Annotated in this window: 57 protein-coding genes and 1 tRNA gene (1 of these 58 running past the window's edge); 16 read left to right on the top strand and 42 right to left on the bottom strand. The window is 54.5% G+C overall.

Annotation, left to right across the window (positions count from 1 at the left end):
* The 3 genes in view from V7Z75_RS03435 to sugE are tightly spaced (at most 31 nt apart) and all read left to right on the top strand, a layout consistent with a single transcriptional unit that may run on beyond the window.
* On the top strand, positions 1-3,108 hold the 3' portion of the coding sequence (locus tag V7Z75_RS03435) for an efflux RND transporter permease subunit (RefSeq protein ID WP_334107213.1). It extends 36 nt beyond the left edge of the window; 3,108 of the gene's 3,144 nt are visible here — the last part of the coding sequence; its start codon lies off the left edge, out of view; its stop codon occupies positions 3,106-3,108.
* 29 nt (positions 3,109-3,137) lie between these two features.
* Positions 3,138-3,323 carry a hypothetical protein gene (locus V7Z75_RS03430; RefSeq protein WP_334107212.1) on the top strand — a complete coding sequence of 62 codons (186 nt, stop codon included), beginning with the start codon at positions 3,138-3,140 and terminating at the stop codon, positions 3,321-3,323.
* Positions 3,324-3,354: 31 nt separating this feature from the next.
* Entirely contained in the window at positions 3,355-3,672 is a 318-nt protein-coding gene (gene sugE, locus V7Z75_RS03425) for a quaternary ammonium compound efflux SMR transporter SugE (protein ID WP_334107211.1), read from the top strand.
* Positions 3,673-3,887: 215 nt separating this feature from the next.
* Here sugE and V7Z75_RS03420 read toward each other — a convergent pair whose 3' ends face one another.
* Positions 3,888-4,082: a PIN domain-containing protein gene (locus V7Z75_RS03420; RefSeq protein WP_334107210.1), complete on the bottom strand. Its 195-nt coding sequence runs from the start codon at positions 4,080-4,082 to the stop codon at positions 3,888-3,890.
* Between the two features lie 118 nt (positions 4,083-4,200).
* On the opposite strand from V7Z75_RS03420, the gene V7Z75_RS03415 reads away from it, so the two are divergent.
* Positions 4,201-5,379 carry a GGDEF domain-containing protein gene (locus V7Z75_RS03415; protein ID WP_334107209.1) on the top strand — a complete coding sequence of 393 codons (1,179 nt, stop codon included), beginning with the start codon at positions 4,201-4,203 and terminating at the stop codon, positions 5,377-5,379.
* A 31-nt stretch (positions 5,380-5,410) separates the two neighbouring features.
* On the opposite strand, the gene V7Z75_RS03410 is transcribed toward V7Z75_RS03415, so the two are convergent.
* From V7Z75_RS03410 to htpG, 10 genes are all read right to left on the bottom strand, one after another.
* Positions 5,411-5,821: a hypothetical protein gene (locus tag V7Z75_RS03410; RefSeq protein ID WP_334107208.1), complete on the bottom strand. Its 411-nt coding sequence runs from the start codon at positions 5,819-5,821 to the stop codon at positions 5,411-5,413.
* Positions 5,822-5,999: 178 nt separating this feature from the next.
* The gene (locus V7Z75_RS03405; RefSeq protein ID WP_334107207.1) at positions 6,000-6,332 is read right to left on the bottom strand and encodes a DMT family transporter; all 333 of its coding nucleotides are present in this window, start codon (positions 6,330-6,332) and stop codon (positions 6,000-6,002) included.
* Positions 6,333-6,549: 217 nt separating this feature from the next.
* Entirely contained in the window at positions 6,550-7,230 is a 681-nt protein-coding gene (locus V7Z75_RS03400) for a DUF4197 domain-containing protein (RefSeq protein ID WP_334107206.1), read from the bottom strand.
* 71 nt (positions 7,231-7,301) lie between these two features.
* Complete coding sequence (locus V7Z75_RS03395; protein ID WP_334107205.1) at positions 7,302-9,782, bottom strand: glycogen/starch/alpha-glucan phosphorylase; 2,481 nt, start codon at positions 9,780-9,782, stop codon at positions 7,302-7,304.
* A gap of 320 nt (positions 9,783-10,102) precedes the next feature.
* Positions 10,103-10,528, bottom strand: a complete 426-nt coding sequence (locus tag V7Z75_RS03390) for an ExbD/TolR family protein (RefSeq protein WP_334107204.1) — start codon at positions 10,526-10,528, stop codon at positions 10,103-10,105.
* Positions 10,525-11,274 carry a MotA/TolQ/ExbB proton channel family protein gene (locus V7Z75_RS03385; protein WP_334107203.1) on the bottom strand — a complete coding sequence of 250 codons (750 nt, stop codon included), beginning with the start codon at positions 11,272-11,274 and terminating at the stop codon, positions 10,525-10,527. Before V7Z75_RS03385 ends, V7Z75_RS03390 begins: the two co-directional genes overlap by 4 nt.
* Positions 11,275-11,324: 50 nt before the next feature.
* A complete protein-coding gene (locus V7Z75_RS03380; protein WP_334107202.1) occupies positions 11,325-12,173 on the bottom strand; it encodes an energy transducer TonB in 849 nt (282 codons plus the stop codon).
* Positions 12,163-12,405: a hypothetical protein gene (locus tag V7Z75_RS03375; RefSeq protein ID WP_334107201.1), complete on the bottom strand. Its 243-nt coding sequence runs from the start codon at positions 12,403-12,405 to the stop codon at positions 12,163-12,165. Before V7Z75_RS03375 ends, V7Z75_RS03380 begins: the two co-directional genes overlap by 11 nt.
* 220 nt (positions 12,406-12,625) lie before the next feature.
* On the bottom strand, positions 12,626-13,243 hold the full coding sequence (rpsD, locus tag V7Z75_RS03370; protein WP_334107200.1) for a 30S ribosomal protein S4: 618 nt from the start codon (positions 13,241-13,243) through the stop codon (positions 12,626-12,628).
* A gap of 259 nt (positions 13,244-13,502) precedes the next feature.
* Complete coding sequence (gene htpG / locus V7Z75_RS03365; RefSeq protein WP_334107199.1) at positions 13,503-15,389, bottom strand: molecular chaperone HtpG; 1,887 nt, start codon at positions 15,387-15,389, stop codon at positions 13,503-13,505.
* A 189-nt stretch (positions 15,390-15,578) separates the two neighbouring features.
* On the opposite strand from htpG, the gene V7Z75_RS03360 reads away from it, so the two are divergent.
* Both V7Z75_RS03360 and V7Z75_RS03355 read left to right on the top strand, forming a co-directional pair.
* A complete protein-coding gene (locus V7Z75_RS03360) occupies positions 15,579-17,960 on the top strand; it encodes a TonB-dependent receptor (protein WP_334107198.1) in 2,382 nt (793 codons plus the stop codon).
* 54 nt (positions 17,961-18,014) lie between these two features.
* Complete coding sequence (locus tag V7Z75_RS03355; RefSeq protein ID WP_334107197.1) at positions 18,015-18,287, top strand: hypothetical protein; 273 nt, start codon at positions 18,015-18,017, stop codon at positions 18,285-18,287.
* A gap of 8 nt (positions 18,288-18,295) precedes the next feature.
* Here the strand turns inward: V7Z75_RS03355 and V7Z75_RS03350 are convergent, their stop codons facing one another.
* The 14 genes from V7Z75_RS03350 to rpoE all read right to left on the bottom strand — a co-directional run bounded on the left by V7Z75_RS03350 (position 18,296) and on the right by rpoE (position 30,428).
* The gene (locus V7Z75_RS03350) at positions 18,296-19,102 is read right to left on the bottom strand and encodes a tRNA threonylcarbamoyladenosine dehydratase (RefSeq protein WP_334107196.1); all 807 of its coding nucleotides are present in this window, start codon (positions 19,100-19,102) and stop codon (positions 18,296-18,298) included.
* The gene (locus V7Z75_RS03345) at positions 19,092-20,033 is read right to left on the bottom strand and encodes a surface-adhesin E family protein (RefSeq protein ID WP_334107195.1); all 942 of its coding nucleotides are present in this window, start codon (positions 20,031-20,033) and stop codon (positions 19,092-19,094) included. The genes V7Z75_RS03350 and V7Z75_RS03345 overlap by 11 nt, the downstream gene beginning before the upstream one ends.
* 3 nt (positions 20,034-20,036) lie before the next feature.
* Positions 20,037-20,417, bottom strand: coding sequence for a holo-ACP synthase (acpS, locus tag V7Z75_RS03340; protein ID WP_334107194.1), 381 nt, complete (start codon positions 20,415-20,417; stop codon positions 20,037-20,039).
* A gap of 10 nt (positions 20,418-20,427) precedes the next feature.
* The gene (pdxJ, locus tag V7Z75_RS03335; RefSeq protein WP_334107387.1) at positions 20,428-21,153 is read right to left on the bottom strand and encodes a pyridoxine 5'-phosphate synthase; all 726 of its coding nucleotides are present in this window, start codon (positions 21,151-21,153) and stop codon (positions 20,428-20,430) included.
* Entirely contained in the window at positions 21,147-21,878 is a 732-nt protein-coding gene (recO, locus tag V7Z75_RS03330) for a DNA repair protein RecO (protein WP_334107193.1), read from the bottom strand. The genes pdxJ and recO overlap by 7 nt, the downstream gene beginning before the upstream one ends.
* Positions 21,879-22,085: 207 nt before the next feature.
* On the bottom strand, positions 22,086-22,976 hold the full coding sequence (era, locus tag V7Z75_RS03325) for a GTPase Era (RefSeq protein ID WP_334107192.1): 891 nt from the start codon (positions 22,974-22,976) through the stop codon (positions 22,086-22,088).
* Positions 22,973-23,653, bottom strand: coding sequence for a ribonuclease III (gene rnc, locus V7Z75_RS03320; RefSeq protein WP_334107191.1), 681 nt, complete (start codon positions 23,651-23,653; stop codon positions 22,973-22,975). The genes era and rnc overlap by 4 nt, the downstream gene beginning before the upstream one ends.
* A gap of 72 nt (positions 23,654-23,725) precedes the next feature.
* The gene (locus V7Z75_RS03315) at positions 23,726-24,091 is read right to left on the bottom strand and encodes a DUF4845 domain-containing protein (protein WP_334107190.1); all 366 of its coding nucleotides are present in this window, start codon (positions 24,089-24,091) and stop codon (positions 23,726-23,728) included.
* Positions 24,092-24,103: 12 nt separating this feature from the next.
* Positions 24,104-24,850 (bottom strand): signal peptidase I, encoded by a 747-nt coding sequence (gene lepB, locus V7Z75_RS03310; protein ID WP_334107189.1) that lies wholly within the window; start codon positions 24,848-24,850, stop codon positions 24,104-24,106.
* 37 nt (positions 24,851-24,887) lie between these two features.
* Positions 24,888-26,681 carry a translation elongation factor 4 gene (gene lepA / locus V7Z75_RS03305; protein ID WP_334107188.1) on the bottom strand — a complete coding sequence of 598 codons (1,794 nt, stop codon included), beginning with the start codon at positions 26,679-26,681 and terminating at the stop codon, positions 24,888-24,890.
* A 107-nt stretch (positions 26,682-26,788) separates the two neighbouring features.
* On the bottom strand, positions 26,789-28,222 hold the full coding sequence (locus tag V7Z75_RS03300; RefSeq protein WP_334107187.1) for a DegQ family serine endoprotease: 1,434 nt from the start codon (positions 28,220-28,222) through the stop codon (positions 26,789-26,791).
* A 168-nt stretch (positions 28,223-28,390) separates the two neighbouring features.
* A complete protein-coding gene (locus tag V7Z75_RS03295) occupies positions 28,391-29,341 on the bottom strand; it encodes a MucB/RseB C-terminal domain-containing protein (protein WP_334107186.1) in 951 nt (316 codons plus the stop codon).
* Between the two features lie 8 nt (positions 29,342-29,349).
* Positions 29,350-29,802: a sigma-E factor negative regulatory protein gene (locus V7Z75_RS03290; RefSeq protein WP_334107185.1), complete on the bottom strand. Its 453-nt coding sequence runs from the start codon at positions 29,800-29,802 to the stop codon at positions 29,350-29,352.
* Entirely contained in the window at positions 29,802-30,428 is a 627-nt protein-coding gene (gene rpoE / locus V7Z75_RS03285; protein WP_334107386.1) for an RNA polymerase sigma factor RpoE, read from the bottom strand. Before rpoE ends, V7Z75_RS03290 begins: the two co-directional genes overlap by 1 nt.
* 198 nt (positions 30,429-30,626) lie before the next feature.
* On the opposite strand from rpoE, the gene nadB reads away from it, so the two are divergent.
* Positions 30,627-32,261 (top strand): L-aspartate oxidase, encoded by a 1,635-nt coding sequence (nadB, locus tag V7Z75_RS03280; RefSeq protein ID WP_334107184.1) that lies wholly within the window; start codon positions 30,627-30,629, stop codon positions 32,259-32,261.
* Positions 32,262-32,299: 38 nt separating this feature from the next.
* Here nadB and V7Z75_RS03275 read toward each other — a convergent pair whose 3' ends face one another.
* Complete coding sequence (locus V7Z75_RS03275; protein WP_334107183.1) at positions 32,300-32,764, bottom strand: protein YgfX; 465 nt, start codon at positions 32,762-32,764, stop codon at positions 32,300-32,302.
* Between the two features lie 23 nt (positions 32,765-32,787).
* Here V7Z75_RS03275 and ygfZ point away from each other — a divergent pair, with 23 nt between their 5' ends.
* Both ygfZ and V7Z75_RS03265 read left to right on the top strand, forming a co-directional pair.
* A complete protein-coding gene (gene ygfZ / locus V7Z75_RS03270) occupies positions 32,788-33,792 on the top strand; it encodes a CAF17-like 4Fe-4S cluster assembly/insertion protein YgfZ (protein WP_334107182.1) in 1,005 nt (334 codons plus the stop codon).
* Between the two features lie 69 nt (positions 33,793-33,861).
* Positions 33,862-34,215, top strand: a complete 354-nt coding sequence (locus tag V7Z75_RS03265) for a DUF3147 family protein (RefSeq protein ID WP_334107181.1) — start codon at positions 33,862-33,864, stop codon at positions 34,213-34,215.
* Positions 34,216-34,255: 40 nt separating this feature from the next.
* On the opposite strand, the gene V7Z75_RS03260 is transcribed toward V7Z75_RS03265, so the two are convergent.
* The 12 genes from V7Z75_RS03260 to V7Z75_RS03205 all read right to left on the bottom strand — a co-directional run bounded on the left by V7Z75_RS03260 (position 34,256) and on the right by V7Z75_RS03205 (position 47,436).
* Complete coding sequence (locus tag V7Z75_RS03260) at positions 34,256-35,704, bottom strand: sensor domain-containing diguanylate cyclase (RefSeq protein ID WP_334107180.1); 1,449 nt, start codon at positions 35,702-35,704, stop codon at positions 34,256-34,258.
* 14 nt (positions 35,705-35,718) lie between these two features.
* The gene (ftsB, locus tag V7Z75_RS03255) at positions 35,719-36,045 is read right to left on the bottom strand and encodes a cell division protein FtsB (RefSeq protein WP_334107179.1); all 327 of its coding nucleotides are present in this window, start codon (positions 36,043-36,045) and stop codon (positions 35,719-35,721) included.
* Positions 36,042-37,325 carry a phosphopyruvate hydratase gene (gene eno, locus V7Z75_RS03250; RefSeq protein ID WP_230347670.1) on the bottom strand — a complete coding sequence of 428 codons (1,284 nt, stop codon included), beginning with the start codon at positions 37,323-37,325 and terminating at the stop codon, positions 36,042-36,044. The genes ftsB and eno overlap by 4 nt, the downstream gene beginning before the upstream one ends.
* Positions 37,326-37,366: 41 nt before the next feature.
* Entirely contained in the window at positions 37,367-38,206 is an 840-nt protein-coding gene (gene kdsA / locus V7Z75_RS03245; protein ID WP_334107178.1) for a 3-deoxy-8-phosphooctulonate synthase, read from the bottom strand.
* Positions 38,207-38,211: 5 nt separating this feature from the next.
* Positions 38,212-39,840: a CTP synthase gene (locus tag V7Z75_RS03240; RefSeq protein WP_334107177.1), complete on the bottom strand. Its 1,629-nt coding sequence runs from the start codon at positions 39,838-39,840 to the stop codon at positions 38,212-38,214.
* Between the two features lie 281 nt (positions 39,841-40,121).
* On the bottom strand, positions 40,122-41,585 hold the full coding sequence (locus tag V7Z75_RS03235) for an NAD(P)H-hydrate dehydratase (protein ID WP_334107176.1): 1,464 nt from the start codon (positions 41,583-41,585) through the stop codon (positions 40,122-40,124).
* The gene (gene mtnA, locus V7Z75_RS03230) at positions 41,569-42,693 is read right to left on the bottom strand and encodes an S-methyl-5-thioribose-1-phosphate isomerase (protein WP_334107385.1); all 1,125 of its coding nucleotides are present in this window, start codon (positions 42,691-42,693) and stop codon (positions 41,569-41,571) included. The genes V7Z75_RS03235 and mtnA overlap by 17 nt, the downstream gene beginning before the upstream one ends.
* 197 nt (positions 42,694-42,890) lie before the next feature.
* On the bottom strand, positions 42,891-43,694 hold the full coding sequence (locus tag V7Z75_RS03225; RefSeq protein WP_334107175.1) for a TatD family hydrolase: 804 nt from the start codon (positions 43,692-43,694) through the stop codon (positions 42,891-42,893).
* Between the two features lie 2 nt (positions 43,695-43,696).
* On the bottom strand, positions 43,697-44,848 hold the full coding sequence (gene ribD / locus V7Z75_RS03220; protein ID WP_334107174.1) for a bifunctional diaminohydroxyphosphoribosylaminopyrimidine deaminase/5-amino-6-(5-phosphoribosylamino)uracil reductase RibD: 1,152 nt from the start codon (positions 44,846-44,848) through the stop codon (positions 43,697-43,699).
* 612 nt (positions 44,849-45,460) lie between these two features.
* Positions 45,461-45,907 (bottom strand): transcriptional regulator NrdR, encoded by a 447-nt coding sequence (gene nrdR / locus V7Z75_RS03215; protein WP_334107173.1) that lies wholly within the window; start codon positions 45,905-45,907, stop codon positions 45,461-45,463.
* Between the two features lie 54 nt (positions 45,908-45,961).
* Positions 45,962-47,209: a serine hydroxymethyltransferase gene (gene glyA / locus V7Z75_RS03210; protein ID WP_334107172.1), complete on the bottom strand. Its 1,248-nt coding sequence runs from the start codon at positions 47,207-47,209 to the stop codon at positions 45,962-45,964.
* Positions 47,210-47,286: 77 nt separating this feature from the next.
* Complete coding sequence (locus V7Z75_RS03205) at positions 47,287-47,436, bottom strand: hypothetical protein (protein ID WP_334107171.1); 150 nt, start codon at positions 47,434-47,436, stop codon at positions 47,287-47,289.
* Positions 47,437-47,566: 130 nt separating this feature from the next.
* On the opposite strand from V7Z75_RS03205, the gene V7Z75_RS03200 reads away from it, so the two are divergent.
* From V7Z75_RS03200 to V7Z75_RS03180, 5 genes are read left to right on the top strand one after another with little or no spacing between them, the layout of a single operon-like run.
* A complete protein-coding gene (locus V7Z75_RS03200; RefSeq protein WP_334107170.1) occupies positions 47,567-49,090 on the top strand; it encodes a fumarate hydratase in 1,524 nt (507 codons plus the stop codon).
* Positions 49,091-49,118: 28 nt separating this feature from the next.
* Positions 49,119-50,186: an NADH:flavin oxidoreductase/NADH oxidase gene (locus V7Z75_RS03195; protein WP_442919869.1), complete on the top strand. Its 1,068-nt coding sequence runs from the start codon at positions 49,119-49,121 to the stop codon at positions 50,184-50,186.
* A gap of 44 nt (positions 50,187-50,230) precedes the next feature.
* Positions 50,231-50,425: a Fe-S cluster assembly protein IscX gene (iscX, locus tag V7Z75_RS03190; protein ID WP_334107168.1), complete on the top strand. Its 195-nt coding sequence runs from the start codon at positions 50,231-50,233 to the stop codon at positions 50,423-50,425.
* 53 nt (positions 50,426-50,478) lie between these two features.
* Entirely contained in the window at positions 50,479-51,852 is a 1,374-nt protein-coding gene (locus V7Z75_RS03185) for a phosphomannomutase/phosphoglucomutase (protein WP_334107167.1), read from the top strand.
* 2 nt (positions 51,853-51,854) lie between these two features.
* The gene (locus V7Z75_RS03180) at positions 51,855-52,334 is read left to right on the top strand and encodes a retropepsin-like aspartic protease family protein (RefSeq protein WP_334107166.1); all 480 of its coding nucleotides are present in this window, start codon (positions 51,855-51,857) and stop codon (positions 52,332-52,334) included.
* Between the two features lie 49 nt (positions 52,335-52,383).
* Here V7Z75_RS03180 and V7Z75_RS03175 read toward each other — a convergent pair whose 3' ends face one another.
* Positions 52,384-54,015: an alpha-D-glucose phosphate-specific phosphoglucomutase gene (locus V7Z75_RS03175; protein WP_334107165.1), complete on the bottom strand. Its 1,632-nt coding sequence runs from the start codon at positions 54,013-54,015 to the stop codon at positions 52,384-52,386.
* 110 nt (positions 54,016-54,125) lie between these two features.
* Between V7Z75_RS03175 and V7Z75_RS03170 the strand changes: the two genes are divergently transcribed.
* Positions 54,126-54,201 (top strand) — tRNA-Lys (locus V7Z75_RS03170).
* A gap of 81 nt (positions 54,202-54,282) precedes the next feature.
* Here V7Z75_RS03170 and V7Z75_RS03165 read toward each other — a convergent pair.
* Positions 54,283-54,789: a cyclic nucleotide-binding domain-containing protein gene (locus tag V7Z75_RS03165; protein ID WP_334107164.1), complete on the bottom strand. Its 507-nt coding sequence runs from the start codon at positions 54,787-54,789 to the stop codon at positions 54,283-54,285.
* A gap of 176 nt (positions 54,790-54,965) precedes the next feature.
* On the opposite strand from V7Z75_RS03165, the gene epsA reads away from it, so the two are divergent.
* Complete coding sequence (epsA, locus tag V7Z75_RS03160; protein ID WP_334107163.1) at positions 54,966-55,748, top strand: XrtB/PEP-CTERM-associated transcriptional regulator EpsA; 783 nt, start codon at positions 54,966-54,968, stop codon at positions 55,746-55,748.
* Positions 55,749-56,033: 285 nt separating this feature from the next.
* On the opposite strand, the gene cheZ is transcribed toward epsA, so the two are convergent.
* Together cheZ and V7Z75_RS03150 are read right to left on the bottom strand one after the other, a co-directional pair.
* Complete coding sequence (cheZ, locus tag V7Z75_RS03155; RefSeq protein WP_334107162.1) at positions 56,034-56,705, bottom strand: protein phosphatase CheZ; 672 nt, start codon at positions 56,703-56,705, stop codon at positions 56,034-56,036.
* 1 nt (position 56,706) lies between these two features.
* The coding region (locus V7Z75_RS03150; protein ID WP_334107161.1) for a response regulator at positions 56,707-56,931 on the bottom strand (225 nt) is incomplete at its 5' end.

Here is a 56,931-nt window from a genome sequence, read left to right as displayed (position 1 = left end):
AGCGGCGTGATGATGGCATTGGCTATCATGCTGGTGGTCTATGGCCTTTACCGCACAAGCCACAGCCATCTGGATGTGTTTCCCGAATTCGCCCCTACCCAGCTCGTCATCCAGACAGAGTCTCCCGGCCTGTCGGCCGAACTGGTCGAATCATTGGTCACCCAGCCGCTGGAAAACGGCATTGCTGGTACAGTCGGCATTGCCAGCATCCGCTCGCAATCCATCCCCGGCCTGTCCGTCATCACGGTGATTTTTGATGATTCCACCGATATCTACCGCAATCGCCAAGTGGTTGCCGAGCGGCTCGCCACACTCAATGGCATGCTGCCCAACGGCATTGTACCCAACATCACGCCGCTGACCTCCTCCGCCAGCACCGTGCTGGGCATCGGCCTGACCTCGGATGTCAGGAGCCTCAGCGAACTGCGCACCCTGGTGGACTGGACCATCAAGCCGCATCTGATGTCCGTGCAGGGCGTGGCTGACGTCAACGTATTCGGCGGCGAAGTGCGCCAGTTCCAGATCCAGGTTGATCCTGCCAAGTTGGTGCGTTACAACCTCTCGCTGCAGCAAGTCGCAGAGGCGGTCAGCCGCAATACCGCCATCCGCGGCGCGGGCTTCATCGAGAACAACAACCAGCGCATCATCATCAATACCGAAGGCCAGACGCTGACGCCGCAACAATTGGCGCGCACTACCCTGCTGCATGCCTCTGGCCAGACCTTGCGTATTGCCGATATCGGCACCGTGGCTGAAGGCGCCGCGCCTTCCATCAGCGCCGCCGCTATCAACGGCAAGACCGGCATCTATCTCTCGGTGCAATCGCAGCTAGGCGCCAATACCAAAAGCGTCACCGAGAATGTAGAAGCAGCACTGGTGGAACTGGCGCCTATATTGGACGCAAGAGAAGTCGTCCTGTATCCCCAGTTATTTCGTCCGGCCAATTTCATTGATGTCGCCATCAAGAGTGTGCAAACAGACATCCTCATCGGCTCTTTCCTCGTCATCGGCATCTTGTTCCTGTTCCTCTTCAACGCGCGCGCGGCCTTCATTTCCGCCACCGCCATTCCCTTATCGCTCCTGTCTGCTATTGTGGTCCTGCAATATTTCGGCACCGGCCTCAATATTATGGTGTTGGGGGGATTGGCCATCGCGCTCGGCGAAGTGGTGGACGACGCCATTATCGATTCGGAAAACATCTTTCGCCGCATTCGCGAAAATCGTCTGCTGCTCAACCCTGCCCCATTGCACCAGGTTGTCTTCCAGGCCTCCATGGAGGTGCGCAGTTCAGTAGTCTATGCCACCTTTATCGTCGCCCTGGTATTCCTGCCGCTGCTCACCATTGGCGGCGTCGCCGGCAAGCTGTTTGCCCCACTGGGTATAGCCTATATCGCCGCCATCATGGCTTCGCTGGTGATTGCTCTCACCATCACACCCGCGCTCTGTTTTCTGCTACTCGGCAACGCTAGCCACCTGAAAACGGAGGATTCTCCAGCCATTCGTCTCATCAAACGCCACTATGTGCGCGGCCTGCGTCATATCGAGCAGCATTACAAGATATTGGTCGGGGTGACCCTGATGCTGATTGCGCTCGGCCTGGGCACCCTGCCGCTATTCAAAACCCAGTTCATTCCCAACCTGCATGAAGGCCACTTCATCATGCACATGACTGCCGTACCCGGTACCTCGGAAAAGGAATCCCTGCGCATCGGCAAGAAAGTTACCGAAGTCCTCATGGGAATCGATGGCATACGCTCCGTAGCCCAGTGGGTAGGCCGCGCTCCCAATGGCGCCGATACTTTCGGCACGCATTACAGCGAATTCGAGATCGAGCTGGCACCCAGACTTTCTGGTCGGAAACAAGAGAGTATCCTGGAAGACATCCGCGAAAAACTCTCAGGCATGGATGATGATGGCCCTGGTTATCCCGGCTTTGTCGGCGTCAATTTCGCCATCAATACCTTCCTCACCGAGCGCATCGAGGAAACCATTTCGGGATATGCCGCTGCGCTCGTAGTCAATATCTTCGGACGCGATCTCGACAGCCTCAACCGCGATGCCGCCGCCATCGCCGCAGCCCTGGCCGATACGCCGGGCGCCACCGATGTCATGATCCAGTCCCCGCCCGGCACGCCACAACTGGTCATCCGGCTGCTGCCAGAAAAACTCCTGCAATTCGGCCTGCACCCCGCCGACGTGCTGGATACCGTGCGCATTGCCTATGAAAGCATGCCAGTCACCCAGGTCTATCACGGCAATCGCGTCATCGGTGTCACTGTCGTGCTTGATCCTAATGTCCGACAAAATATCCAGCAGGTCGGCAAGCTGCCGCTGCGCAACAATGAAGGCCGCATGCTTGAACTCAAGGACGTTGCCGATATCCGCCAGGAAAATGGCCAATCCAAAATCCTGCACCAAGGCGCCAAGCGCATCCAGACCGTCACCGCCAACGTCAAGGAAGGCGACATCCGCGCCTTCTATACGCAAGCGCGCCAGAAAATCAATAGCGAAGTCACCCTTTCCCCCGGCAACTATCTCGCCTTCACCGGCGAAGCACAAGCTGGTAGCGAAGCCAACCAGGAGCTGGCCATACATTCCATGCTCACCTTCGGTGGAGTATTTCTGCTGCTCTATATTGCGCTAGGCAACCTGCGCAACCTGCTGCTCACCCTTTTCAACCTGCCGTTCGCCCTGATCGGCGGTATCCTTGCCGTCATCTTGACAGGCGGTTGGATATCCATCGGCTCCATGGTCGGATTCGTCACCCTGTTCGGCATCACCCTGCGCAACTCCATCATGCTTATCTCGCATTACCAACACCTGATTGACCATGAAGGCCTGCAATGGAATCTGGAAACCGCCATCCGCGGCGCCTCTGAACGCCTGCCATCTATCCTTATGACCGCCCTTGTCACCGGCATCGGGCTCTTGCCGCTGGCGCTGGGCAGCGGCGAGCCAGGACGTGAAATAGAAGGCCCGATGGCCACCATCATCGTCGGCGGCTTGGTCACCTCCACCCTGCTCAATCTGCTCATCATGCCCGCCATCATGTTGCACCTGGGCCGTTTCGAGAAAAGCCCCGCGCCCATGCACAATCCGGTAGCGTGATGGCAAACACCCTCTGTAGAATAAGCGCCATGAAATCAGCATGGCGATGGATATTACTGGGAACATTGTGGACAGCTCCGCTGGCGGCAGCCCCTGCCTCCTGGTACTTATGGCAAAGCAGGCTGGACGGCAAGCTGGTCTGCCTGCAAATCTCTCCCGGTGATGGCTGGACGCTGGTCAAAGGCCCCTTCAAAGACAACAACTGCAGGCATTAGCGCTGCATATCAACACGGGATTCAATTCTTCATGGCTTGGTTCACACTCACCATCGCAGGTCTGCTCGAAGTCGTCTGGGCAATCGGCCTAAAATACAGCGAAGGCTTCACCCGCTTCTGGTCCAGCGTCGGCACCATTATCGCCATGGCATTGAGCGTGGTATTGCTCAGCATAGCCATGCGCGACCTGCCCATGGGCACCGCCTACGCCGTCTGGGTAGGCATAGGCGCAGTGGGCACCGTCATCTTGGGGATTTTCCTCTTCAACGAACCCACCTCCGCCCTGCGCATAATCAGCCTAACCCTCATCATCGCCGGTATTGTCGGCCTCAAGCTGGCATCCAGCTGACTACATGATACTTACTTTACTTGTCATCTCGGCCTTGAACCGGGATCTGGTGAATTAAGTGCCTGCGAAGTAACGCCTGTTAGTGATAAAGCCGTGTAACACTGCTTTATCCTCTCAGCCGCCGCCGTGGCCTTACCCTCTAGAATATTGACCGCTTTCAGCGCGTCATATGCTCGTAGACAATCTCACTGATCTACTGCATTCCTTTTACGCGCTCACCAGATCGTCCGCACATGAGGATAAGCGCGAATCTTGTCATCCGCTGTGATCAGTGGCGCGGCAAGCTTGCGGGCTGTTGCCACAATCATCCGTTCTGCCGAGTCTTTATGAAACTCGCCGGGCAATTCTGTACTTTTTACGGCGATCTCATTATCCACAGGCACAAAATTGATTGCTTCGATCTGCCCCACTACCGACAATCATTGGGATGTCTCCTCTGCAAGGTCAACTTAGCATTTGTCATTCAGGATTTTTCATGGATAAGCCGCTATAATCACCCACTCCTAACAGGCTTATTGGCCACAGATCATGCTGCAGCTTGACGTCAAAACCATTATTTTCCTGGTCGGACTCCTTGCCACAACCACCGGTGTTGTGTTGATGCTGCTTACCTTGACCGGACGTTTCGACCGCTGGCTAAAATATTGGGGAATCAGTAATTTATCCACGGGGGCTGGCATTCTGCTGCTGACTTTCCGCGATATCGTGCCTGATTTCTACAGTGTCGTGGTTGCCAATATGCTAGTCATTTTCGGCTATTTTCTCCTGATGGCCACCACCCGCCGCATGCATCACCGCTCTCTGCGCTGGCGGATGCATTTCCTGTTTCTTGCCCTGTTGGCGGTGCTTTTCCTGTTCATGCAGGACGGCAGCCAATATTATGCTGATCGGGCTGCGCTCAGCGCGCTGGCGTGCGGTTATTACGCGCTGCATATTGCGAAGGTCACCATGATCATTGCGCGTAAAGAGGATATCAGCTCGGCTTATATCGTCACCGGCATCTTCACGCTGACAGCCATTGTATTTGGCATCCGTGTGCTGGCTGGCCTGACCAACCAACTGGGCGGAGATACCATTTTCGCACCCGGCGGCATCAATATGTGGATACTCCTGCTGGCAGCCGTGATGGGGCCATTATGGAATATGTCCATGCTGCTGATGATTATGGAACGCATCAACCGCAGCTGGATTGGCCGCGCCCTCCGTGATCCACTCACTTCCGCGCTCAATCGCGAAGGCCTCAAGGCCGCGGTGGAAAGCAATACCATGCGCCGCTATTCCGACACCCACCCCATCACTGCACTACTATTGGTGGATATTGACCATTTCAAGCAAGTGAATGACACGCTTGGACATGCCTTTGGCGACCACATCCTGCGCAGCTTTGCCAATATCGTTCATCATCAGTTGCGCAGTTCAGACTTGTTTGCGCGACACGGTGGTGATGAATTCGTGATTATCCTGCCCAACAGCAGCGAGAAAGAAGCCAGAGAAGTTGGCGAACGGTTACAGCGGGTATTTGCCCAGACATCAGAAAAATTGTTGAAGCCTCATGGTATTGTCGTCACGCTAAGCATCGGCATTGCTACCTCTCCCAGCAATGAGTTGGCCAAATCGCTGCAATTGCTCATGGAACGAGCCGATTCAGCGCTCTACCAATCCAAGTCCCATGGCCGTAACCGTATCACTTCGGTGCAACTGGCCTGACCCGCTCTTCTAGGCTTATTACACTACCCTGCTACACGCTCAGGGGTGCTAAACGCCATACCCATACCGCGACAGCAATCAAGCCGATCACCAGGCCCAACACTACCCTGCTTAGCTTGGCAACCTGCCTGCGATTACTTTCCACCCGCGCAATCAATTGCTCGTTCTGGTCGGCCAATGTCTTGATCAATTGCGACGATTCCACCATCTGCGTTTGCAGCCGGGCAATCTGCATTTCAAGCGATTGGATGCGCGCATCCCTCTCACTGGTGCTTTCCAGCTCGCTATAAGGTACGTCGTACACTTTCGGCTCTCGGTAATCCTGCTTGCCGGATACGCTCTGCCAAAGTTTCCTCGCGCCATCCGCAATGTCTGGCGCACGGCGTATCACCTCGCCCCAGGGTACATTCTTCAATACAACCGCCAGCCAGGGAGCTGCCATCACTTTTCCTTTCCATTCCGAATACTAATCCACAGATAGCTTCCATGATACAGCCAGGACAATATCCGGCACACTACATCTACATCATGCAGCGACATACTTGCGGGAAATATTGGATAGAAGTGGCAGAAACAAAAAGCCGAGCTTTCGCCCGACTTCGGCAGTAATCAGGTCAATATCAATCCGCCACGCTTTTGGATAACAAATTGATCACCAAAACACCCGCGATGATCAAGCCCATGCCCACCATCGCGGGAAAATCGAGCTTTTGCCCATAGATCACCAAGGCAATCAGCGACACCAGGATAATGCCCAACCCTGACCAGATAGCGTAAGCAATGCCGACCGGAATCACCTTCAATGCCAGCGAGAGAAAATAGAAGGCGACTACATAGCCAATCACCACGATGATGGAAGCGCCAAGCCTGGTAAATCCATCACAAGCTTTCAATGCTGATGTCGCCACCACTTCGCTGACAATGGCGATGGTCAGAAATAGCCAGTTCTGCATACTTTGCTCCTGTTTTTTATTGAGTTTTTACATCAACATTGAATTGCCCCTGTCAGCAAAGTAACAAATAAAGCATGGCGACGCACTACCTCCAAAGGATAAAAATCATCTACTACCATGGCGGTAAACAGGCAAGAAAAAGCCGGGGCAGGCTATGGTTCAATGGCCCCGGCTAAATAAGACGTTCCGGCAAACAATACCGGAGCGTGGCGTATGGCTATTTCATTGCGCCAAACACTTTTTTCAGCAAGCTGCTGGCTTGCCCCATGGGATCTTGGCGAATGGCTTTCTCCTCCTCCGCCATCATGAGATACACGCCATCCAGCGCCTTGTTCGTTACATATTGCTCAAGGTTTGCCTGATCCTTGCTGACCAGGCCGTATTTGCTGCCCATTTCCGCAAACTTGTTGTATTGCTGCGCCAGGTTGACGTTTTCCGTCGCCTTTTTCACGATAGGCAGGAATTTCTCCGCCATGGGGCCAGACGTGGTTTTACGGAAATACTGTGTGGCGGAATCCTGCCCGCCAGTGAGAATATCCTTGGCATCCTGCACGCTCATTTGCTTGACGGAATTGACCAGCAAGGCCTTGGCCTCTGGCACTGCGGCTTCTGCCGCCTGGTTCATCTTGAGCACCAGCTCGTCGGCCTGCTTGCCCATGCCAAACATGCGCATGGCTTTTTCAGCTTTTTGCATGGATTCAGGCAAGGGAATCTTGACCTTGGGGTTATTGAGATACCCGCCGGCTTGGCCTAGCTGGCTCACTGCATGCTCAGCGCCCTGCGTCAACGCTTGTTTGAGCCCCTGGCTGGCGTCGGCATTACTGAGGCTGCTTAAATCCAGCGCAGAAGCATGGCTGGAAAATAAGAGGATGGATAGGATTGTGACAAGGCGGCGCATGGCTCCTCCGGTAGATATTGAAGTAGGTTTATTCTACTCGTATTACCTGGCCATGCGCACAGCCTCTTTGATTACTCCTCCACAGGCTTGACGTGCCAGATCTTCTTGACGTATTCGCCTATGGTGCGGTCACTGGAGAATTTACCGATACGCGCCACGTTGAGAATGGCGCGGCGGCTCCACTCCTCTTCATTCCTGAAGAGTTTTCCTACTATATCCTGGGTTTCAATATAGCTCGCATAATCTGCCAACAGCATGTATTGATCCCCCTTGTCGAGCAGGGCCTCGCCAATGGCGCGATAACGCTCAGGCTCGTCCACAGAGAAAAAGCCGTTGGTAATCATATCCAATGCCTGCTTCAACTCGGCATTACTGTTGTAGTAATCCCGTGGGTTGTAGTGGTTGGCTTTCAGCTCTGTCACTTGCTCGGTGGTCAAGCCGAAAATGAAGATATTCTCGGCCCCGACTTCTTCGCGGATTTCCACATTGGCTCCGTCCAGCGTGCCTATGGTCAACGCGCCGTTGAGCGCCATTTTCATGTTGCCGGTGCCGGAAGCTTCCGTGCCAGCAGTGGAAATCTGCTCGGATAGATCGCTGCCTGGAAACAACAACTCAGCCGCCGATACCTCATAGTTGGGATAGAACACCACCTTGAGCTTGTCGCCAATGGCGGGGTCTTCATTGACGATGGAAGCCACGTCATTGATCAGGCGGATGATCTGCTTGGCCAGCCAGTAGCCTGGCGCTGCCTTACCGCCGAAAATCATGACGCGCGGTGTCAAATCCCTGGCCTGGCCGCTACGAATGCGGTTGTACTGCGTCACGATATGCAGCACGTTCAGCAACTGGCGCTTGTATTCGTGGATACGCTTGATCTGAACATCGAACAAGGCGGCCGGGTTCAGCTTGATGCCGGTCAAATGCTCAATCCGGTTGGCAAGCCGCTCCTTGTTGGCATGCTTGATGTCGCGGAATGCCTTGCGGAAATCTGCATCATCCGCCAAAGGCTCCAATGCGCGTAACTTGCTTAGGTCATAATGGAAATCCCTGCCGATCACGCTTTCCAGCAGGCTGGTCAGGCCAGGGTTGCACTGGTTGAGCCAGCGGCGCGGCGTAATGCCATTGGTGATATTGATAAAACGCTTGGGGAAGATGCGGTTGAAATCCGCAAACAGGGTGCTACGCAACAATTCACTATGCAAGGCAGCCACCCCATTCACGGTATGGCTGCCCACGACGGCAAGGTGCGCCATGCGCACACGGCGGCCCTGGTCCTCATCAATAATGGAAACACGCTTGAGCAACTCGGTTTCTCCGGGGAACTTGTGGTTCACCATTTGCAGGAATTCAAAGTTGATGCGGTAGATAATGGCAAGATGGCGCGGCAACAACTTCTCGAACATTTCCACCGACCAGGTTTCCAGCGCCTCCGGCATCAAGGTATGGTTGGTATAGGCAAACACCTTGCCACTGATGACCCAGGCCTTGTTCCAAGCCAGATGGTGCACGTCCACCAATTGATACATCAGTTCGGCCACTGCAATCGCAGGGTGGGTATCGTTGAGCTGGATCGCCACTTTTTCCGGCAGCATGTTCCAGTCGTCATGCTTGGCGAGGAAGCGGCGGAGAATGTCCTGGATGGAGGCGGAAACAAAGAAATACTGTTGCTTCAGCCGCAGCTCGCGGCCCAGCATGGAGGTGTCGTTGGGATACAATACCTTGGAAATATTTTCATAGGCGTTGCGCTCCTCAACCGCTTTTTCGTAATTGCCGTCATTGAAATGCGCAAGGTCGAATTCACGTGTCGCCTTCGCCGACCACAGGCGCAGGGTATTCACGGTTTCCGTGTCATAGCCGGGCACCGGCATATCATAAGCAACTGCCAACACGGTTTCGGCATCCACCCAATGCGACTCCGTGCCTTTCGCAGTCGGAAATTCAATCACGCGGCCATAGAAACGAATGGGATACTGACTTTCAGGACGCTGGAATTCCCAGAGATTGCCGTATCGCAGCCAGTTATCAGGATTTTCCACCTGCTGCCCCTGGCTGATGGATTGGCGGAACATACCGTATTCATAGCGAATGCCATAACCTGCCCCTGGAATATCCATACTTGCCATGGAATCCAGGAAACATGCTGCCAGCCGCCCAAGGCCACCGTTGCCCAATGCAGCATCATTTTCCAGCTCCACTACATCTTCCAGCTTGTGGCCCAGGCTCTTCAGGCCTTCTTTTATCTCTCCCTCAATACCCAGGTTCAGCGCCGCGTTCTGCAACATACGTCCGATCAGGAACTCCAGTGAAAGGTAATACACCCGCTTGGGATCTTTCGCATTATAGGATTCGGCCGTCTTGACCCAACGCTCAACCACATGGTCGCGCACGGTATATCCAGTCGCCACGTACCAATCGCGCGGCGTGGATGCTTCTGTGGTCTTGAACGCAGAGAAAATCAGGTGATTCTGCAATGCCTGGGAAATTGTGGTTTTTTCAGTGGTAATCGCAGGTGTGGAAGGCTGAAGATTTTTTGGTTCTTTTGCGGCAGTCATGGATGTCTTTCCAGATGAGTTTACAAAATATCACCTGCTGGTCTGCATATAGCAACTGATCATGGACAGCTGACACACGCTTCTGAAGCGGCCTGACTTTATTAACCTTAATATTGACTTCAGTCGGCAGTAATCAGGCCTACTTCAGGAATGAACTCATGCGTAGAAATGCGTTCAACGCGATGATAACAAGTGAAACTTTTGACAAGACTACAATAGTAAAAAAAGTTTGAACAGCCTCAACATACAACCTTACCGCTGCGCCATTAAAGAAAAAGCCGGGAATTCCCGGCTTTTTTATCATTTACTTGAAAATTAGCTTATTTTGGCGAAGGATCACTGACAAATCCCAATTTCTGCACACCAGCATTCTGTGCATGCGCCATCACATCAGCCAATATTTGGTAGCGTGTATCCTTGTCTGCACGGATATGCAGCTCTGGTTGGGGTTCCTTGCTGGCCACTTCGTTCAGTTTCATGCCCATCTCGTCCAAAGTCACGATCTGGTCATTCCAATACATAACGCCAGCACCATCAATCGCCACATCAATAATATCCGGCTTTTCCGGAGAAGGCTGGCTGGTAGCCTGTGGCAGGTCAATCTTTACTGCATGAGTCAGCAAGGGTGCGGTAATAATGAAAATCACCAGCAACACCAGCATCACATCCACGAGCGGCGTGGTATTGATTTCGGACATGGGGCGGCTATTGCTCTCCCCGCCACCAATCCCGCCTCCAGCCATCATGCCGTCACCTCTTTCAGCTTGGCGCCAGTACGCACAGCCGCTGCGCCAGGCGTCGTCTTGCTGCTGGGATTCAACGGCGCGCCGGTTGTCAGCAGGATATGCAGGTCATTAGCAAATGCTTCCACTTCGCCCAGGATCAAACGATTACGGCGCACCAGCGCGTTATAGGCCAATACCGCAGGAATCGCCACAGCCAGGCCCAATGCTGTCATGATCAATGCTTCACCCACTGGGCCTGCCACCTTGTCCAAGGTCGCCTGGCCGCTTTGACTGATACTCGCCAAGGCGTGGTAAATCCCCCACACCGTGCCGAACAAGCCGACAAAAGGCGCCACGCTGCCAACCGAGGCCAGTGTGGTCAGGCCATAATCCAAGCGCTCGCTTTCCATCGATATCTGGCGGCGCATGGCGCGGGCGATGAATTCATCCTTGTTGCAGGCATCCTCGACATGATTGGCTACATGCATATGGTGGTGCTCAGCGGCATCCACAGCCTGGTTGGCAATGCGCGAGACAATCGTCTCACCGTTATGGTGGCGCAAGCCTGCTTCTATGGAAGGCGCTTGCCAGAAATAGTTGCTGTATTCACGGTTGGCGCTGCGCAGGGTCAAGGCCTGATAAAACTTGATGACCATGAGATACCAGCTTGCCACCGACATGAAGACAAGCACGACTGCCACCAGGATAGAAACCGGCCCGCCATCCAGAATGAAATCCAGGCTGTTAAATTCGTATGCATTTTCCATATTGCATTGATCCTAATTTAGTAAAGAGTATGGCTGATTTTGTTGAATTTTTAATCTGAAAGACTAAACCTGAACGGCGCGATCACGGTCACCCTCATTGGTTTGTTATCACGCATGTAGGGGTTGAAACGACATTTCTTTGCCGCCTCCAGAGCAGCCTTATCCAGCCGGTCAAAACCGCTGCTTTTCTCAAGCTGGATTGTTTCCGGCATCCCTGTCTCAGAAACATTAATACGTAGCAAGGCAACTCCCTGCTCGCCCAATCTTTTGGACATGGCAGGATAGGTTGGCATCTCTTGATGCCTATAGGACACGCCACTGATCGGCACTTCCAGGATAGCCTGCTCTTTGGGTTCCGGGCGAGGTGCTGGCGCGACCTTCTCCGCCTCTACCGGCGCACCCTGTACTGGTGCTTGCGCGGGAACTTGCGGGGCGGCTTGCGATGGTTGTAGTTCAATCTCTGCTTCCACCGTTTCCTCCACAACAGGCTCCACCGGCTTTGGCGCTTCTATCGGTACCGGTTTATCCACTACCTTGGGTACTGGTTTGGGCTTTGGTTTGGGCTTTGGTTGAGGCTTGGGCTCAGGCGGTTTCGGCTGTGGCGGCGGCTCTACAATGGGCACTTCCGGCACAGGCTCTGGGCTTTTTACCAAGCTCACCATGATCGGCGGAGCGGCTTCCTTCTCTGGCGGGATTTCCCTGGTAGAAGCTACAACCAGGAAAGCAAACACCACGCCATGGATAGCGATAGTCGTTACCAAGCCCTTGATGGAAAAATCCTGCTTCCCCGGTTCACGCGAAATCCGCTTGGGGACTAAACTGCGAGTTGATTGATGAATCAATGGCGCCTCAACAAATTGCTCTGTTGCAAGGCGTGCTAGTGAAAACTCAATGGACATTATTGGTGCTGGTTGTCAATTGATGATGGGATTGATTGGCGCTGTATATTGCCAGCCGCGCCGCGGCTTCCTGAATCATTTCGGCCACTGAATGAAACGCATGATTTTCCAGGCGCAAACTCATCGCGCCTATCTCAATCTCTGCAACATTGCATTTCTCGCAGTACACAACCCTGCACCCTTCACCCCCAGCAAGCACTACACGCTTACAATCATTTACTGTTTTCATCATCTCGCTCTATTCGAGGTTGGAGTAACGATGCAAGGCCACCCCTGCACAAGAGCGAAAAATGATAACTATTCTCATATATACCGTCAAGAATAATTCGCATTCTAGCAGCTAATTGCACCCTATTTTCATTATTTTTCACTCTCTGCCTGCTTGAATCAGATTAACAACAAAAATAAAAAAGGCCGCAAATGCGGCCTTTTCTGCTGAATTCCCGGGGGAATTACAGGCGGTTGGCGTAGTATTCAACCACTTGTTGCACATCAATTGGGAATGGTACGTCTTCAGCTGCAGGCAAGTGAGCCACCTTGGCTTGCTGAGGCTGTTCAGCCCAGGACAGCCACTCAGGGCGAACCAGCGGCATGTTGGCCAAAGTTTCCACAACGATAGGGAGCTTGGTGCTACTGGACTTCAGGGAAATCTCATCACCCACGCGCAGGCGGATGGATGGAATGTTCACAGACTTACCGTTCAGCAATACGTGACGGTGGGAAACCAGTTGGCGAGCAGCAGCAATCGTCGGTGCGAAACCAGCGCGGAATACGACGTTGTCCAGGCGGCGCTCCAGGAGTTGCAGCAATGTTTCGCCGGTAGGAGACTTGCCCTTACGCGCATCCACCATCAGGCGGCGCAGTTGCTTTTCGGACAGACCGTAGTTGAAGCGCAGTTTTTGCTTTTCTTGCAGCTTGACGCCAAAGTCAGACTTCTTGCGGCGTGTGTTCTTGGCGCCATGTTGGCCAGGAGGGGTTGGGCGAGCCTCAATGCTCTTGCGGGACAAGCCAGGCAGATCAATACCAAGTGCGCGCATTACTTTAAGACGTGGGCCGGTGAATCTAGACATTCTTTAAACTCCTTCAATAGTTGGATTGATCAGGCTGACCTGACACATAGCTTCCTGCATCCCGGCAATCAATTCGGGATGGATAGCTCGACGCTATCACCACACCACAAGGCATGGCATACCTGCAATTACAAACTTCGCGCATTGCCCATGGCTTTACACGAAGCGGCGGATTATACAATAAAAAACCGTCATTGACCAAACATCAATGACGGTTCCGAGTAACTGCCACTTTACCCAAGAACAGCTAACCAAACACTCAAGCAAGCATGGCGTTCACGCGGCGCACAAAGGCAGCCGGGTCTTCCAGTTGCCCGCCCTCGGCCAGTAATGCCTGGTCAAACAGAAGATGCGCCCAGTCGGCAAACTTCGCTTCATCTTCCACCGCCTTCAAGCGCTGCACGATACTGTGGTCTGGGTTGATCTCCAGTGTCGGCTTGTTGTCAGGGGTTTTCTGACCCGCCGCCTTGAGCAAGCGCTCCAGGTTACCCGAGAGGTCATGCTCGCCTGCCACCAGGCAGGCTGGTGAATCGGTAAGGCGGTGCGTTACACGCACTTCCTTCACACTGTCACCCAAGGTAGTTTGAATACGCTCAACCAGGGATTTGTATTCGTCCTCGGTTTTCTTCTGCTGCTCTTTTTCCGCTTCGTCTTCCAGCTTGCCCAGGTCGAGGTCGCCCTTGGCCACGGATTGCAGCTTCTTGCCGTCGAACTCGGTCAGGCTGCTCAGCATCCACTCGTCCACACGGTCGGATAGCAGCAGCACCTCGATGCCCTTCTTGCGGAAGATTTCCAGGTGCGGGCTATGCTGCGCTGCGGCAAAGGTATCAGCGGTAATATAGTAAATCGCTTCCTGACCTTCCTTCATGCGGCTGATGTAATCCTTGAAGGACACTACCTGCTCAGCATTATCAGCATGTGTACTGGCAAAACGCAGCAGGCTGGCGATTCGTTCCTTGTTGGCAAAATCCTCGCCCGGGCCTTCCTTGAGCACACGGCCAAATTCGTTCCAGAAACCGGCATATTCCTCTGACTTGTTCTCGGCCAGGTCTTCCAGCATACCCAAGACCCGCTTCACGGAACCGGTCTTGATCGCGTCGATATCCTTGGAATGCTGGAGGATTTCGCGCGATACGTTCAATGGCAGGTCGGCGCTGTCGATCACGCCACGCACGAAGCGCAGGTATTGCGGCATGAGCTGTTCGGCGTCATCCATGATGAAGACGCGTTTCACATAGAGTTTGATGCCATGCTGGCGGTCGCGGTCATAGAGGTCGAACGGCGCCTTGGCGGGGATATAGAGCAGGGAAATATATTCCTGCTTGCCTTCCACACGGTTATGGCTCCAGGTCAGCGGGTTCTCGAAATCATGAGAAACGTGCTTGTAGAACTCCTGGTATTCCTCTTCTGTGATGTCGTTCTTGCTGCGCGCCCACAATGCAGATGCGCGGTTGACGGTCTCGTCCTCATCCGTCGGCACCTGCTCGCCATCCTTCCATTCGGATTTCTTCATGACGATGGGCAGGGTGATATGGTCGGAATACTTGCGGATGATGGACTTGAGCTTCCAGTCGTTGAGGAATTCATCCTCGCCCTCGCGCAGGTGCAGGATGATATCCGTGCCACGGCTTGCCTTCTCGGCAGGCTCCAGCGTGTAATCTCCTTCGCCGGTGGATTCCCAGCGTACCGCTTCGCTGCTGCCCGCACGGCGGGTAATCAATGTCACCCTGTCTGCAATGATGAAGGCGGAATAGAAACCGACGCCAAACTGGCCAATCAGGTTGGCATCCTTGGCCTGGTCGCCGGTCAATGACTGGAAAAATTCCTTGGTGCCGGACTTGGCAATGGTACCAATATGGTTGATCACCTCTTCGCGGCTCATGCCGATGCCATTATCGGAAATGGTGACGGTGCGGGCTTCCTTGTCGAAACTGACGCGGATCTTCAGTTCGCTGTCGTTTTCATACAGGCTGTTATTCGCCAACGCCTCAAAGCGCAGTTTGTCGGAAGCGTCGCTGGCGTTGGAAATCAGCTCGCGCAGCACAATTTCCTTGTTGCTGTAGAGCGAGTGGATCATCAGTTGCAAAAGCTGTTTGACTTCGGCCTGGAAGCCCAGGGTTTCCTTGTGTAGCGTCTCTGAGGACATCTTGCTGACTCCGGTATGAGGTTAAATAACAATGACCGCTATATGGTGCCAGGGATGCAAATTTCAAGCGCTTCACCTGCATAGACATTATTTGGGGATAAAATACGTAAAAAAATCACCCACAATAGATTGTGCGGCGGCATCCAGAAAAAGACTAATATTTTGCCGTTGCCTACGGGAATTCCAATCTTGAAGCGCCTTACCCTCAATATCAGCCTGTCTTTTCTCGCTATGTCCGGCCTCAGCCATGCCGATGAGCCATCTGCCCCGCAGGAAAAGCAGATGCAGGAGCTGGAAATCACCAGCGTCACGGCCAGGCGCAGATTGGAAAAAGAACAGGATGTTTCCGCCAGCATATCGGTGATCAAGGGAGAACAACTCGAAGCCAGCAGGATTTACCAGGTGCAGGACCTCCCGCAGCTCATGCCCAACCTCACGGCGCAATTCCTGCAGCCACGCCAATCCAGCATCGCCATTCGCGGCATAGGCAACAACCCGGCCAACGAGGGGTTGGAAGGCAGTGCTGGCCTGTATATCGACAATGTGTTTCTTGGCCGTCCTGGCCTGGCGGTATTCGACCTGTTGGATATAGAACAACTCGACCTGCTGAGAGGCCCCCAGGGCACCCTGTTCGGCAAGAACACCACGGCGGGCGTGCTCAACATTACTACCCGAAAACCGGTTTTCAAGGATGAAGCCAGCGCGGAAATCAGCTTCGGCGCGCGTGACTATGCGCAATACAAGGCCATGCTGAACCAGGCCATCAACGATGCAGCCGCCTTTCGCATTGCCGCCTACAAGACCCATGACGATGGCTGGGTGAAGAACACTTATGACGGCAAACACTTGAACGAAATCAACCGGACAGGCGTGCGAGGCCAGATGCTGCTCAAGCCCAGCGAAAATTTCAGCGTACGGCTGATCGCCGAGCATCACGAGGAGGATTCCAGCACTGGCAGCCTGGTGCCTTATCGTTATGGGCCGTGGACGCCAAACGCCTATATTCCGCTGGCAACATTCCCGTTTATCGCTGAGAACCCTGCTGCCTATCTGCCCGCAGGCACGCCGGGCTCCAACGCTACCGATGCCCTTACCCATGCCAATAGCCTTGGAGCCAGTAACCGTAACTACAACCCCAAGGATTACAAGGTCACGCTGAACAGTAGGCAGCGCGTGCATACCCAACAGGATGCCCTATCGGCCGAAGCCAACTGGGATCTGAATGGTTATACCCTCACCTCGATCACAGCCTGGCGCCATTGGGAATTCAAGCCGCACAATGACATGGATCGCACGGACTTGAATGCCATCACCGGCGGGGCCAATGTCACGCATAAGCAGTATTCGCAGGAGATCAGGCTGGCATCGCCCTTGAGCGACCGGTTCGATTACGTAGTCGGCGCTTATTATTACTATCAGGATGTCGGCAACCATGAAACCTACGTGACGGGTCCGGATGCATTCTTGCTCAGCACGATTTATCCTAATAACTCCAGCCTGGCAGGGCGCGGCTACGCCAAGACCAGCAGCTATGCCCTGTTTGGCCAGGGCAGCCTGCACCTCACCGACCGTCTGGATCTGACAGCGGGACTGCGCTACACCCTGGAAAAGAAGCAGGCACGCGTGGTTCAGGACCAAATCATCCCGGCACTGCCTATCCCCAACCCGCTGCTATCGTTCTACGACACCGGGGTTCAACGCAAAACTGATGAAAGCATTTCCACCCTGCTCACTGCGAGTTACCGGATTACAGAAAATGTGCTGGGCTATGCGACATTCGCCTCCAGCGAGAAATCCGGCGGATTCAATATCAATGGTATCGCCTCGCCCGGCGCCGTGCTGGGAACGGATGCCCTGGATATCGCTCCGGAAAAAGCCAGAAACCTGGAATTCGGCATCAAGTCCAGTTGGCTGGATCAGCGCCTGGTCGCCAACACCAGCCTGTTCCTCACCAAGGTCGAGGATTACCAGGCCGCCACCAACACCGCCATCCAGAACACCTACACCGGCCTGCTCACCAATGTTGGCGACATCACCAGCAAGGGCGTGGAACTGGATATCCGCGGCCAGGTGAATTCCCACCTGCAATTGAACTTCAGCGGTGCCTATACCGATGCGCGTTTTGACCGCGGCACGGCCCCCACGCCTGCCGAAGAGTTCAACGGGCCGGGCGGCACCATAGACAGCGGTTATGGCAAGGGCGTACGCAGCATTGCCGGCAACCACGTCAACGGCGCGGCACGTTGGGCTTTCGCTACCGGCGCGCTATTGCGCTGGAATCCGGCGGACAATGTGGAGCATTACACCTCGATGCAATACAACTGGCGTTCGGAGACCTATGCCGATATCAATAACTCCAGCTATTCGAAAATTGCCGGCTACGGCATCCTCAACCTTAGCAGCGGCTTACGCATGCAGCATGGCCGCCATCAGTGGGATATATCGCTCTGGGCGCGCAACGTGCTGGACAAGCGTTACTTCCTCGGGCTTTCCAATACCGGCAGCAATGCCTACGCGGCTTCCGCCGGCCAGCCCCGCACCGTGGGCGTCTCGCTGCGGTACGATTTTTAAGTGACTGGCTTTTCACTGGAAAACTTGATTAGTTGAAACTGAAAGGAGACTGCAATGGCAACAATCGTGGTCAACAAGCTGGCTGAGCAATTGTTTGAAGTGCAGATTGAAGCAGCCTCATCCACCGTGCACCGGGTAACCGTCACGCCGGAATATGCTCACCATCTTAGCCAGGGGCAGTTTGACGCCCAGGAGCTGGTGCGGCGCTCCTTTGAATTTCTCCTGCTGCGGGAACCCAACACCAGTATCCTGCGCAGCTTCGATCTTTCGGTGATTTCGCGCTATTTTCCCGAATTCGAGCGCGCGATCGCCCAATCAGCAAAATAGCTCTGGATTTACTCTGCCAGCAATATCTTGAGCACTTCCGCGGCCGCCATCATGCCGCAGGATGCGGTGACTGCCACCGACGAGCCGTAACCAGCGCAATTCAGGCCTGTGATTGCTTCGGTATCCGTACCGCAAGCGGCTTCTGGCTGTCGCAGAGGCTCATCTGAATAGACACAGGCAATACCGAATTTCTGCAGCTTCTTTTTGCTGCCGGGCTTGTTGCCGTCCAGCCCTTTCGGGAATCCATGGTCGCGGCGCAACTGGTTGCGTACTTTTGCCAATAGCCTGTCGCCATGAACTTCCGCCAGGTCCGCCACCTTGATGCGCGCAGGATCGATACGTCCACCTGCACCACCCGCCATCACCAGCGGAATACGGTGCCGACGACACCAGGCAGCCAGCGCCACCTTGGCGCGTGCATCATCAATGGCATCCAGCACCACGTCATATGGCCGACTCAATAGCGCGTCAAGGTTATCAGGAGTAATGAAATCTTCCACTTCCCGCACTTCTGCCAGCGGGTTGATCGCCTGCACCCGCGCGGCCATTGCCGTCACTTTTGCCATGCCAAAATTGCCCTCCAGCGCATGCGACTGGCGATTGACATTCGATTCGGCAATATTGTCCAGGTCCACCAAAGTCAGCTTGCCCACCGCACTGCGCGCCAACGCCTCCACAGCCCAGGAACCCACGCCCCCCATGCCGATCACGCATACATGGGCCTGCTGAAAACGCTCCAGCGCCGCTGCTCCATATAATCTGCGCACGCCGCCAAAACGACGCTCGAAGTCGATGTGCTGATGCTCAGTGCTCATTCAACGGCTCATCACACTCGGCTGCACGAATCTGGCGCTGGTATTCATCTAGCCGGTGAATGGCGCAATGATTCTTTTCTACTGTGTCAGCAATGCGGGAAAGTTGATCGAGATATTGCTGCATGGCATCGCAATACAATGCATTGGCATCGACCTCAGCCTGCACTTTCCCTTCCAGCGCCTGCAGCTCGCTCAATGCCGCCTTGCAGGCATCTTCCTGGAACGGGTTGCGCGCCTGTTTGGGAGGGGGACTACACACCGCCTTGGCGAGATGCTGCGCCGTGGCTGATTTGCTGACAGGAGCGTAAGGTTGCGGAGTATCGAACAATGATTCGGTCTTGCCGTTACGCACGCGCTGCGCCTGCAATACCCTGAACGTCTGTTGCGCGCAGTCGAATTGCAGGGTGCTCAGCGTCTGCTCGTTCTTGTTGAATGGCTTGACTCGGGTATTGACCGTGAATATCGTGCTTGAGTCCAACCCGTTGGAAGATGTATGCAGCGAAGCACGGTCAAGCGCGACCTCACCTGTATTGCTGTTGCTGACCACTTCCCATTGTGGCGGCCTGGCTACCTGCGGCGCTTGCGCGCAGTAGCGTTGCTGCAACAGGTCCGGCAAGGAGCCTGGGCTGATGACCTCTTCAGCGCGGGGCGCATCAAACCTGACCACCTGCTTGCCATCCTTTAACTGGACACCTTTCAGGTAGCTGAAGCGGTGCGTTTTGCAATCCACCTGCAATGTCGTGATCCAGACACTGGCATCCGCCTGGTCGACCCTGGTCTGCGCGCTAAATAAATGTCCGGCAGGCTGCCGCACCACGCTGGCATGATCAACATAATGCTTGCCAGCGCTGCTTTCACCTGCCAATTCCCACTGCTCGGCATTCGCCGAAAATCCCGCAATCAGCAGGATCAAACTTAATACAACACGCATTGCTCAGTCTTTTTCCAGCACCACAAAGGCAGCAGCAAGCATTTTCTCATCGCTGATGGAAAGGTGCAGCCTGCTCACCCCTTTTTCCTCCAGCCATTGCTGCAACACAGGCGCCAACTGCAATTCCGGCTTGCCCAGCGCGTCATGCCCGACCCCGATATTGCCGAAGCTGGCCGCGCCGCGGATGCCGGTCCCCAGCGCCTTGGCAAAGGCTTCCTTGGCCGCGAAGCGTTTGGCGAGGAACCTGGCCTTGACGTGGCTGGCCTGGTATTCCGCCCATTCCACGTCATTGAGGATACGCTGGGCGAAGACATCGCCAAAGCGATGGAGAGATTCTTCTATGCGCACAACCTCGACAATATCGGTGCCTATCCCGTAAATCATGGCTGGCAGCTTAGTTCGACTTCTGCACGATCAAGGCCTTCATCTCGCGCACTGCGTATTCCCACCCTACGAACAGGGCATGCGCCACGATGGCGTGGCCAATGTTGAGTTCCTCGATGCCCGGAATTGCAACGATTTCATGCACGTTGTGGATATTGAGGCCATGCCCGGCATTGACAGTCAAACCAAGCGACAGACCATGGTCCACCGCCATGCGGATGCGCTGCAGCTCGGTGAGCTTCTCGGTAGTGGTTTCCGCTTCCGCGAATGCGCCGGTGTGTATCTCAATCACCGGTGCACCTGCTGCCTTGGCAGCTTCCACCTGCTCCAGATCCGGCCCGATGAACAGGGAAACGCGGATACCGGCATCGGCCAGCGTTTTGCAGGCGGCCCTGACTGTGCCCAAATTGCCAGCCACATCCAGTCCGCCCTCAGTCGTACGTTCCTCACGGCGCTCGGGCACCAGGCAAACATCCTGTGGCTTGACCTTGAGCGCGATACCGACCATTTCATCGGTCACCGCCATTTCCAGGTTCATCTTGGTTTGCAGCAACGGGCGCAAGGCAAATACATCGGCATCCTGAATATGGCGCCTATCCTCGCGCAAATGGATGGTGATACTGTCCGCCCCTGCCTCTTCCGCCCGCAAGGCAGCCTGCACCACGCTGGGATATTGGGTGCCGCGCGCCTGGCGCAGGGTGGCTACATGATCGATATTGACGCCTAGCTTCATAATGCCTGTAGATCCATGAGTAATTGTCGGGTATGCAAGGGTTTGTCGTTCAGATAATGCGCCAGCAGGAGCCGCATCAACTGCTTGCTCTGCTGCTGGGTTAACGGGTCGCTGTAATGATCCTGAGCCATGTCGAGCAAGGTCTTGCCGGTTAATTGTACGCTATTTGCCTGTGGCACATGTCCGCTCGCACGCATTGCGCCATGCTCCACAGCGTAAGAATACACCTGTCCAATCTGCACATCATTACCCTCAGCATCATGCTGCAACGGCACCGCATAACCCAGTTCCTGCAACAGTTTCAATTCGAAACGGCGCAGGGTGGTTGCTGGCGGCACCTGTTCCTGGGCAAGGATGCGCAAAGTCTGCCCATAGTAATCAAACAAGGCATCATGCCCATCCTCACGCGGCAGCAGGCGTAACAGCAGCTCATTGAGATAAAAGCCGCACATCAGCGCTTCGCCGCGTAACAACAGCAACCCGGAACCCCATTCCATACTGTGCAGGTTCTTGAGTTCCGCCTTGCCAGACCAAGTCGCCTGCAAGGGCTGGAAAGCCTGCAGCATACCGCGCATGGCCGAACGCGGACGGCGCGCGCCCTTGGCGACAGCAGCTACTCGCCCGAATTCGCGGCTGAACAGCTCGACGACCAGGCTGGTTTCCTTGAAGGGATAAGTGTGCAGCACGAAAACTGGCTGGTTGTCTTGGCGATAAATGGTAACGGCCATGAGTGACTGTCAGGTATCAACGATAAAGGTCAATCGCGTTTTATAGCATTGAATGAAAAGTGGTCTGAGAATTTACCATACACCCCAACCCCAACTCAGACGCAGCTTGCGTGCTGAGGCAAAGACAAGGCGGAACGGCGCAGACAATACACCAAGTACGGCAAGCCGAGGCAACGCAGTATTTGCCTCAGCACGCAAGCTGCGTAATTAGTAGCCCAGGGACTTGAGGGCTCGTTCATCATCGGCCCAGCCACCCTTGACCTTGACCCAGGTTTCCAGCCAGATTTTGCCGCCGAACAGCTTTTCCATATCCTGCCGCGCCTCGGTGGAGATACGCTTGAGCTTTTCACCGCCCTTGCCGATCAGCATGGGCTTCTGGCTTTCCTTATCCACGATGATGGCGGCATGAATGCGGCGCAGATTACCTTCCTGCTCGAATTTCTCGATTTCTACAGCCACGGAGTAAGGCACTTCGTCGCCAAGCAGACGGAAAACCTTTTCGCGCAGCAGTTCAGCGGCGAGAAAACGCTCGTTACGGTCGGTCAGTTCATCTTCACCATAGATCGCTTCCTGCTCCGGCAGTTGCTCGCGCACCGCAGCCAGCAACTGATCAAGATTGAGATTACGCTTGGCACTGACCGGGATAATGCCGGTAAAGCTGAACTCCTGGCTAAAGGTCTCAATCAACGGCAGCAGTTGCGCCTTATCTTCCATCAGGTCGGCCTTGTTGATGACCAGAAATACCGGCTGGTTTCTCGGCAGCAAGCTCAGCACCTTGCGGTCGGCATCGCCCAGCTTGCTCGGCTCTACCACGAACAGCACCACGTCCACCTCGCTCAACACTTGGGTAACAGTGCGATTCAGCGTGCGGTTCAGCGCATTGATATGTTTCTGCTGAAAGCCCGGCGTATCTACAAACAGGTATTGGGTATCATCCGTGGTATGAATACCCAGCAAGCGATAGCGTGTCGTCTGCGCCTTGCGCGAGGTGATGCTGAGCTTGAGTCCCAGAATATGGTTGAGCAAGGTGGATTTGCCCACGTTGGGGCGCCCGACAATGGCGACAGTGCCGCAGCGGAATGCGTTATGTGAAGTCATTTTTTTCCTTTTTCGAGCAATTGCTCGTAGGCAAACTGGGCGGCCTGTTGCTCACCCGCACGGCGGCTGGAACCCTTGCCCTCAGTCGTGATCTGGAACTTGGCAATATGGCATCTGACATGAAAAATCTGGCAATGTGCCTCGCCCTCGGTGGCCAGCACCGTATATTCCGGCAGGTCTATCTTACGGCCCTGTAAAAACTCCTGCAGCAAAGACTTGGCATCCTTGCCGATAGCTTTGGGGTCTATGCTTTCCAGCCGCGGCAGGAACAAGCGTTTCACCAGCGCTTCGGCAGCCGGATAGCCGCCATCGAGGAAAACCGCGCCGATAATGGCCTCCATGGCATCAGCCAGCACCGATGGCCGGCGCCAGCCGCCGCTCTTGAGCTCGCCTTCACCCAGCCGCAGAAATTCGCCTACATCCAGGCTGGCCGCCACTTCACTCAAGGTCTGCTCCTTGACCAGCTGGGCGCGCAAACGGCTGAGATCGCCTTCCGGCAGTTTGGGAAAGCGCTGGTATAGCTGATGGGCAATGAGGAAATTCAGTACGCCATCGCCAAGAAACTCCAGGCGTTCGTTATTACCGACAGAATGGCTACGGTGCGTCAAGGCTTGCGTCAGCAGCTGCTTGTCCTTGAAATCATAAGCAAGCTGCCGCACCAGGCTATTCTGGCTCATGACGACAACCTGGAAATAAGGGAAACAAGGCCCGTGCATGATGATGCACAGACCCAGCGGAACAACAGGCCATCAACGGACATTGTCGGTTGAAGCCTCGAAATCGAGTAATACACTGACATTGGAGAACAAGGGCACTACCACCTGGTAATCAACGGAAAGCACGGTCTTGCCGTTTTCGTCGCGCAGGAAGGCAAGGTCTTTTGCACCGATACTGCGGATATCGTCAATGGTCGCGCTCTTCTGGAAAGCGCTGATCATGTCTGCCTTGCTCATGCTGGAAAATGCCGGATCATGGGCAATGCGGGCTATTGCCTTTTTCACGGAAAAATACTCGATATAAGAAGGCGCCAGCTTCATCGCCAGCATTGCGAAAAACAGACCAACCGCAATCACGACGACAAGACTCAGGAATGTCAGACCTTGCTGTTTTTTCATGCCGGCTCCCCTTTATTTAATCTTGGTGCCAATTCTGCCAAAGTCATCAAAATTCCACCAGATCAAAAATGCCTTGCCCACGAGGTTATCCTCGGGCACAAAACCCCAGACACGGCTATCCTTACTGTTATCACGGTTGTCACCCATGGCGAAATAATGACCTGGCGGCACTTCCACCTCACCATCGAATGCCATGCCATTTTCTTCGATGAGGATGTTGTGTTGCTCATCTCCCAGCTTTTCGTTGTAACGCTTGGTAACAATCATATTGAGGCCGGAACCGACATATTTGTAGTCATCGACATACTCGGTCGGCACCGCCTGTCCATTTACATAGAGGCGCTTGTTGCGATAGGCGATCTGATCACCCGGCACGCCCACGACACGCTTGATATAGTCGATGGAAGGATCAGGCGGGTAATGGAAAACGAATACATCGCCACGCTGCGGATGACCAACTTCAAAAAAGGTATGGTTGAGGATAGGCACGCGCAAGCCATAGCTAAACTTGTTGACGAGGATGAAATCACCAGCCAGCAAGGTTGGCATCATGGAACCCGAAGGAATCTTGAACGGTTCGATAATGAAGGAGCGGATCACGAATACCGCCAGGATCACGGGGAAAAAGCTTTTGGAATACTCCACGATCACCGGATCAGGGGCATCGGGGTCGCGCTTCTTGCGCCAGAACAGGCTGTCCAGTAACCAGATGATACCGGTCAGCACCAGTACCGCCACCATGAACAATGCAAACATCATTTCCCTTCCACCTTATTTATACTGCGGTTATTCAACCTTATTTATCTTCCACACGCAGAATCGCCAGGAACGCTTCCTGCGGAATTTCGACGTTACCCACCTGCTTCATGCGCTTCTTGCCTTCTTTCTGTTTCTCCAGCAGTTTCTTCTTGCGGGTGATATCGCCGCCGTAACACTTGGCGAGCACGTTCTTGCGCATGGCTTTCACGGTTTCGCGCGCAATGATGTTGGCACCGATGGAGGCCTGCACCGCAATATCGAACATCTGGCGCGGGATCAGCTCGCGCATCTTGGACACCAACTCGCGGCCGCGGTAGACGCTGTTTGCACGGTGCACAATCAACGACAACGCATCGACGCGCTCACCGTTGACCATGATATCCAGCTTGACCAGATCAGCTGCACGGAATTCCAGAAATTCGTAATCCATGGAGGCGTAGCCGCGTGAGACGGATTTCAGCTTATCGAAGAAATCCAGTACCACCTCGTTGAGTGGCATTTCGTAGCTCAACATCACTTGACGCCCCATATATTGCATATTGCGCTGGATGCCACGCTTGTTGTTGCACAAGGTCATCACCGGGCCGACATAATCCTGCGGCATCAACAAGTTGATGGTGATAATAGGTTCGCGAATCTCGGCAATGCGCGATGGCTCGGGCAGACGCGAAGGGTTCTCGATCTGCACCACTTCGCCGCTCTTGAGCAGCAGCTCGTACACCACCGTCGGCGCGGTGGTGATGAGATCCATATCGTACTCGCGCTCCAGGCGCTCCTGCACGATTTCCATGTGCAACAGACCGAGGAAGCCGCAACGAAAACCAAAGCCCAGCGCACTGGAATTTTCCGGTTCGAATTGCAGCGACGCATCGTTGAGGCGCAGTTTTTCCAATGCTTCGCGCAAGGCTTCAAACTGATTGGATTCAACAGGATAAAGTCCAGCGAACACCTGCGGCTTGACCTCCTGGAATCCTGGCAATGGCTCGCTTGCCGGCTTGTCCGCCAGCGTGATGGTGTCGCCCACCTTGGCACTGGTCAGCTCCTTGATACCTGCGATGATGAAACCCACCTCACCTGCAGACAGCGAAGGACGTTGACGTGATTTGGGCGTGAATACGCCAACCTGCTCGCAAAGATAGGTCGTCTTGGTCGCCATCATGCGGATCTTGTCCTTGGGCTTGAGCACGCCATCCACTACGCGCACCAACATGATCACCCCGACGTAGTTGTCGAACCATGAGTCGATGATCAATGCCTTGAGCGGTTTTTCCGGGTCGCCGACCGGCGGCGGAATTTTGGCAACCATCATCTCCAGCACATCCTGCACACCCATGCCGGTCTTGGCGGAACAGCGCACTGCTTCGGAAGCGTCGACGCCGATCACGTCCTCGATTTCCTGCATCACGCGTTCAGGATCAGCAGCAGGCAGGTCGATCTTGTTGAGGACAGGCACCACCTCCACACCCTGGTCGATCGCGGTATAACAATTTGCCACGCTCTGCGCTTCCACGCCCTGCGACGCATCCACCACCAGCAATGCGCCTTCACACGCTGCCAGGGAGCGGCTGACTTCATAGGAGAAGTCGACGTGTCCCGGCGTATCAATCAGGTTGAGATTGTAAACCTGCCCATCCAACGCCTTGTATTCCAGCGCGGCTGTCTGCGCCTTGATGGTAATGCCGCGTTCGCGCTCAATATCCATGGAATCCAGCACCTGGGCCTCCATTTCACGGTCGGAAAGACCGCCACACAATTGGATGATACGGTCAGCCAGTGTGGATTTGCCGTGGTCAATGTGCGCGATGATAGAGAAATTGCGAATATTCTTCATGGAGTTATCTAGATTTGAGCCAAGTAAAGAAGGGCGCCGCAGCGCCCTTTTACAACATATTATTGGAGTCGGATTCTACCGCAAATACCGGCTCTTAGCATGCTCTATTACTTGCCTATCTTGACTGGCACATAGAGGGTATTGTTTTCCCGCTGCACCAGCAACGCGATGGTCTTACCCGCCTGCACGGCATTGACCTGCTTGGTGAACTGCTCCAGACTTTGCACCTCGGTATTGTTCAAGGCCAGGATCAAATCGCCACGGCGGATACCCGCCTGCGCGGCATTGCCTTGTGCATCCACCACAACCAGCGCGTTGCGGCCATTCAGGTTACGGCGCTGTTGGGGCGCCAGCTCACGCAAGGTCAGCCCCAGTTTATTGGCCTCAGGCTTGGCATTGGATGGCGCAGAAGCCACGACTTCATCCTTGTCGACAGGCATTTCTCCCAAGGTAATGCTCAGCACCTTGGTGGAACCCTTGCGCAGCACTTCCACAGGCACTTGCTTGCCTGGCTTGGTTGTGCCGACGATACGCGGCAAATCCACAGATGTCGTCACGGGCTTGCCGTCAAACTTAACCACTACGTCGCCTGGTTCCAGGCCGCCCTTTTCAGCTGGGCTACCCTTTTCCACCCCAGCAACCAATGCACCGCTGGTACCCTTCATGCCAAAGGATTCTGCCAGGTCCTTGGTGATTTCCTGGATGCCGATCCCGAGCCAACCACGCGCCACGCGGCCAGAAGCCTTGAGCTGGTTGGATACATCAATCGCCACATCGATCGGAATTGCAAAGGACAAGCCCATGTAACCTCCGGTCCGGCTGTAAATCTGGGAATTCACCCCAACCACCTCACCCTTGAGGTTGAACAGCGGACCGCCCGAGTTGCCGGGATTAATGGCCACATCAGTCTGGATGAAAGGCACGAAATTCTCCTGCGGCAAGGCGCGTCCCTTGGCGCTCACCACACCCGCCGTCAGGGTGCTCTCCAGGCCGAAGGGCGAACCGATCGCCACGACCCATTCGCCGACCTTCAATTGCTCAGGATTACCGATGGTGACCTTGGGCAGGCCGGTCGCATCAATCTTGAGCAATGCCACATCCGTGCGGCGGTCCGTACCTATGATCTTGGCCTTGAACTCGCGCTTGTCGTTGAGCTTAACGATCACTTCATCCGCCTCGCGCACTACATGGGCATTGGTCAGGATATAGCCATCATTGCTGATAATGAATCCGGAGCCAAGCGACTGGGATTTGTATTCAGGTTGCTGTGCTCCCCCAGGCCCACGCGGAGCGCCAGGAAAGCCCGGAATACCGAACCGACGGAAAAACTCGTTCAGCGCTTCATCATCAGGCATGCCTTGGAATGGCGGACCACCAGAACCTGCCTGCATTACCTGCGTCACACTGATATTGACAACCGCCGCCCCTTGCTTCTCTGCCAGCTCCGTAAAATCGGGCAACTCCTTCGCCATAACCGGTGTTGCTGCCATAAACCCTACCGACAACCAAACTGCTGAAACTGCAATGAGTTTCTTGAACATTGATTCACCTCGTTAATACGTCATCTTCATACGCTGTCTTAACCGCCAACAGCCAACTCTCACATCTTTCGCGCACAGCACCATTTCTTATGGCTGCAAGTCAGATCTACTTAAGTCACTGAAATTTAATATTAAACTCCCTAAAACCGCTTGAGTATCAAATGATGTTTACTTGAAACTGACCACACTGCCAATCCGCGCCACCGTCTCGGCAGGAACCTCACCTACCACGAGAACTTGATAACCCTTGCTGACGTTGGCATAAAAGTGAGTTGCTCCTTTCGAGGTCTGGCCTATCTTGGGACGAACACCTTTGGACAAAGGTTCAATGAAGAGGGAAACGGAAGCCAGTCCATCAGTGAACAATACCTGAGTAACTGGTGCCGATTTTCCAGGCACCATGCGGGTTACCTGCTCCACCTTGCGATAACCTGGGGGCAATTCACCTATGGTCCAGTTAGCGACAGCCTGGGCAGGTCGCGCCTTGGTTTCCTCAAGAATATAGTGCTTACCTTGATCGACATTGGGATGGAACCAGTCCATGCCCTGATCCTCCACCATGTTCACCTGGCTGAAAACCATCTGTTCCAGCATTTGCTTCTGGTCATTCATCATCAGCGACTTGAGCAGCAAGCCACATTCCCTATCCATCCAGAATTTATAGGCATAACGCAGGGTATCGCGCGGATCAAGGAAAACCACCCTTCCCTCCCGGCCTGCAATACGCTCTATATTGCCCACTCTCGCCTGATAGCCGATTTTGAGATGTTCTATATCATCTGGGAGCACTGCTGGAAACAGGTTATGCGCCCGACGTTTTTCCATGATGACGGTTTCATTCTTGGAACTAAAAATGACTACATCACCGCCCTGGCTGAGCATTTCACGAGGCGTACCGTCCAACACTACCATACGGGCATATTCACCATGACCGGTATTGGTGTGAGTGATCTGGACTGATTTGATATGGTCGCCCGCCTGATAAATAAATACCCCTTTGTAACTCAGGTCGCGAGCTGCATGAACAGCTTTCTGCAACATAAGCCAGGGGTCTTCAGATTCAGCATGAGTAACCACAGCCGGGATTGCCAGCAGCACCGCCAGCAGAAAACGCCTCATCTACAGCACTACTCCGAATAATTAGCAGGTTGGATATAGTAAGCGGAGTTATTGGAAGCTTGAGACTGATGGGCCAGCCAATAGTCATCAGGTACGCTCTGGGCAATTTCCATGGGTATTGCTTCAGTATCGCTCTGGACTTGCTGTTGCAACACCACCCAGCCAACAAAGGCAATAGCAGAGACAGAAGCAGCCACAGACCAGATCCGGCTACTTTTGTAGATGGCTTGCTTGCGCTTGACCGCTGGCACCAACAACACTGGCTCATCATCCAAGCTAGCCAAGAGCCGTTCGGTAAAATCCTGTTTAAACACAGGGTCACCACGCATGATATCGCCAACCAAATGATAATCAGACCATGCTCGCGTGGATTCACCACCGGATTTCAAAGTCGTATACAGATACTCTGCATCCTCTAGCGCCATGTCTCCATCCATCAGCGCCGAAATCTGACTTTTCATTACCATCTCCTGTCTTCGGGGGTGTCCAGCAAGGGACGCAACTTCTGTGCAATCGTTTCTCGGGCGCGAAAAATACGCGACCTGACCGTACCAATCGGACAGTCCATCATGGTGGCGATTTCCTCGTAACTCAGACCTTCAATTTCACGCAAGGTAATCGCAGTGCGTAATTCTTCCGGCAACCCTGCTACAGTGTCATTCACGGTTTGGGCAATTTCCTTGCCCAGCAGTTCGGTTTCCGGCGTATCCATGGTACGCAGCTCATTCCCATCCTCGAAATTTTCTGCGTCCTCAATCTCAATATCGCCCGTTGCCTGCGGCCTGCGGCCCATGGCAACCAGGTAATTCTTAGCCGTATTGATGCCGATACGGTACAACCATGTATAAAAAGCGCTATCCCCGCGGAAGCTGGGCAATGCGCGGTATGCCTTGATGAAAGACTCCTGCACTACATCCTCGACTTCCGCCGGATCGCGGATCAGCCGGGAAAGCAGACGGCCAAGCTTGCGCTGGTATTTATCCACGAGCAAACCAAAAGCATGCTTGTCACCACCCTGCGCACGCTCTACCAGTTGCTGGTCAATTTCCCGATTACCCGCTGGCGGGGTTGCTGCCATCGCGGCCATGCTCCCTGTCTGTGTTTTCTTGACAGACGCAGTATAACCGCGCACCCCGGTATCAACGAAGCCCATATGGGAAAATTCCGCAAAATTCTTTGTCTTGATCATGACCTGCCCTTAATAGTTTTTCATGACTAGCTTAGTGGAAGAGACAGCGCTACACTCGCGAAAGTTCACCGTCTTCCACCCATTCTCGGATTCTTAATGCAACAATACGACGTTCTGATCATCGGCAGCGGCTTGGCTGGCCTTACCCTGGCGCTCAAGGTAGGCATGGATAAAAAGGTCTGCCTCATCAGCAAGCGCGGCATCAACGATGGTGCCAGCAACTGGGCACAGGGCGGGATTGCTGCGGTATTGACAGATGACGACTCCACGGAAGCCCATATCCAGGATACCCTGATCGCAGGTGCGGGCCTGTGCGACGCCGCCATCACCAGACTGGTCGCCGAACATGGCCGCGAAACCGTGGAATGGCTGATTGCTGAAGGCGTTCCCTTCACCCGTGAAGACGACGACAGCGGCTTCCACCTCACGCGCGAGGGCGGCCACAGCCATAGGCGCATCATCCACGCCGCCGATGCCACCGGCCATGCCGTGCAAACCACCTTGGCCGCGAAAGTACGCAAGCACCCCAATATCACCGTGCTGGAAGAACATATCGCCGTTGATCTGATTACTGCCGGCAAAGTGAATATGGAAGGCAGCGCCTGTCTGGGCGCATATGTGCTCGACAACACCACTGGCAAGGTGCTGACCATAGGCGCACAGCACACGGTGCTCGCCACTGGCGGCGCAGGCAAGGTTTATCTCTACACGACCAATCCCGATGTCGCCTCTGGCGACGGCGTTGCCATGGGATGGCGCGCAGGATGCCGGGTAGCGAACATGGAATTTATCCAGTTCCATCCTACCTGTCTTTATCACCGCGATGCCAAGTCATTCCTGATTACCGAAGCGGTGCGCGGCGAAGGCGGCCTGCTCAAGTTGCCAGATGGCACCCGCTTCATGCCCTGGCATGATGAACGCGCGGAACTGGCGCCGCGCGATATCGTCGCACGCGCCATCGACTTTGAAATGAAAAAACGCGGGCTGGATTGTGTCTACCTGGATATTTCGCACAAGCCTGCGGACTTCATCCTCTCCCACTTCCCGACCATCTATCGCAAGTGCTTCGAGTTGGGCATCGATATCACACGCGACCCCATTCCCGTGGTACCCGCAGCGCATTACAGTTGCGGCGGCATCATGACCGATCATATTGGCCGCACCGACATTCCTCGCCTCTATGCCATCGGCGAAACCGCCTGCACCGGACTGCATGGCGCCAATCGTCTCGCCAGCAACTCATTGCTGGAATGCCTGGTATTCGGCCAGGCAGTAGCCAATGACATTCTCGAACAGCCGCCAATACTGGAAGTTACCCTGCCATATTGGGATGAAAGCCGCGTTACCGATGCAGATGAAGAAATCATCATCACCCATAACTGGAGTGAACTGCGGCGCACCATGTGGAACTACGTCGGCATCGTCCGCACCAACAAACGCCTGACCCGCGCCCTGCACCGCATCCACCTGTTGCGCGACGAGGTACACGAGTTCTACAGCAACTTCCGTATCAGCAACAACCTCATCGAACTACGCAATCTGTTGCAGGTGGCCGAATTGATTGTGCAAAGCGCCATGGAGCGCAAGGAAAGCCGTGGCCTGCATTACAGCAAGGATTACCCGTTCACGGCTGAAGAGGCAGTCCCCACCGTGCTGGAACCTTATAACTACTACAGCCTGCTGGACAGCCACCACGGTCATGCAGAAGATCAATTTCCTCTCACTGACTAATGCATTCTGTGGCGCAACGCGGCGCCGTATTGACCATCTCAAATTTCTTCTACCAGCTTATGGCTACCCCAACGCAGCCATACCCGCAGTCTCCTGAAGGGCTCCGCCTCCACGGCATCCGGCAAAATCAGGCAGCTAGCCCGCCCTTGCTCAAGCTTGAGATTGAGTACGGTCAGGTTAGCTGTCACCAGGCTACTGCCCTGCACTTGCGCAGCATGACGTAGTCCGTTACGCATGGTCACCCAGAGTTTTCCCTCATGATCCAATTCAATCAATACCAGCGATTCCGTGTATCTGCGCCAGGCATCGCGCCATACATGCCACGCCACCATCGCAATCACCCCCGCCACCATCATGCACTGCCACCACCACGCCCAAGGTAATAACATGATGGCGCAAACCGCCATACCGCCCATCGCGGCAAATAGGCATGCGAGCAAGAATGACGGCCCCAGAATCATGTTCACCGGCTTCACGCTATAATGTCGCTGGCTTTTTTGCATATTATTTATCCAGAGGATTACCCATGAGTCAGTGGCATCAGTTCCTGTCCGCACAAGGCGCTACAGTGCAGGATGGCGTTATTCATTTTTCCAATGCAGCGGGCGCTGACGATAGCATCATCGCCGATTTGTCGCATTATGGCTTGTTATCTCTCGAGGGTGAAGATGCCGTCACTTTCCTGCAAGGCCAAGTGACCAATGACGTCAAAAAACTTGATGGTAGCGCTAGCCATTACAGCGGCTACTGCTCACCCAAAGGCCGGTTGCTGGCCTTGTTTTTTGCCTTTGCACAAGATGGCAAGTTGTACCTGCAATTTGATCGTGGCTTGCTTGAGCCGATTGCCAAGCGGCTACGGATGTATGTACTGCGCTCCAAGGTGGTGATCACCGATTTGAGTGAGGCAAGTGTGCGCATTGGAGTGGCTGGCGACAAAGCGATCACTGCGCTGAATGCGCATTTTGGCACGCTTCCCGAAACCGAATATGGCGTAGTACAGCAGGATGGCACGACGCTAATCCGCTTACCCGGCGCACTGCCACGCTATGAGGTCATCAGCCCAGCAGCACAAGCTGCCGAACTCTGGACCACACTCAGCCAACATCTCACACCTGCTGATAAGGCAGATTGGGATTGGCGCGAAATCCAGGCGGGGATCCCCGAGATTGTGGCGGCGACACAAGAGGCCTTTGTGCCGCAAATGGTCAACCTGGATATTCTTGACGGGATCAACTTCAAGAAAGGCTGCTATACCGGACAGGAGATCGTCGCCCGCACGCATTATCTGGGCAAGGTCAAGCGCCGTACCCAGCTTGCCCATATCACCAGTGAGCATGCGCCAGCAGCGGGAGATGAAGTGCTAGATGTCAGCGGCACAGCAGCAGGTCAGATTGTCCGCAGCGCACGCCATCCTGACGGTGGGTACGACGTACTGGCAGAATTACGGCTGGAAAGTGTAGAGGCCGGTAGTTTGAGCTGGCAAAGCCAAGTACTAGAAATACGCACCTTGCCTTATTCATTGGAAAAATAAACCAAGAAATTACCCCCTGGCAGGCCGGGCTGACCTGCGTATGATATTTTTTCATCAGGAGCCAGTGGCATGGGGTGGTTAATCACCAAATATTTGCTGACAGCTGGTGTCGTCGTGCTGGTGTCAGAAGTCGCCCGGCGCAACGACAAGCTGGGTGCCCTGTTAGCAGCGCTGCCATTAGTCACGCTGCTTGTACTGATCTGGCTACATCTTGAATCTCAGGCAGAAAGCAAGATCGCCAATCATGCCTGGTATACCTTCTGGTACGTCATCCCCACCTTGCCGATGTTCCTGGCATTCCCCTGGCTGTTACCAAGACTGGGTTTCTGGCTGTCGATCTTGGCAGGCATTGTCATTACCTTGCTGAGTTTTGGCCTATTGGCACTGCTGTTGCGTCAGTTCGGCATTGAATTGTTGCCTTGAGCATAGTTCATAGCAACTGATCATTATGCTCGTACAAGTATCAGGCGCGACTGACGCTCACTTGATTACGTCCGGCCATCTTGGCGGCATACATGGCTTGATCTGCACGCTCCAATACTGGTTCAAGCTTTTCCCCGGCGCGAGCCACAGCAACGCCCAAGCTCGCAGTCATTGATATCTGTGTGCCTTTGTAGTCAACCAGCTCGTGCTCGATAGCGCTACGTATCTTCTCGGCCAACAGCATGGCGTTGTGCTCATCGCAATCCTTCATCACGATGAGGAATTCTTCCCCACCCCAACGACAAACGAAATCAGCAGCACGGGTATTAGCCTTGATAGTACGTGCCATCTGGGTCAGAACATGGTCACCGCCCAGATGGCCCAACCTGTCGTTGATGGACTTGAAATGATCAACGTCGAGCACAATGAACGCCAGGGTACTACGCGCACGCTCGTTCTCGTTAAGGAAGACATTAATCACGACGTCGAAAGCACGACGGTTAGGCAAGCTGGTCAAGGTATCTGTGGTAGCCATCTTTTCCAGCTTATCTTGATACCTGCGTAACGCTACGTGGGTCAATGTCACCACAATCGCAGTGATCACCAAGCATAGTAAAAGATTGATATGCAATGCTTGGCGGATGTCACTAGTGGCCTCTTGCTCATCCTGCCCCACAAATAAGTACCAGTGCAATTCAGGGATATAGCGCACATTGACTAGCTGTTGGGTCTCGGCATCCTCATATTGAAAGCTGCCACCATGGTTGCCCTCTTTTGCCAGCACCTGCTGGAAAATACCAGCCAACCCTGGCTTTTTATGCATGCTATGACCGACGGCATGTTGCTTGCTGCCAGATAGGCGAATAACGCCATCTGGATCGACAAAATAGACATCCCGTTTGAATCTCTCCTGGTAATGGCTGATAAGTTTTTGCACCGAATCTACCGTCAGCCCAACCCCAACTGCACCGAGATATTGGCCTGCATAATCCTGTACCCGGTAATTGATGAAAATGGTCAAGGCATCGGCATGAGCCATATCCCTATCTACATTAATCTCATAGGGGTTCTGCATCTCGCGCACGCGGTAATACCAGACATCCCGCTCCTCACCAGGCTCGACCTGTTTGAGGATGCCTTTGCCATAGTAATAATTCCTCGTGCGATCAGAGACAAGGAAGGTAACGAAGGCACCATATTGTGTCTGTACTTCCTGCAAGTAACGACTGATCTTGTCTACCTCTGCCTCACCATCAAGCACCCAATCCCGCAGGAAAGTATCTGAAGCCATCATGGACGATATAAAAATCGGCCTGATGAGGTCTTTCTGGATCTCAGAATAGATATTGTCAGAGCTTAGAGGCAGCGTGCTATCAACAATGGCATTGTGGATAGACAAGCGTGATACATGGTAACTGACCAGTGAAGTGGCAATAAAGCCGGTTGCCAGAATGGCAATAATGAGGAAGATCAGCTTATGTCTGCTCATAACAGCAGGACAGCTTACTCATGTTGACCAGTTGTCGGTGCAACTGGCTGGGGTGTTGGGCTAGAGGGTATCTGGTCTATCACTTGATAGAACACTTCATCCTGCTTAATCATGCCCAGTTCGCTGCGTGCCCGCTCCTCAATCGCAGTATTACCCTGCTTGAGGTCGCGCACTTCAGCATCCAAGGTATCGTTGCGCAGCTTCAACTCGGTATTGCTGCTTTTCTGCGCAACGATTTTCTGGTTTAAATCCCAGACCCTCAGCCAGCTACCTTTGCCCAGCCACAGTGGATACTGTAGCAAGGCAATCAAGGCCACAAAGATGAGGGTGAGAAGTTTCACTTCAGGTTATAGAACGCTTCTTTGCCTGCATAGCTGGTGGCATCGCCCAACTCTTCTTCAATGCGCAGCAACTGGTTGTACTTGGCGATACGTTCGGAACGCGACAAGGAGCCAGTCTTGATCTGCAAGGCATTGGTTGCCACGGAGATATCAGCAATAGTGGTGTCTTCTGTTTCACCGGAGCGATGCGAGATCACGGCAGTGTAACCAGCGCGCTTGGCAGTCTCGATGGTGGTGAAAGTCTCGGTCAAGGTACCAATCTGGTTCACCTTGATCAGCACGGAGTTACCCACGCCCTTCTGGATACCTTCGCGCAGGATCTTGGCGTTGGTCACGAACAGATCGTCGCCCACCAGCTGTACCTTCTTGCCCAGGCGGTCAGTCAGCAGCTTCCAGCCATCCCAGTCGTGCTCGGACATGCCATCTTCAATGCTGACGATAGGATACTTGTCTACCCAGGTTGCCAAGTAATCGGTGAACTGGGCGGAAGTCAGTTGCAGACCTTCGGATTCCAGGTGATAGAGGCCATCCTTGTAGAACTCGGAGCTAGCGCAATCCAGGCCCAGCAAGATGTCGCGGCCTGGCTCGTAGCCAGCGGCAGTAATCGCCTGCAGGATGTATTGAATCGCAGCTTCGTTGGATGGCAGATCAGGTGCAAAGCCACCTTCGTCACCCACGGTGGTTGCCAGGCCTTCGTTGTGAAGAATTTTCTTCAAAGCGTGGAATACTTCGGCGCCTGCACGCAGGGCTTCACGGAAAGTAGGCAGGCCAGCAGGAATGATCATGAACTCTTGCATGTCCACGCTGTTTTCAGCGTGCGCGCCACCGTTGATGATGTTCATCATTGGGGTAGGCAATTGCATGAAGCCAGAACCACCCAGGTAGCGGTACAACGGTAAGCCTGATTCTTCCGCAGCAGCGCGAGCACACGCCATGGAAACAGCCAGGATCGCATTGGCGCCCAGGCGGCTCTTGTTCTCTGTGCCGTCGAGGTCAATCAATGTCTGGTCGATGAAGCTCTGTTCTTCAACGTCCAGGCCGATGATGGCTTCGGTGATTTCAGTGTTGACGTTTTCAACAGCCTGCAACACGCCCTTGCCCAGGTAACGTGCAGCATCGCCATCGCGCAGCTCAACGGCTTCCTTGGTACCAGTAGAGGCGCCAGAAGGCACGGCAGCACGGCCAATCACGCCGGATTCGAGCAGGACATCTACCTCAACAGTGGGATTACCGCGGGAATCAATGATCTCGCGGGCGATGATATCGACAATTGCACTCATGACTATTTCCTCAGATTGTATTTTGGATTTTTTTCGCCAGCTTACAGGGTATGTTCTATAAAACCAGCTTTTTTCACCACTCGGTCGAGGTCGACCAATACTTCCAGCAATGCTTTCATTTTTGGCAACGGCCAGGCATTCGGACCATCAGACAATGCCTTGGCCGGGTCTGGATGGGTTTCCATGAAGACGCCCGCCACACCGCTGGCGACCGCTGCGCGCGCCAGCACAGGCACAAACTCGCGCTGACCACCACTCTTGTCGCCCTGGCCGCCAGGCTGCTGGACAGAGTGAGTGGCATCGAACACCACCGGACAATTCGTCTCGCGCATGATCGCAAGCCCACGCATATCCGACACCAGGGTATTGTAACCAAAAGAGGCGCCACGCTCGCACACCATGATGGTATCCGCGCCGCCGTTGGCTTCCTTGGCCTTCTGCACCACCTGCTTCATATCGCCAGGTGCGAGAAACTGTCCCTTCTTGATATTCACCGGCTTACCGGACTTGGCGCAAGCTACGATGAAATCCGTCTGGCGGCACAGGAACGCCGGAGTCTGCAACACATCCACCACGGCTGCCACATGCGGCACCTGCTCTTCCGTATGCACATCGGTCAGGATGGGAACGCCGATCTGGCGGCGCACCTCGTCGAGGATTTTCAGGCCCTGCTCCATGCCAAAACCGCGGAAGGTCTTGTTGGAACTGCGGTTGGCCTTGTCATAGGAGGATTTGTAGATGAAATTGATGCCGAGCGCGGAAGCCATCTCCTTGAGCTGGCCGGCCGTTTCAATCGCCATTTCCTGTGATTCGATCACGCATGGACCGGCAATCAGGAACAAGGGCTGGTCTATGCCAACCTCAAAACCGCAAAGCTGCATATTAGTTACGCCTTTCTGTTGGCCAAGGCCGCTGCAATATAGGCATTGAACAATGGATGCCCGTTGCGTGGATTGGAAGTAAATTCAGGGTGGAACTGGCAGGCGACGAACCAGGGATGTACGTCGCTTGGCAGCTCGATCATTTCACAGAGCTGCTCGGTCGGCGTGCGCGCCGACACCACCAAGCCGGCTTTTTCCAGCTTATCCACATAGTTGTTGTTGACTTCGTAGCGGTGGCGGTGGCGCTCGTTGACTTCGGCGCCATAAATTGCAAATGCTTTGGTGTCCGGCACGATGGGGCATTTCTGCGCGCCCAGGCGCATGGTGCCGCCAAGGTCGGAATCCTCGCTGCGCTGTTCCACCTTGCCATCGGCATTCTTCCATTCGGTGATCAGGCCCACCAAGGGATGCGGCGTTTGGTCATCAAACTCGGTGCTGTTGGCATCCTTGAGCCCGGCCACGTTGCGCGCGAACTCGATCACCGCGAGCTGCATGCCAAGGCAGATGCCCAGGTAAGGCGTCTTGCTCTCGCGGGCATAGCGGATGGCGGCTATCTTGCCTTCCGTACCGCGCTTGCCGAAGCCGCCAGGCACCAGGATGGCATCCATCTTCTCCAGCGCGGCGGTGCCGCCCTTTTCCACGTCTTCGGAATCGATATAGTGAATATTGACCTTGGATTCGTTATGTATTCCCGCGTGAATCAAAGCCTCGGTGAGAGATTTATAGGACTCGGTCAGATCTACGTATTTGCCGACAAAGGCAATATTGACCTCGTGCTTGGGATTCTTGAGGGTATGGACAATGCGGTTCCAGCTCGACAGATCAGCAGCACGCGCCAGCAGATTGAGCTTGTGGCAGACAATCTCATCTAGCATCTGCTCATGCAGCATGCGTGGAATGCTGTAAATGGTATCGGCATCCACCACCGAAATCACTGCCTCGGGCGCGACATTGGTGAACAGCGCGATCTTGCGCCGCTCATCCTCGGGAATATCGCGGTCCGCACGGCAGAGCAGGATATCCGGCTGTATGCCGATTTCGCGCAGCTCCTTCACGGAGTGCTGGGTAGGCTTGGTCTTGAGTTCGCCCGCAGTAGGAATCCACGGCAGCAAGGTGAGATGCAGGAAACAGGTATTGTTGCGCCCTTCCTCGAAACCCATCTGGCGAATGGCCTCCAGGAACGGCAGCGATTCAATATCCCCCACCGTGCCGCCGACTTCGACGATAGCGACATCGGCGCCTTCCGCGCCGCGCTTGACGTGCGCCTTGATCTCGTCGGTAATGTGCGGAATCACCTGAACGGTCTTGCCCAGATATTCGCCGCGTCGTTCCTTCTTGATCACGGTTTCGTAAATCTGGCCGCTGGTGAAATTGTTGCGCTTGCTCATGCGCGCGCTGATGAAACGCTCGTAATGGCCGAGGTCCAGGTCAGTCTCGGCCCCGTCGTCGGTGACGAATACCTCGCCATGCTGGAACGGGCTCATGGTGCCCGGGTCCACGTTGATATAGGGGTCTAGCTTGAGCATGGTCACCTTGATGCCACGCGATTCGAGAATTGCGCCCAGACTGGCGGCTGCAATGCCTTTACCTAAAGAGGAAACAACCCCGCCGGTAACGAATACATATTTGGTCATGGAATAAAAACTTTTAGGACATTGCGGACGGGGCTAGATTTTACTGCAAACACCTAGTGGCGACAATTCGGAAATCGCCGTCGTTGCCGCCGCAAAGGGGCTTGTCATGAATATTCGAGTGAATATTCAAGTAGTAAGCAAAAACTCTTGAACATCCGCATCAGGCCCATATGAAACATCCTGGAATGCGTCCGTGCTTCTGCCCGCCGGGAGCGCCTAACAAAACTTGGCAAAGCGCTCGCAAGCAGATCAACAAAGACTAGAAAGTTTAGTAGGCACTTTTACACTCGGTCATATATCCAGCGATTCAGCAACTCACGCGCCGCCAAGGCGACTTCCGACGCGGTCAGTCCGACTGGCCCGACACCTTTCGCTACCAAAGCATCCGCCGCCGCGCCATGCAGATAAACGCCGAGCAGCACCGCAGCTTCCATCTCCATGCCCTGCGCCAGCAAGGCGGCAATGATGCCGGTGAGGGTATCTCCCATCCCGGCGCTTGCCATACCGGGATTGCCACTTTGATTAATGAACCAGCGCCCATCCGGCTGGGCAATGATGCTGCCGCAGCCCTTGAGCACAATAATCGCCTGATATGTTTGCGCCAGCTTCAGAGCGCTGGCGATACGGTCAGCCTGCACTTCGGCATTGGTGCAGCCCAACAAAGTAGCGGCCTCGCCTGGGTGCGGGGTGAGGACAGTGGTTCCTGGGGATCGCTGCCTGAGTTGCGCCTGCAAGTCCGCATGGGCAGCCACCAAATTGAGCGCATCTGCATCCAGCACCATGGGTTGCGACGCATTCAATACCTCGCGCAACACCGCCAGCGCGGCATTGGAAACGCCCAACCCAGGCCCCACTGCCAATACGTTCGACAAGCCAGGCACGCTTCCCACATCGCGCAGCATCAACTCTGGCTGTCCTGCATCCAGCGCCAGTGCCTGGCTTGCCAGTATCCCGCAATAAACCCGTCCCGCGCCCATCAGCAGGGCTGCGCGGGAAGCCAGGATCGCGGCGCCCGCCATATGATCCGCCCCGCCTATCACGCCCACGCTGCCGTTGCTGCCCTTGTGGCTGTTCAGCCTCCTTGGCAATGGCAAGGCAGGCGGCTGGTCAACCAGGGCTCCAGCAGTGTCAGCATGTGCTGTTTCTAGCCCCAAGGTATCGAGATGCACCTGCCCGGCATGATCCGGGCCATCCAGCGTGAACAGGCCGGGCTTGTGGCCGATGAAGCTCAAGGTATGCCGCGCCTGGATAGCGGCGCCCAGCACCCTGCCGGTCGCCATGCACAGACCGCTGGGAATATCCAACGCCAGCATCGGTAAGTTAAGGGCGTTGATCTGGCCAACCAGGTTGCAATAACGCGCATCCAGGTCGCGGGTCAGCCCAATCCCGAACAAGCCGTCGATCACGAGCTGCCAGCATCCATGAGCCGGTATCTCCGCGAGCAACTCTCCGCCTGCCGCTACCCAGGCAGCGTAAGCAGCAGCGGCATCCAGCGGCAGTTTGTCCTGCTCGCCGGTGAACACCACATCCACCCGATTGCCGCCTGCCTTGAGAATGCGGGCCGCCACCAATGCATCGCCGCCGTTATTGCCTGGCCCGGCCAATACCAGCACGGCAGACGCCTGGTCAATCAGTAGTTCGTAGGCAAGTTGGGCGGCGGCCAGACCGGCTTTTTCCATCAGCCCTTCCGTTGCATGGATTACTTCCATATCCCGCAACTGATCCAGACTATATAAAGGTTTCATCAACAAGCTCCTTGGCATTGGCGAGACTCAACACAGCCTCAAGCGCCGCAGGCGCATAACAACCATATTCGGTAATGATGCCCGTCACCAATCGGGCGGGCGTGATATCGAAGGCCGGATTTGCCGCCATGCTGCCCTCCGGTACCAACCGTATTGTTTCAATGTTGCCTGCGCTGGTGATGCCGCTTATCTGCGTCACTTCTTCGGTCGCACGCTCCTCAATCGGGATTTCGCGTAATCCATTTGCAATCCGCCAGTCTATCGTCGGCGTGGGTACTGCCGCATAAAATGGCACCTGGTTATCATAAGCAGCCAGCGCCTTGAGGTAAGTGCCGATCTTGTTGCAAACGTCGCCACATCGGCTTACCCGGTCGGCGCCGACAATCACGCAGTCCACCCTGCCCTGCTGCATCAGGTGCCCGCCTGCGTTATCGCAAATTACCGTATATGGCACGCCATGCTGCTGCAGTTCCCACGCTGTCAAACTCGCCCCCTGATTGCGTGGCCGGGTTTCATCCACCCATACATGCACATCCAGCCCGGTATCGAAAGCGGCATAAACAGGCGCCAGCGCCGTGCCCCAATCCACAGTCGCCAGCCAGCCTGCGTTGCAATGCGTGAGAATATTTAGCCTTTCCGTCCGGCCAGCGGCCAAGGTTTGCAGCAACGTGAGGCCATATTGACCGATCGCCCGGTTGATTTTGACGTCCTCATCTGCAATACGACTTGCCTCCTGCCATGCAGCTTCGCAGCGCTGCGCCACAGGCAGCGTATGCAATATATTCATCATGCGCTCCACCGCCCAGCGCAGGTTGACTGCAGTCGGCCTGCTTGCCAGCAAGCGGCTTGCCGCCATCTGCAGATGCCCATCAGTCAAGCCTGCCTGACACGCCAGCGCCATGCCATAGGCTGCTGCCGCGCCGATCAGAGGCGCTCCCCGCACCTGCATGGTTTTGATGGCATTGACCATCCCATCCACGGAATCCAGCGTCACAATGCGCAACGCATGCGGCAAAGCGGTTTGATCAATGATATTGACTTGTCGCTGGTGTATAGAAGCAACTGGCGCTGCCCAGATCGTCCGAAACTGTTGTTGACCTATTTTCATTTTTGGGGCTGGAAACAAGAAATATTCCTATCCACAATTTCTGTGGATAATTTTGTGGATAGCTGTGACTTAAAATTGTAACGTCTCAATTCATAATGGTTTTTTGGAATCGCTCAAAAAATGAACTTTTTAAAAATTATTTAAAAAATCAATATCTTACTTTAAGTGTTTGGATTATTAACACTTTTTAACACAAGTTAAAGTGACACTTGAGGTGATGTGAATAAGTCAGACAATCCGGGCAGGATGTCAAGCGCATTTTGCGTCGTCATGCTAGCTATTGTTGCCGTATCACAACCACGGATTTCCGCCAATACCTCGGCAATCCGCTTCAATTCAGCTGGCTGGTTGCGACCATGATGGCCCAGCCATGATGGCGGAATATCAGGGGCATCGGTTTCCAGCACCAAAGCCTCCAGTGGCAGTTCGCGCGCCAGGGTGCGGATCTTCAAGGCCCTGTCGTAGGTCATGGCGCCACCGAAGCCGAGCTTGAAACCCAGTTTGATAAATTCCTCTGCCTGCTGTCGGCTGCCATTGAATGCATGCGCAACGCCACATACCTTGAAGCGCCTAACCTGTTTCAACACTTGGTCAACCGAACGCCGCACATGCAGCAGTACAGGCAGTTCATAATCTCGCGCCAGCTTGAGCTGTTCAATGAAAAAGAATTCCTGCCGTTCCCTGTCGTAGTCTTGCACAAAAAAATCCAGCCCAATCTCGCCCACCGCCACCAACCTGTCGCGTTGGCGAGCGATGTTATCGGCAAGCGACTTGATATCTTCTGGAGCAGACTGATCGACATAAAGAGGATGAATACCCAAGGCCATGGCGCAACACGTCGGATACTGCGCTTGCAATGCCTGCACGGCAGCAAAGTTGCCATGCATCACAGCAGGAATCACAATAGCTTGCACACCTGCATGCAAAGCTTCCGCCACGATGTTCTTCCTATCATGGTTGAACTCAGGGGCATCAAGGTGACAATGCGTGTCAATCAGCATTGTTACTCCTGAACCGCCAGCAGCGGTTCGGCACGCTGAAACCAGTCGCCTCCTACCTGTCGCGTTTCCAGCACCTGCAATTGCAGTTTCTGCTGCATGCTCTGCAAGGCGGGCATGGCGAACATGTCCCTGGCTTGCCCACCGAGCAGGATAGGCGCGTAATACAACAATAATTCATCAATCAGCCCAGCCTGCAGCAAGCTACCATTGAGCGTGGCTCCTGCCTCAACAATGACCTCATTGACCTGACGTTCTGCAAGTACCTGCATCAAGCCGGGTAAATCGACACGACCTTGCGCATCCGGCAGGAACAGTAACTCCGCCCCCGCCTCTTGCAACGCATGTTTCCTGCCCTGTGCTGTGGACCGATCTACCGCATGAGCAATCAACACTCGCCCCGCTTGAAGAATGGTGGCCGTGGAATCGGTGCGCAGATGACTATCCACAATCACGCGCCAGGGTTGCACACCATGCCTTGCTAACAGCAAACCAGGGTCGCGCACGGTCAGCAACGGATCATCGGCCAGCACCGTTCCCACACCAGTGAGAACCGCGCATGAACGCGCGCGCCACTGCTGTACATGCTGGCGCGCTGCTGGCCCCGTAATCCATTGGCTTTCACCATTCTGCAAGCCGGTCTTGCCATCCAGGCTGGCAGCAATCTTGCTGCGCAGCCAGGGTCGCTGGCGCGTCATCCGTGAGATGAAACCAATGTTCAACGCCCGTGCTTCGGTTTCCAGCAGCCCGGAAGCAACATTAATACCTTGGGCGGCCAAACGCCGCAAACCATTGCCCGCCACCAACGGATTAGGATCTTGCATGGCAGCCACCACGCGCTTCACCCCCGCATTGACCAAGGCATCAGCACAAGGCGGAGTCTTCCCAAAATGACTGCAAGGCTCCAGCGTCACATACGCATCGGCACCCGCAGCCCGCTCCCCGGCCATGCGCAGCGCATGCACCTCCGCATGCGGCTCACCCGCTTTTAGATGCGCGCCGTATCCGACAACTTCGCCATCCTTGACGATCACGCAGCCCACACGCGGATTAGGGCTGGTGCCATACAAGCCACGCGCCGCCTCACGCAGGGCAAGGCTCATGTAGCTATAGTCGCTTGCAGAAAATTCCGGGGAAATAGTATTCATGGTTGCCATGATAAGTGTTGGCAAGGCGGGGAGACAAGCGGAGCGCCGCCAAGAGCCTGTTCACGGTCTTTTTCCAACATACGCTGCTCCGGCATTTCTCCCGCACACTCCTCTCATACCAGGCTTGATTGTCATGCCGGGCGCAGACCAGGCATCTTGTTGCACTCCCACAAACGTCACGAGATCCCGGCTCAGAGCCGGGATAAAAAACGGTTGGAGGTTTGGAGGCAAGCCTCTCAAGACCAAGGGCGAGCGTAGCGATGCCAAGTGGTTATGGTGTTTGCTCCCCGTTTGGCTGCGCCGAGTAGCGCAAATCTGTCTGGAAAAAGCGCTTGCGTTTGTTTGAGCGTAGCGAGTTCAGCAAGCGCCCAGACAGATTGAGCAACACAGGGGACCGGGAGCTTGCTCCCGGCGCAGACTCCGGGGTCGCTTTTGCTTTGGTTACTTTCATTTGGCGAGGCAAATGAAAGTGACTCGCTGACAAGCGAAAAGCACCCTCTCGTAACCTGCAATATTTTTAAGAATACTCCCTAAGTTCACCTTCAATAAAAAAGCACCGCTCCCATCCCTAGAAGCAGTGCTTTTGCCATTCAAGCTACTGGCTTGCCACCAGCCGCGCCATCAATCCAAATCGCGAATTGCCTCGCTGAAATCCCCGGCATCCTGAAAACTGCGATACACCGAAGCAAAACGGATGTACGCCACCTTGTCCATTGCCTTCAACTCCTGCATTACCATCTCCCCAAGGTCGCGCGCAATAATCTCGCGCTCACCCTTGGCAAGGATTTTCTGGATGATGCGCTCCAGCGCACGGTCGACATATTCGGTCGGCACCGGGCGCTTGTGCAGGGCGCGAATGAATGACAGTCGCAACTTTTCCGGGCTGAACTCCGCACGATTGCCATTTTGCTTGACCACCTGCGGCAAATGCAGCTCCGCAGTTTCATAGGTAGTGAAACGCTTGTCGCAAGAGACACAGCGGCGGCGGCGGCGTATGGAATCCCCTTCATCGTTCACGCGGGAATCGATGACCTGGGTATCACCTGCGCCACAAAATGGACATTTCATGCTTTATTCAACTCCGCCGACTAGCAGGGATACACACTCCCTGCTCTTCACAGATCAAGCACCATAAACCGGAAAACGCGAGGTCAAAGCATGCACCTTGGCCTTGGTGGCCGCAATCACGGATTCATCGGTCGGGTTGTCGAGAATATCTGCAATCAGGTTAGCTACTTCTGTAGCTTCGGCTTCCTTGAAACCACGTGTAGTAATCGCAGGCGAACCAATGCGGATGCCGGAAGTGACGAACGGGCTTTCCGGATCGTTCGGGATAGCGTTCTTGTTCACGGTGATATGCGCCTGGCCCAGGTAAGCATCTGCGGCCTTGCCTGTCAGCCCCTTGGGACGCAGATCAACCAGGAATACATGCGACTGTGTGCCACCGGAAATAATGCGCAAACCGCGTGCGGCCAAGGTTTTCGCCATGGCATCAGCATTCTTGAGCACTTGCTCCTGATAAACCTTGAACTCGGGCTGCGCAGCTTCGAGGAAAGCCACAGCCTTGCCCGCAATAACATGCATGAGCGGGCCACCTTGCAGGCTGGGGAACACGCTGGAGTTAAGGGACTTCTCGAATTCGGCCTTGGCCATGATCAGACCACCGCGCGGACCACGCAAGGTCTTATGCGTGGTGGAAGTCACGAAGTCCGCATGCGGAACCGGGTTGGGATAGACACCAGCGGCAATCAGGCCAGCATAGTGCGCCATATCCACCATGAAATAAGCACCAACCTTCTTGGCGATTTCCGCCATGCGTGCCCAGTCGAAACGCAGCGCATAAGCGGAAGCGCCACCAATCAACAGCTTGGGCCTAGTTTCCAGCGCGATGCGTTCCATTTCGTCGTAGTCAATTTCTTCCTTGTCATTCAGGCCATAGGCCACGATATTGAACAATTTGCCGGAAAGGTTGGCAGGGGAGCCGTGGGTCAGATGGCCGCCGTGCCCGAGATTCATCCCCATGACGGTGTCGCCCGGTTTGAGGATGGAGAAATACACAGCCTGGTTGGCCTGTGAGCCAGAGTGCGGCTGCACGTTGGCGTATTCGGCGCCGAACAGCTTCTTCAGTCGGTCGATCGCCAATTGCTCGATTTCATCGACGAACTCGCAGCCGCCGTAAAAACGCTTGCCAGGATAACCTTCGGCATACTTATTAGTCAGTTGCGAACCCTGGGCCTGCATCACTGCCGGGCTGGTATAGTTTTCAGAGGCGATCAACTCAATATGCTCATCCTGGCGATGACGCTCCGCTTCTACATATTTCCACAGATCGGGATCAACCACACTCAGGTTCTTGGCAGTGCTAAACATATTCTTTAGTCTCGGATAAATAAAATGAATAGGCCGCGATTTTACCATGTTCACTGCCCCATCGCTTTGAAACAGATTCACAGCCGGTGAAATTGATTCATTGCAGGATTACAGCCACCCGCAACCACCAATTGCAACATTACAGCCACTTCACCATCATCAGGAAATTTCATCCAATTGAATTTTATAGATATATTTTTTGGCATATCAATTGCTAGCGTACTCATTGTAGAGATGCAAAACCTCCCCCCTTTGTGATGACTCTCTCTCCGCCAGCAACCCGCTTTCATTCGTTGCTGGCGGTCTTTTTTCCTTGCTCGGGTATAATTACTCCTTCATCTCCTGAGTTTCCGCGCCATGGCCTTAATCCGCCAAGAAGATTTCATCGACAGCATTCATCAGGCATTGCAGTACATTGCCTGCTACCATTCGCCTGATTTTCTCGCTGCGATGCACGAGGCCTGGCAGCGTGAACCTTCACCCGCTGCCCGCGATGCAATTGGGCAGATACTGATCAACTCATATCTATGCGCTCAAGGCCAGCGTCCGCTATGTCAGGATACCGGCATCGTGGTAGCTTTCGTCAGTATAGGCATGCAGGTGCAATGGCAAGCGGAGATGAGCTTGCAGGAAATGGTGGACGAAGGCGTGCGCCGCGCCTATCTAGACCCCGCCAACCGCCTGCGCGCCTCCATCGTGCGCGACCCGGCGGGCAAGCGCCTGAATACGCGTGACAACACTCCCTCCGTCGTGCATGTGGAGATGGTGCCCGGCGACACCGTGGAAATCCACATCGCCGCCAAAGGCGGCGGTTCCGAGAACAAATCCAAGCTGGCCATGCTGGAGCCTTCCGACAACATCGTGGAATGGGTGCTCAAGACTGTGCCCGATATGGGCGCTGGCTGGTGCCCGCCGGGCGTGCTCGGCATCGGCATCGGCGGTACTGCGGAAAAAGCCGTGCTGCTGGCCAAGCAGTCCCTGTTCGCCCCGATCGACATCCGGCAATTGCACGCGCGCGGCCCCGCCAACCGCGCGGAGGAACTGCGCCTCGAACTCTATGAAAAAGTGAACCGCCTGGGCATAGGCGCGCAAGGCCTGGGCGGGCTGACCACGGTGCTGGATGTGAAGATACTGGAAGCCCCCACCCACGCTACTTCGTTGCCCATCGCCATGATTCCGAACTGCGCCGCCACGCGCCACATTCATTTCACGCTGGACGGCAGCGGCCCCGCGCAACTCCCCGTGCCAAAATTGGAAGACTGGCCGCAGGTAGCGCTGGACGCCAGCGCGCCCATGCGCCGTGTGAACCTCGACACGCTTACGCACGAGGATATTTCCCAGTGGCAACCGGGCGAGAAATTGCTGCTATCGGGCAAGCTGCTAACTGGCCGCGATGCGGCGCACAAACGCATCGTAGACCTGATCTCGCGTGGCGAGCCGATGCCGCAAGGCCTGGATTTCACCAACCGCTTCATCTATTACGTTGGCCCGGTCGACCCAGTCGGCAACGAAGTCATTGGCCCCGCTGGCCCCACCACTGCCACGCGTATGGACCGCTTCACAGAAACCATGCTGACTAAAACCGGCCTGCTCGGCATGATAGGCAAGGCCGAACGCGGCAATACCGCCGTGCAGAGCATCAAGGCACACCAATCCGTCTACCTGATCGCCATCGGCGGCGCAGCCTACCTGATTTCCCAGGCCATCAAGGCCTCGCGCGTTGTCGCCTTCCCAGATCTGAGCATGGAAGCCATTTACGAATTCACGGTCGAAGATATGCCGGTCACCGTTGCCGTGGACAGCAGTGGCCATTCGGTGCACGAATCCGGACCGGCCGAATGGCGTCCGCGCATTGCCAACATTCCGATTTTCAGCGTATAAGCTCAATATCGACACGAGAAACCGCACCATGGCCCGACTGTTTACCCCGATCAGCTTCCGCGACCTTGAAATCAAGAACCGGATTTTCGTCTCTCCCATGTGCCAGTATTCCGCCGAACATGGCATTGCCAACCATTGGCATCTGGTCCACCTCGGCGGCCTGGCCGTCGGTGGAGCCGGAATGGTCATGGCCGAGGCGACCGCCGTCGCACCAGAAGGCAGGATTACCCCATTCTGTCTGGGCTTGTGGTCCGATAAGCATATGCATGCTTTCAAACCCATCGTCGAGTTCATCAAGCAGCAACACGCCATCCCCGCCATCCAGATTGCCCATGCCGGCCGCAAAGCCTCCTGCGACGCGCCATGGCGCGATGGCAAATTTCTGCCGCCGGAACAGGGAGGATGGCAAACCGTGGCGCCCTCCCCTATCCCCGTCACGCCCGAACACGGCACCCCACACGCATTAAGCGTTGAGGAAATCCAGGATATCGCACAACAGTTCCGCGCTGCTGCAGAACGCGCATTGCAAGCCGGGTTTGAAGTATTGGAGCTGCATTGCGCCCATGGCTATCTCTTACACGAATTTCTCTCGCCGCTATCCAATCAACGCGATGACGAATATGGCGGCAGCCTGGAAAATCGCTGCCGCCTGCCGCTGCAAATCGCTCGCGAGTTGCGCGCGCTATGGCCACAGGATAAGCCTGTGTTCGTGCGCATCTCGGCCACCGATTGGGTGGAAGGTGGCTGGGATATCGCACAATCCATCCAACTTGCCAAATGGCTCAAGGAAACCGGCATAGACCTGATAGACTGCTCCAGCGGCGGCCTTGTCCTTGATGCCAAGATTCCCGCTGGTCCGGGCTACCAGACCGTATTTGCCCAGCGCATCCGCGAGGAAGCCGGGATTGCGACCAGCGCGGTCGGCCTCATCACCTCAGCCTTACAGGCCGAGCATATCCTGGTGACAGGCCAGGCCGATGCCATCATGATGGCGCGCAAGCTGCTAAGCGACCCGCACTGGCCTCTGCGCGCCGCGCAGGAATTACGTACTGACATTGCCTGGCCCAACCAGTATGCGCGCGCCAAGCATATTTAAATCACACGCCTGCTCATCAGGCGGTACATGAAAAGGAACCCGTCATGAAATGGACTGACAGCCAGAGGATCGCTGAAGAACTGTTCGATCTGTATCCAGATGTTGACCCCAAACTCATCCGCTTTACCGACCTTTATAACTGGATACTGGAGTTGGAAGATTTTGATGATGATCCGGAAAAATGCGGCGAGCGCATTCTGGAAGCCATTCAGTTGGCTTGGATAGAAGAAGCGACATAATCTGTTATTCACATATATCATTCATTCTCATTTGCACTCGTTAAAGGAACACCATGGCGGCTCCCAAAGAGATATTCAAGGCCTACGATATCCGCGGCATTGTGGGTAAAACCCTGACACCAGACATGGTGGAAGCCATAGGCCATGCCATCGGCAGTGAAGCCGCACTGCGCGAGCAGAAAAGCATCTGCATCGGCTATGATGGCCGACTTTCTGGTCCAGAACTGGCTGCGGCCTTATCTCGCGGTATTCGCAAGAGTGGACTGGATGTGATCAATCTGGGCCTGGTAGCAACCCCCATGGTGTATTTTGCCGCCTATCACCTGAATACCGGTTCCGGCGTTATGGTTACCGGCAGCCACAACCCGCCTGAATACAATGGACTGAAAATGGTAGTCGCCGGGGAAACATTATCAGGCGAGGCCATCCAGCGCCTGCGCACACGCATAGACAATAATGACTTTACGCATGGTGGCGGCACGGAAAGCAATCATGATATTGCACCCGCCTACATTGAGTGTATTGCTTCCGACATCAAGCTCAAGCGCCCGATCAAGCTAACTGTGGATTGCGGCAATGGCGTGCCTGGCGCTTTTGCTGGCAAGCTTTACCGTGCGCTTGGCTGCGAAGTGGAAGAATTGTTCTGCGAAGTGGACGGCCATTTTCCCAACCACCATCCCGATCCATCCGTCCCGGAAAACCTTACCGATCTGATCACCAACTTGCGCTCCGGCCAATCCGAAATCGGCTTTGCCTTCGACGGCGACGGCGACCGCCTCGGCGTCGTAACCAAGGATGGCAGCATCATCTATCCCGACCGCCAGCTCCTGCTGTTCGCCGAGGATGTGCTCAAGCGTAATCCTCAAGCTACCATCATCTACGACGTCAAATCCACCCGCAACCTGGCTCCCTGGATCAAGCAGCGCGGCGGCGAACCGCTGATGTGGAAAACCGGGCATTCGCTGGTCAAGGCCAAGATGAAGGAAACGGGTGCCGCGTTGGCTGGCGAAATGAGTGGTCACGTGTTCTTCAAGGAGCGCTGGTACGGCTTTGATGACGGCCTGTACGCCGGCGCGCGCCTGCTGGAAATCCTCAGCCAATTCGACGATCCGTCTGCCGTGCTCAATTCATTGCCTGACAGCGTCAGCACGCCGGAACAGCACATCAACATGCAGGAAGGCGAGCCGCACCAGCTCATCAGCCAGCTGCAAGCCAGCGCCAAGTTCGAGGGTGCTGACGAGGTCATCACTATTGACGGCCTACGCGTCGAATACAGCGATGGCTTCGGCCTGATGCGCCCGTCGAACACCACGCCAGTAATCGTACTGCGCTTCGAGGCGGATAATGCCGAGGCGCTCAAGCGCATCCAGGATCAGTTCCGCAGCGTTATTCTCGCCGCGGCGCCTGATGCCAAACTGCCGTTCTGAACATGAGCAACTCGCGGCTGCTATGGTGGATTGTCTGGCTGGCATTGGCAGGTGGCGTCTACTACCTGGCAGACCGCGCCATCAACCCTAACCGCCTCAGCATCCTCGGAGAGGCGCCCAGCATCACCCTACAACGCGGGCTGGATGGTCATTACCGTACCGAGGCGCTCATCAACGGCGTCGTAGTCAATGTGCTGGTGGATACTGGCGCCACCGGCGTCGCGATTTCGCAACGTATTGCAGACCGTTTGCAGTTGCAGAGCAAGCATGCGATCCGCACCTCTACCGCCAATGGGGATACCGTCGCTTACATGGCCCGGCTGGAGTCCGTGCAGATTGGCGGCGTCAGGGCGCACAATGTCGCCGCCGTGATCGCACCGGGCCTGGATGGGGATGTGCTGCTGGGAATGTCGTTCCTGGGACGCATGGATGTGCGCTTGTTCCAGGACAAGATGACGATTACACAGGTGGAAAACGAATAAGGCCCTGCTTGAGAAAACCACAGGGCTTTATTCTTTAAAATCACCTATTTTAGGTAATCACGGTAGGCTGCTCGCGTCCGGTACGCTGCTTCAGCTCGGCAATCTCGTCCGCAATCGCAATCATCTCTGACAACGCATCTTGAGCATCCAGGTCATGCTTGCTCATATCCGGCTCGAAAGCTTCCAGGTAAAGACGCAAAGTCGCTCCCTCCGTGCCTGTACCCGACAACCGGAAAACGATGCGTGAACCATCCTCGAACAGGATACGAATGCCCTGCTTCTGACTGATGCTGCCATCTACAGGGTCCATATAACTGAAATCGTCGCATTCCTTGACCCGGTAATGACCAAAAACCTTGCCCGGCAGGCTGGCAAAGCTGGCGCGGATATGTTCAATCAAACCATTGGCGGCATCACTGGGCAATTCTTCATAATCGTGACGCGAATAGACATTGCGGCCAAACCTGGCCCAATGCCGCTTGACGATGGTTTCCACCGGCTGGCGCTTGATGGCTAGGATATTGAGCCAGAACAATACCGCCCACAGGCCGTCCTTTTCGCGCACATGGTTTGACCCCGTGCCAAAGCTTTCCTCACCACACAAGGTGACCTTGCCTGCATCCATCAGGTTGCCGAAGAATTTCCAGCCAGTCGGCGTTTCATAGCAGGGAATATCCAGTTCCTCTGCTACACGATCCACGGCCGCGCTGGTAGGCATGGAACGCGCCACGCCCGCAATGCCCTGCGTATAACCCGGCACCAACCTCGCATTGGCGGCAATCAACGCCAAGCTATCTGACGGCGTGACAAAGAAATGCTTGCCCAAAATCATATTGCGGTCACCATCGCCATCCGATGCCGCGCCAAAATCAGGCGCATTGTCGCCATACATAATCTCCACCAAATCATGAGCATAGGTCAGGTTAGGGTCAGGATGTCCGCCGCCAAAATCAGGCAGGGGTTCCGCATTCATCACATCATCAGGCGCCGCTCCCAGTGCATCTACCAGAATGGCGCGAGCATAAGGCCCTGTCACCGCATGCATGGCGTCAAACTTGAGCCTGAACCCACTGGACAGCAATTGGCGAATCGCAGCAAAGTCAAACAGGCTAGCCATTAGTTCCGCGTAATCACTGACAGAGTCGATTACCTCTACCTTCATTCCGGCCAACTCGGTTTCTCCCGGCACATCCAACGCCACATCGGGCGCATCGACGATGCTGTATTGGGTGATCTGCTTGCTGCGCGCAAAAATCTCTTCCGTTACCTTCTCGGGTGCCGGCCCGCCGTTGGATGTATTGAACTTGATGCCGAAATCTCCTTGGGGCCCGCCAGGATTATGGCTGGCAGACAGGATAATGCCGCCGAAAGTCTGGTACTTGCGGATCACGCAAGAGGCAGCGGGCGTGGATAAAATACCATTCCTGCCCACCAATACCTTGCCAAAACCATTGGCAGCAGCCATTTTGAGGATAACCTGTATTGCCTCCACATTATAAAAACGGCCATCCCCGCCCAGCACAAGAGAGGCACCAGCAGGCGCCCCGACTGCATCAAAAATACTTTGTACAAAATTCTCGAGGTAATGGGGTTGCTGAAACATCGTCACTCGCTTGCGTAAGCCGGATGTCCCTGGTTTTTGATCGCCGAATGGCTGGGTGATGATGGTTTGAATCGACATGCAATGCACTTTCGGGAATTGGTTGATCAGTAAAATTAACTTACTCGTTTCATTTATCAATTTCAAGTTGACACAATATCAAAACCTACGCATAATCTCGTTCCTCGATTGGGGCATTAGCTCAGTTGGTAGAGCAGCGGACTCTTAATCCGTTTGTCGTAGGTTCGACCCCTACATGCCCCACCAGTCATATAAAAATCCCGCATTTGCGGGATTTTTATTTTCATGACTTCAAAAAATTCACATACTTGAAACAATCGAATTAGATCACACCAATTCACCCAGTGTCTTAGGCAAGAATCTATCTGTACTTTCACGGAACCTGGCTGTCAACAGTTGTAATAACTTAATCAATACCTTGTTTCCCAGTTTGGGCATATTTGTCAGCAAGTGGTAAAGTGACTCCCTGGTCAGCACCGCAAAATCTGTCGGCAAACTGGTAACACAGGTAGCCGAACGAGGTTGGCCATCAATCAAGGACATTTCACCAATGACCGCTCCGGCGCTCACCCTTGCAATGATTTGCACGCCTTTGTTAGGGATATCCTTGATCACGTTGATCTCTCCAGTCAGGATCAAAAGCAGATAATCGCCCACATCTCCTTCAACAAGCAGTTCACAGTCCCTAGGCGCAGCATAACACTGCATATAGGAACATAAATAACGCACTTCTTCGGCGGAAAAATCCCCAAACAGCTTGATTGTGTTGACTATCTCCAGGATTTCGTCAACATACTTATCTGCCCCACCTAAATGTACAAAATCGGGATACATGTACTTTTTACCTTGCTTAAAGGATTTCCCTGATTATCCACCAAATATTCATGGAATTTAATTGTTAAAAACTCTTAAAAACACTCATTATTAAAGTTATTTGCATCATAATAGCGTAAGAGTATATTGTAACGAATAGCCAAATTTAAATTGTTCCGTCAATTATAACCGAGCTCATGTCCTTAAATAAGAACTTAAATGATATCGAGAAAAGCCAGTTAATTGAACTGATGCATGAATCCTTGAGAATTCGCTCGCACTTTGAGCTTTTTCTCTGGATGCAGGGGAAACTCCAGATTTTCCTGCCGCATGAGATCATGATTACGGCTTGGGGCGATTTTTCCCTTGGAGTCATATACTTCAACATTGTTTCGCCCCTCCCCGGCATACGCTCTGACAAAATTGCCAGTCATGAAATCAATCAGTTCCTGCAACATCTGTTTACCTATTGGCTGAATCATGCCAAAGCTCCATTTACGCTAACCTCTGCCAATAACATTCTGCACGACTGTGAATTCTCGAATGCGGATTCCAACTATTATCTGAAAAACATGAAATCAGCATTGGTTCACGCGATCAAGGATCATCGTGGCCGCCATGACTGCCTATATGTACTGCTTAGTTCCAACTTGAGCTTTCCAGCCGCCTCCCGCCCCATGCTGGAAGCTCTGTTGCCTTATATCGATAGTGCATTGCGCCAAATCGAGCACCTGCCTGAACAGCAACCTACCCCTGTATCGCCTATCAAGGTCGAACCCGAAATGCAGGATGAATGCTTGAATATGCTTTCCGGACGGGAGCTGGAGATCATGGACTGGGTGACCAAAGGCAAAACCAACCATGAAATCGGCCTGATTCTTGATATCAGTGCCTTTACCGTCAAGAACCACCTGCAGCGTATCTTCAAAAAGCTCAATGTGCTGAACCGGGCGCAAGCTGTAGCCAAGTTCCGTAAATAACACACTCAATACTTTCCACATACTGCGTGCACGAAAAAGGCCGTGATTTTCACAGCCTTGCCTCTACACATTCTTGCCTGCTCAAGAAGTCCCAGCCCATTGCATTAGTCATCTCCAAGACACCTCAACTCGACAGTTATTCTCAAAATTGCAATATGGTGTATCTATGTCACAGGAGTTTCTCCCAATGTGCGCATGGTCGCCGATCCTCCTCTGATAAACAATAGGCCAATCGGACTAGCTGACCCGAAAGTAGATTCAGCAGCCCCACCCACCCTGCTCCCGCTAGAATCCAAGGCTATCCAGCAAATCATCCACCTGCTCCTGGTTGGTCACGGCATCAATCGCGGTCTCTGGATTAATCTGCGGGCCATTCATCAGATTGTTATCATTTTCTTTCTGTGCTGCATTATTTCCCGGGGAAAAATCAATCAACACCTGTACCAGTTGCTGCTCTATCTCCTGGGCAATCTCGGTGATTTTCTTGATCACCTGCCCGGTCAGGTCCTGGAAATCCTGCGCCATCATGATGTCGAGCAATTGCCCCTTGGTGGTGTCTGTATGCTGCACTGTCTTGGTCAGGAAGGCCATGGTTTCGTCGGCGACCTGATCGTAATCCTTTTTGAGGGAAGGCACCGCCCGGATATTTTTCCAGCGCTCTTCCAGGCTGGCTGCTTCCTGGTTCAACTCATCCTGCAATGGAGTGGCGATATCCGTCGCATTCAATACGCGTTCTGCCGCCTGCTCCGTCATGCGCGCCACATAGTTGAGCCTGTCCCTGGCATCCGGAATACCTTGAGCAGCCTGCTCCAGCAGCTTGTCAAATCCCAGGCCGCGCAGGCTTTCATGGAGATTGCGGGTCATCGAGCCGATGCGCTGCAGCATTTCATCGTGTTGCGCCTGCACACCCTCAGCCCCACCCTCAATGCGTATCACATTTTTAAGCGCATCATTCATCTCAGCCCCCTGATTTCTCAAGCTTTTCAAAGATCTTGCCGAGCTTTTCATCCAGGGTTGCTGCCGTGAATGGCTTCACCACATAGCCATTGGCGCCAGCTTGGGCTGCCGCGATGATATTTTCCTTCTTGGCTTCGGCAGTCACCATCAACACCGGCAATGACGACAACGCCGGCAATGACGACAACGCCGGGTCTGCACGTATCTGCTGCAACATGGTCAATCC

Source organism: Methylobacillus sp., from assembly GCF_036844465.1.
Lineage (GTDB): Bacteria > Pseudomonadota > Gammaproteobacteria > Burkholderiales > Methylophilaceae > Methylobacillus.
Note: the sequence above shows the minus strand (reverse complement) of the source record. Positions and strands in the feature narration are given on the sequence as shown.

What these genes read in the sequence shown, in the direction of transcription:
- V7Z75_RS03430 (WP_334107212.1), top strand. Translation starts at nt 3,138, where the DNA reads ATGAAATCAGCATGGCGATGGATATTACTGGGAACATTGTGGACAGCT.
- sugE (WP_334107211.1), top strand. Translation starts at nt 3,355, where the DNA reads ATGGCTTGGTTCACACTCACCATCGCAGGTCTGCTCGAAGTCGTCTGG.
- V7Z75_RS03415 (WP_334107209.1), top strand. Translation starts at nt 4,201, where the DNA reads ATGCTGCAGCTTGACGTCAAAACCATTATTTTCCTGGTCGGACTCCTT.
- V7Z75_RS03410 (WP_334107208.1), bottom strand. Translation starts at nt 5,821, where the DNA reads ATGGCAGCTCCCTGGCTGGCGGTTGTATTGAAGAATGTACCCTGGGGC.
- V7Z75_RS03405 (WP_334107207.1), bottom strand. Translation starts at nt 6,332, where the DNA reads ATGCAGAACTGGCTATTTCTGACCATCGCCATTGTCAGCGAAGTGGTG.
- V7Z75_RS03400 (WP_334107206.1), bottom strand. Translation starts at nt 7,230, where the DNA reads ATGCGCCGCCTTGTCACAATCCTATCCATCCTCTTATTTTCCAGCCAT.
- V7Z75_RS03395 (WP_334107205.1), bottom strand. Translation starts at nt 9,782, where the DNA reads ATGACTGCCGCAAAAGAACCAAAAAATCTTCAGCCTTCCACACCTGCG.
- V7Z75_RS03390 (WP_334107204.1), bottom strand. Translation starts at nt 10,528, where the DNA reads ATGATGGCTGGAGGCGGGATTGGTGGCGGGGAGAGCAATAGCCGCCCC.
- V7Z75_RS03385 (WP_334107203.1), bottom strand. Translation starts at nt 11,274, where the DNA reads ATGGAAAATGCATACGAATTTAACAGCCTGGATTTCATTCTGGATGGC.
- V7Z75_RS03380 (WP_334107202.1), bottom strand. Translation starts at nt 12,173, where the DNA reads ATGTCCATTGAGTTTTCACTAGCACGCCTTGCAACAGAGCAATTTGTT.
- V7Z75_RS03375 (WP_334107201.1), bottom strand. Translation starts at nt 12,405, where the DNA reads ATGATGAAAACAGTAAATGATTGTAAGCGTGTAGTGCTTGCTGGGGGT.
- rpsD (WP_334107200.1), bottom strand. Translation starts at nt 13,243, where the DNA reads ATGTCTAGATTCACCGGCCCACGTCTTAAAGTAATGCGCGCACTTGGT.
- htpG (WP_334107199.1), bottom strand. Translation starts at nt 15,389, where the DNA reads ATGTCCTCAGAGACGCTACACAAGGAAACCCTGGGCTTCCAGGCCGAA.
- V7Z75_RS03355 (WP_334107197.1), top strand. Translation starts at nt 18,015, where the DNA reads ATGGCAACAATCGTGGTCAACAAGCTGGCTGAGCAATTGTTTGAAGTG.
- V7Z75_RS03350 (WP_334107196.1), bottom strand. Translation starts at nt 19,102, where the DNA reads ATGAGCACTGAGCATCAGCACATCGACTTCGAGCGTCGTTTTGGCGGC.
- V7Z75_RS03345 (WP_334107195.1), bottom strand. Translation starts at nt 20,033, where the DNA reads ATGCGTGTTGTATTAAGTTTGATCCTGCTGATTGCGGGATTTTCGGCG.
- acpS (WP_334107194.1), bottom strand. Translation starts at nt 20,417, where the DNA reads ATGATTTACGGGATAGGCACCGATATTGTCGAGGTTGTGCGCATAGAA.
- recO (WP_334107193.1), bottom strand. Translation starts at nt 21,878, where the DNA reads ATGGCCGTTACCATTTATCGCCAAGACAACCAGCCAGTTTTCGTGCTG.
- era (WP_334107192.1), bottom strand. Translation starts at nt 22,976, where the DNA reads ATGACTTCACATAACGCATTCCGCTGCGGCACTGTCGCCATTGTCGGG.
- rnc (WP_334107191.1), bottom strand. Translation starts at nt 23,653, where the DNA reads ATGAGCCAGAATAGCCTGGTGCGGCAGCTTGCTTATGATTTCAAGGAC.
- V7Z75_RS03315 (WP_334107190.1), bottom strand. Translation starts at nt 24,091, where the DNA reads ATGAAAAAACAGCAAGGTCTGACATTCCTGAGTCTTGTCGTCGTGATT.
- lepB (WP_334107189.1), bottom strand. Translation starts at nt 24,850, where the DNA reads ATGATGTTTGCATTGTTCATGGTGGCGGTACTGGTGCTGACCGGTATC.
- lepA (WP_334107188.1), bottom strand. Translation starts at nt 26,681, where the DNA reads ATGAAGAATATTCGCAATTTCTCTATCATCGCGCACATTGACCACGGC.
- V7Z75_RS03300 (WP_334107187.1), bottom strand. Translation starts at nt 28,222, where the DNA reads ATGTTCAAGAAACTCATTGCAGTTTCAGCAGTTTGGTTGTCGGTAGGG.
- V7Z75_RS03295 (WP_334107186.1), bottom strand. Translation starts at nt 29,341, where the DNA reads ATGAGGCGTTTTCTGCTGGCGGTGCTGCTGGCAATCCCGGCTGTGGTT.
- V7Z75_RS03290 (WP_334107185.1), bottom strand. Translation starts at nt 29,802, where the DNA reads ATGAAAAGTCAGATTTCGGCGCTGATGGATGGAGACATGGCGCTAGAG.
- rpoE (WP_334107386.1), bottom strand. Translation starts at nt 30,428, where the DNA reads ATGGCCGCGATGGCAGCAACCCCGCCAGCGGGTAATCGGGAAATTGAC.
- nadB (WP_334107184.1), top strand. Translation starts at nt 30,627, where the DNA reads ATGCAACAATACGACGTTCTGATCATCGGCAGCGGCTTGGCTGGCCTT.
- V7Z75_RS03275 (WP_334107183.1), bottom strand. Translation starts at nt 32,764, where the DNA reads ATGCAAAAAAGCCAGCGACATTATAGCGTGAAGCCGGTGAACATGATT.
- ygfZ (WP_334107182.1), top strand. Translation starts at nt 32,788, where the DNA reads ATGAGTCAGTGGCATCAGTTCCTGTCCGCACAAGGCGCTACAGTGCAG.
- V7Z75_RS03265 (WP_334107181.1), top strand. Translation starts at nt 33,862, where the DNA reads ATGGGGTGGTTAATCACCAAATATTTGCTGACAGCTGGTGTCGTCGTG.
- V7Z75_RS03260 (WP_334107180.1), bottom strand. Translation starts at nt 35,704, where the DNA reads ATGAGCAGACATAAGCTGATCTTCCTCATTATTGCCATTCTGGCAACC.
- eno (WP_230347670.1), bottom strand. Translation starts at nt 37,325, where the DNA reads ATGAGTGCAATTGTCGATATCATCGCCCGCGAGATCATTGATTCCCGC.
- kdsA (WP_334107178.1), bottom strand. Translation starts at nt 38,206, where the DNA reads ATGCAGCTTTGCGGTTTTGAGGTTGGCATAGACCAGCCCTTGTTCCTG.
- V7Z75_RS03240 (WP_334107177.1), bottom strand. Translation starts at nt 39,840, where the DNA reads ATGACCAAATATGTATTCGTTACCGGCGGGGTTGTTTCCTCTTTAGGT.
- V7Z75_RS03235 (WP_334107176.1), bottom strand. Translation starts at nt 41,585, where the DNA reads ATGAAACCTTTATATAGTCTGGATCAGTTGCGGGATATGGAAGTAATC.
- mtnA (WP_334107385.1), bottom strand. Translation starts at nt 42,693, where the DNA reads ATGAAAATAGGTCAACAACAGTTTCGGACGATCTGGGCAGCGCCAGTT.
- V7Z75_RS03225 (WP_334107175.1), bottom strand. Translation starts at nt 43,694, where the DNA reads ATGCTGATTGACACGCATTGTCACCTTGATGCCCCTGAGTTCAACCAT.
- ribD (WP_334107174.1), bottom strand. Translation starts at nt 44,848, where the DNA reads ATGGCAACCATGAATACTATTTCCCCGGAATTTTCTGCAAGCGACTAT.
- nrdR (WP_334107173.1), bottom strand. Translation starts at nt 45,907, where the DNA reads ATGAAATGTCCATTTTGTGGCGCAGGTGATACCCAGGTCATCGATTCC.
- glyA (WP_334107172.1), bottom strand. Translation starts at nt 47,209, where the DNA reads ATGTTTAGCACTGCCAAGAACCTGAGTGTGGTTGATCCCGATCTGTGG.
- V7Z75_RS03205 (WP_334107171.1), bottom strand. Translation starts at nt 47,436, where the DNA reads ATGAGTACGCTAGCAATTGATATGCCAAAAAATATATCTATAAAATTC.
- V7Z75_RS03200 (WP_334107170.1), top strand. Translation starts at nt 47,567, where the DNA reads ATGGCCTTAATCCGCCAAGAAGATTTCATCGACAGCATTCATCAGGCA.
- V7Z75_RS03195 (WP_442919869.1), top strand. Translation starts at nt 49,119, where the DNA reads ATGGCCCGACTGTTTACCCCGATCAGCTTCCGCGACCTTGAAATCAAG.
- iscX (WP_334107168.1), top strand. Translation starts at nt 50,231, where the DNA reads ATGAAATGGACTGACAGCCAGAGGATCGCTGAAGAACTGTTCGATCTG.
- V7Z75_RS03185 (WP_334107167.1), top strand. Translation starts at nt 50,479, where the DNA reads ATGGCGGCTCCCAAAGAGATATTCAAGGCCTACGATATCCGCGGCATT.
- V7Z75_RS03180 (WP_334107166.1), top strand. Translation starts at nt 51,855, where the DNA reads ATGAGCAACTCGCGGCTGCTATGGTGGATTGTCTGGCTGGCATTGGCA.
- V7Z75_RS03175 (WP_334107165.1), bottom strand. Translation starts at nt 54,015, where the DNA reads ATGTCGATTCAAACCATCATCACCCAGCCATTCGGCGATCAAAAACCA.
- V7Z75_RS03165 (WP_334107164.1), bottom strand. Translation starts at nt 54,789, where the DNA reads ATGTATCCCGATTTTGTACATTTAGGTGGGGCAGATAAGTATGTTGAC.
- epsA (WP_334107163.1), top strand. Translation starts at nt 54,966, where the DNA reads ATGTCCTTAAATAAGAACTTAAATGATATCGAGAAAAGCCAGTTAATT.
- cheZ (WP_334107162.1), bottom strand. Translation starts at nt 56,705, where the DNA reads ATGAATGATGCGCTTAAAAATGTGATACGCATTGAGGGTGGGGCTGAG.